General features: G+C 42.2%; 62 protein-coding genes and 14 tRNA genes (1 of these 76 cut by a window edge). 67 read left to right on the forward strand and 9 right to left on the reverse strand.

Annotated features, from left to right (window positions below; all coding sequences use genetic code 11):
• Positions 1-53 precede the first annotated feature (53 nt).
• From AC1WMD_RS00005 to AC1WMD_RS00070, 14 genes are all read left to right on the forward strand, one after another.
• A tRNA-Pro gene (locus tag AC1WMD_RS00005) sits at positions 54-127 on the forward strand.
• A gap of 13 nt (positions 128-140) precedes the next feature.
• Positions 141-216: transfer RNA gene (locus AC1WMD_RS00010), tRNA-Ala, on the forward strand.
• A 28-nt stretch (positions 217-244) separates the two neighbouring features.
• Positions 245-318, forward strand: a tRNA-Met gene (locus AC1WMD_RS00015).
• A gap of 7 nt (positions 319-325) precedes the next feature.
• Positions 326-402 (forward strand) — tRNA-Ile (locus tag AC1WMD_RS00020).
• Positions 403-417: 15 nt separating this feature from the next.
• Positions 418-510: transfer RNA gene (locus tag AC1WMD_RS00025), tRNA-Ser, on the forward strand.
• Positions 511-540: 30 nt separating this feature from the next.
• A tRNA-Met gene (locus tag AC1WMD_RS00030) sits at positions 541-617 on the forward strand.
• A 6-nt stretch (positions 618-623) separates the two neighbouring features.
• Positions 624-699, forward strand: a tRNA-Asp gene (locus tag AC1WMD_RS00035).
• 297 nt (positions 700-996) lie between these two features.
• Positions 997-1,072: transfer RNA gene (locus AC1WMD_RS00040), tRNA-Thr, on the forward strand.
• A gap of 7 nt (positions 1,073-1,079) precedes the next feature.
• Positions 1,080-1,155: transfer RNA gene (locus AC1WMD_RS00045), tRNA-His, on the forward strand.
• A gap of 6 nt (positions 1,156-1,161) precedes the next feature.
• Positions 1,162-1,232 (forward strand) — tRNA-Gly (locus AC1WMD_RS00050).
• 3 nt (positions 1,233-1,235) lie between these two features.
• Positions 1,236-1,312 (forward strand) — tRNA-Ile (locus AC1WMD_RS00055).
• A gap of 47 nt (positions 1,313-1,359) precedes the next feature.
• A tRNA-Asn gene (locus AC1WMD_RS00060) sits at positions 1,360-1,434 on the forward strand.
• 3 nt (positions 1,435-1,437) lie between these two features.
• Positions 1,438-1,530 (forward strand) — tRNA-Ser (locus AC1WMD_RS00065).
• An 8-nt stretch (positions 1,531-1,538) separates the two neighbouring features.
• A tRNA-Glu gene (locus AC1WMD_RS00070) sits at positions 1,539-1,610 on the forward strand.
• Positions 1,611-1,850: 240 nt separating this feature from the next.
• On the opposite strand, the gene AC1WMD_RS00075 is transcribed toward AC1WMD_RS00070, so the two are convergent.
• On the reverse strand, positions 1,851-2,516 hold the full coding sequence (locus AC1WMD_RS00075) for a B3/B4 domain-containing protein (protein ID WP_043903599.1): 666 nt from the start codon (positions 2,514-2,516) through the stop codon (positions 1,851-1,853).
• A gap of 70 nt (positions 2,517-2,586) precedes the next feature.
• Here AC1WMD_RS00075 and queG point away from each other — a divergent pair, with 70 nt between their 5' ends.
• The 5 genes from queG (at position 2,587) to yhbH (ending at position 8,776) form a co-directional block, all read left to right on the forward strand.
• Positions 2,587-3,729: a tRNA epoxyqueuosine(34) reductase QueG gene (queG, locus tag AC1WMD_RS00080; RefSeq protein ID WP_043903600.1), complete on the forward strand. Its 1,143-nt coding sequence runs from the start codon at positions 2,587-2,589 to the stop codon at positions 3,727-3,729.
• 59 nt (positions 3,730-3,788) lie between these two features.
• Positions 3,789-4,655, forward strand: coding sequence for an amidase domain-containing protein (locus AC1WMD_RS00085; protein ID WP_043903601.1), 867 nt, complete (start codon positions 3,789-3,791; stop codon positions 4,653-4,655).
• A 25-nt stretch (positions 4,656-4,680) separates the two neighbouring features.
• A complete protein-coding gene (trmL, locus tag AC1WMD_RS00090) occupies positions 4,681-5,154 on the forward strand; it encodes a tRNA (uridine(34)/cytosine(34)/5-carboxymethylaminomethyluridine(34)-2'-O)-methyltransferase TrmL (protein ID WP_043903602.1) in 474 nt (157 codons plus the stop codon).
• Positions 5,155-5,471: 317 nt separating this feature from the next.
• The gene (prkA, locus tag AC1WMD_RS00095) at positions 5,472-7,367 is read left to right on the forward strand and encodes an ATP-dependent protease PrkA (RefSeq protein WP_043903603.1); all 1,896 of its coding nucleotides are present in this window, start codon (positions 5,472-5,474) and stop codon (positions 7,365-7,367) included.
• Positions 7,368-7,612: 245 nt separating this feature from the next.
• Positions 7,613-8,776: a sporulation protein YhbH gene (yhbH, locus tag AC1WMD_RS00100; RefSeq protein WP_043903604.1), complete on the forward strand. Its 1,164-nt coding sequence runs from the start codon at positions 7,613-7,615 to the stop codon at positions 8,774-8,776.
• Between the two features lie 104 nt (positions 8,777-8,880).
• On the opposite strand, the gene AC1WMD_RS00105 is transcribed toward yhbH, so the two are convergent.
• Positions 8,881-9,627 carry a DUF8580 domain-containing lipoprotein gene (locus AC1WMD_RS00105; RefSeq protein WP_494255702.1) on the reverse strand — a complete coding sequence of 249 codons (747 nt, stop codon included), beginning with the start codon at positions 9,625-9,627 and terminating at the stop codon, positions 8,881-8,883.
• 66 nt (positions 9,628-9,693) lie between these two features.
• On the opposite strand from AC1WMD_RS00105, the gene AC1WMD_RS00110 reads away from it, so the two are divergent.
• The 4 genes from AC1WMD_RS00110 (at position 9,694) to AC1WMD_RS00125 (ending at position 12,804) form a co-directional block, all read left to right on the forward strand.
• A complete protein-coding gene (locus AC1WMD_RS00110) occupies positions 9,694-9,870 on the forward strand; it encodes a hypothetical protein (RefSeq protein ID WP_221927914.1) in 177 nt (58 codons plus the stop codon).
• A 125-nt stretch (positions 9,871-9,995) separates the two neighbouring features.
• Positions 9,996-10,940 carry an efflux RND transporter periplasmic adaptor subunit gene (locus AC1WMD_RS00115; RefSeq protein ID WP_043903606.1) on the forward strand — a complete coding sequence of 315 codons (945 nt, stop codon included), beginning with the start codon at positions 9,996-9,998 and terminating at the stop codon, positions 10,938-10,940.
• A gap of 6 nt (positions 10,941-10,946) precedes the next feature.
• A complete protein-coding gene (locus AC1WMD_RS00120) occupies positions 10,947-11,657 on the forward strand; it encodes an ABC transporter ATP-binding protein (protein ID WP_043903607.1) in 711 nt (236 codons plus the stop codon).
• Complete coding sequence (locus AC1WMD_RS00125; protein WP_260676104.1) at positions 11,635-12,804, forward strand: ABC transporter permease; 1,170 nt, start codon at positions 11,635-11,637, stop codon at positions 12,802-12,804. Before AC1WMD_RS00120 ends, AC1WMD_RS00125 begins: the two co-directional genes overlap by 23 nt.
• Before the next feature lie 26 nt (positions 12,805-12,830).
• On the opposite strand, the gene AC1WMD_RS00130 is transcribed toward AC1WMD_RS00125, so the two are convergent.
• Positions 12,831-13,010, reverse strand: coding sequence for a hypothetical protein (locus AC1WMD_RS00130; protein WP_043903608.1), 180 nt, complete (start codon positions 13,008-13,010; stop codon positions 12,831-12,833).
• Positions 13,011-13,117: 107 nt separating this feature from the next.
• Here AC1WMD_RS00130 and AC1WMD_RS00135 point away from each other — a divergent pair, with 107 nt between their 5' ends.
• The 4 genes from AC1WMD_RS00135 (at position 13,118) to AC1WMD_RS00150 (ending at position 16,909) form a co-directional block, all read left to right on the forward strand.
• Positions 13,118-13,789: a response regulator transcription factor gene (locus AC1WMD_RS00135; protein ID WP_043903609.1), complete on the forward strand. Its 672-nt coding sequence runs from the start codon at positions 13,118-13,120 to the stop codon at positions 13,787-13,789.
• Between the two features lie 16 nt (positions 13,790-13,805).
• The gene (locus AC1WMD_RS00140) at positions 13,806-15,029 is read left to right on the forward strand and encodes a sensor histidine kinase (RefSeq protein ID WP_043903610.1); all 1,224 of its coding nucleotides are present in this window, start codon (positions 13,806-13,808) and stop codon (positions 15,027-15,029) included.
• 302 nt (positions 15,030-15,331) lie between these two features.
• Positions 15,332-15,652 (forward strand): hypothetical protein, encoded by a 321-nt coding sequence (locus tag AC1WMD_RS00145; protein WP_494255703.1) that lies wholly within the window; start codon positions 15,332-15,334, stop codon positions 15,650-15,652.
• 279 nt (positions 15,653-15,931) lie between these two features.
• On the forward strand, positions 15,932-16,909 hold the full coding sequence (locus AC1WMD_RS00150; RefSeq protein ID WP_494255704.1) for a LacI family DNA-binding transcriptional regulator: 978 nt from the start codon (positions 15,932-15,934) through the stop codon (positions 16,907-16,909).
• A gap of 23 nt (positions 16,910-16,932) precedes the next feature.
• Here the strand turns inward: AC1WMD_RS00150 and AC1WMD_RS00155 are convergent, their stop codons facing one another.
• Positions 16,933-17,613, reverse strand: a complete 681-nt coding sequence (locus tag AC1WMD_RS00155; RefSeq protein WP_043903614.1) for a response regulator — start codon at positions 17,611-17,613, stop codon at positions 16,933-16,935.
• Between the two features lie 12 nt (positions 17,614-17,625).
• Positions 17,626-19,203: an ATP-binding protein gene (locus AC1WMD_RS00160; RefSeq protein WP_043903615.1), complete on the reverse strand. Its 1,578-nt coding sequence runs from the start codon at positions 19,201-19,203 to the stop codon at positions 17,626-17,628.
• 110 nt (positions 19,204-19,313) lie between these two features.
• Here AC1WMD_RS00160 and AC1WMD_RS00165 point away from each other — a divergent pair, with 110 nt between their 5' ends.
• The 6 genes from AC1WMD_RS00165 (at position 19,314) to AC1WMD_RS00190 (ending at position 25,916) form a co-directional block, all read left to right on the forward strand.
• On the forward strand, positions 19,314-20,354 hold the full coding sequence (locus AC1WMD_RS00165) for a TRAP transporter substrate-binding protein (protein ID WP_494255705.1): 1,041 nt from the start codon (positions 19,314-19,316) through the stop codon (positions 20,352-20,354).
• 155 nt (positions 20,355-20,509) lie between these two features.
• On the forward strand, positions 20,510-21,775 hold the full coding sequence (locus tag AC1WMD_RS00170; protein ID WP_494255706.1) for a dicarboxylate/amino acid:cation symporter: 1,266 nt from the start codon (positions 20,510-20,512) through the stop codon (positions 21,773-21,775).
• 279 nt (positions 21,776-22,054) lie between these two features.
• Complete coding sequence (gene wrbA, locus AC1WMD_RS00175; protein ID WP_494255707.1) at positions 22,055-22,669, forward strand: NAD(P)H:quinone oxidoreductase; 615 nt, start codon at positions 22,055-22,057, stop codon at positions 22,667-22,669.
• A 101-nt stretch (positions 22,670-22,770) separates the two neighbouring features.
• Positions 22,771-23,598 carry an aldo/keto reductase gene (locus tag AC1WMD_RS00180; RefSeq protein WP_494255708.1) on the forward strand — a complete coding sequence of 276 codons (828 nt, stop codon included), beginning with the start codon at positions 22,771-22,773 and terminating at the stop codon, positions 23,596-23,598.
• Between the two features lie 224 nt (positions 23,599-23,822).
• A complete protein-coding gene (locus AC1WMD_RS00185; RefSeq protein ID WP_494255958.1) occupies positions 23,823-24,509 on the forward strand; it encodes a zinc metallopeptidase in 687 nt (228 codons plus the stop codon).
• Between the two features lie 60 nt (positions 24,510-24,569).
• A complete protein-coding gene (locus tag AC1WMD_RS00190; RefSeq protein WP_494255709.1) occupies positions 24,570-25,916 on the forward strand; it encodes a hemolysin family protein in 1,347 nt (448 codons plus the stop codon).
• A 35-nt stretch (positions 25,917-25,951) separates the two neighbouring features.
• On the opposite strand, the gene AC1WMD_RS00195 is transcribed toward AC1WMD_RS00190, so the two are convergent.
• The gene (locus tag AC1WMD_RS00195; protein ID WP_494255959.1) at positions 25,952-26,860 is read right to left on the reverse strand and encodes an RluA family pseudouridine synthase; all 909 of its coding nucleotides are present in this window, start codon (positions 26,858-26,860) and stop codon (positions 25,952-25,954) included.
• Positions 26,861-26,998: 138 nt separating this feature from the next.
• Here AC1WMD_RS00195 and AC1WMD_RS00200 point away from each other — a divergent pair, with 138 nt between their 5' ends.
• Positions 26,999-27,397, forward strand: coding sequence for a YhcU family protein (locus AC1WMD_RS00200; protein ID WP_043903621.1), 399 nt, complete (start codon positions 26,999-27,001; stop codon positions 27,395-27,397).
• 37 nt (positions 27,398-27,434) lie between these two features.
• Here AC1WMD_RS00200 and AC1WMD_RS00205 read toward each other — a convergent pair whose 3' ends face one another.
• The gene (locus AC1WMD_RS00205; RefSeq protein ID WP_043903622.1) at positions 27,435-27,911 is read right to left on the reverse strand and encodes a thioredoxin family protein; all 477 of its coding nucleotides are present in this window, start codon (positions 27,909-27,911) and stop codon (positions 27,435-27,437) included.
• The gene (locus AC1WMD_RS00210; RefSeq protein ID WP_043903623.1) at positions 27,908-28,345 is read right to left on the reverse strand and encodes a disulfide formation protein C; all 438 of its coding nucleotides are present in this window, start codon (positions 28,343-28,345) and stop codon (positions 27,908-27,910) included. Before AC1WMD_RS00210 ends, AC1WMD_RS00205 begins: the two co-directional genes overlap by 4 nt.
• A gap of 314 nt (positions 28,346-28,659) precedes the next feature.
• On the opposite strand from AC1WMD_RS00210, the gene AC1WMD_RS00215 reads away from it, so the two are divergent.
• The 7 genes from AC1WMD_RS00215 (at position 28,660) to AC1WMD_RS00245 (ending at position 35,435) form a co-directional block, all read left to right on the forward strand.
• Positions 28,660-29,106 (forward strand): CBS domain-containing protein, encoded by a 447-nt coding sequence (locus AC1WMD_RS00215; protein ID WP_043903624.1) that lies wholly within the window; start codon positions 28,660-28,662, stop codon positions 29,104-29,106.
• A gap of 113 nt (positions 29,107-29,219) precedes the next feature.
• Positions 29,220-30,968, forward strand: a complete 1,749-nt coding sequence (locus AC1WMD_RS00220; protein ID WP_494255710.1) for a phospho-sugar mutase — start codon at positions 29,220-29,222, stop codon at positions 30,966-30,968.
• Between the two features lie 39 nt (positions 30,969-31,007).
• A complete protein-coding gene (locus AC1WMD_RS00225; RefSeq protein ID WP_043903626.1) occupies positions 31,008-31,730 on the forward strand; it encodes an SDR family oxidoreductase in 723 nt (240 codons plus the stop codon).
• 67 nt (positions 31,731-31,797) lie between these two features.
• Positions 31,798-32,931, forward strand: coding sequence for a GAF domain-containing sensor histidine kinase (locus AC1WMD_RS00230; RefSeq protein WP_043903627.1), 1,134 nt, complete (start codon positions 31,798-31,800; stop codon positions 32,929-32,931).
• Entirely contained in the window at positions 32,931-33,569 is a 639-nt protein-coding gene (locus tag AC1WMD_RS00235; protein WP_043903628.1) for a response regulator, read from the forward strand. Before AC1WMD_RS00230 ends, AC1WMD_RS00235 begins: the two co-directional genes overlap by 1 nt.
• A 118-nt stretch (positions 33,570-33,687) precedes the next feature.
• Positions 33,688-34,215, forward strand: a complete 528-nt coding sequence (locus AC1WMD_RS00240; protein WP_043903629.1) for an NADPH-dependent FMN reductase — start codon at positions 33,688-33,690, stop codon at positions 34,213-34,215.
• The gene (locus AC1WMD_RS00245) at positions 34,212-35,435 is read left to right on the forward strand and encodes an MFS transporter (RefSeq protein ID WP_494255711.1); all 1,224 of its coding nucleotides are present in this window, start codon (positions 34,212-34,214) and stop codon (positions 35,433-35,435) included. Before AC1WMD_RS00240 ends, AC1WMD_RS00245 begins: the two co-directional genes overlap by 4 nt.
• An 85-nt stretch (positions 35,436-35,520) precedes the next feature.
• On the opposite strand, the gene AC1WMD_RS00250 is transcribed toward AC1WMD_RS00245, so the two are convergent.
• Positions 35,521-35,778 (reverse strand): YhdB family protein, encoded by a 258-nt coding sequence (locus AC1WMD_RS00250; protein ID WP_043903631.1) that lies wholly within the window; start codon positions 35,776-35,778, stop codon positions 35,521-35,523.
• Positions 35,779-36,245: 467 nt separating this feature from the next.
• Between AC1WMD_RS00250 and AC1WMD_RS00255 the strand changes: the two genes are divergently transcribed.
• The 26 genes from AC1WMD_RS00255 to AC1WMD_RS00380 form a co-directional block, all read left to right on the forward strand.
• Entirely contained in the window at positions 36,246-36,968 is a 723-nt protein-coding gene (locus AC1WMD_RS00255; RefSeq protein ID WP_494255712.1) for a ZIP family metal transporter, read from the forward strand.
• A gap of 193 nt (positions 36,969-37,161) precedes the next feature.
• On the forward strand, positions 37,162-37,470 hold the full coding sequence (locus AC1WMD_RS00260) for an ArsR/SmtB family transcription factor (protein ID WP_043903633.1): 309 nt from the start codon (positions 37,162-37,164) through the stop codon (positions 37,468-37,470).
• A gap of 14 nt (positions 37,471-37,484) precedes the next feature.
• Positions 37,485-38,432, forward strand: a complete 948-nt coding sequence (locus AC1WMD_RS00265) for a cation diffusion facilitator family transporter (protein WP_494255713.1) — start codon at positions 37,485-37,487, stop codon at positions 38,430-38,432.
• Positions 38,433-38,673: 241 nt separating this feature from the next.
• Positions 38,674-40,026, forward strand: a complete 1,353-nt coding sequence (locus AC1WMD_RS00270; RefSeq protein WP_075261517.1) for an Nramp family divalent metal transporter — start codon at positions 38,674-38,676, stop codon at positions 40,024-40,026.
• 223 nt (positions 40,027-40,249) lie between these two features.
• Positions 40,250-40,618, forward strand: coding sequence for an ArsR/SmtB family transcription factor (locus AC1WMD_RS00275; RefSeq protein WP_494255714.1), 369 nt, complete (start codon positions 40,250-40,252; stop codon positions 40,616-40,618).
• Positions 40,611-42,749, forward strand: a complete 2,139-nt coding sequence (locus tag AC1WMD_RS00280; protein ID WP_494255715.1) for a heavy metal translocating P-type ATPase — start codon at positions 40,611-40,613, stop codon at positions 42,747-42,749. Before AC1WMD_RS00275 ends, AC1WMD_RS00280 begins: the two co-directional genes overlap by 8 nt.
• A gap of 436 nt (positions 42,750-43,185) precedes the next feature.
• The gene (locus AC1WMD_RS00285) at positions 43,186-44,607 is read left to right on the forward strand and encodes a SpoVR family protein (protein WP_043903638.1); all 1,422 of its coding nucleotides are present in this window, start codon (positions 43,186-43,188) and stop codon (positions 44,605-44,607) included.
• Positions 44,608-44,870: 263 nt separating this feature from the next.
• Positions 44,871-45,248: a YidH family protein gene (locus tag AC1WMD_RS00290; protein WP_043903639.1), complete on the forward strand. Its 378-nt coding sequence runs from the start codon at positions 44,871-44,873 to the stop codon at positions 45,246-45,248.
• Positions 45,249-45,563: 315 nt separating this feature from the next.
• Positions 45,564-46,913 carry a cytochrome ubiquinol oxidase subunit I gene (locus AC1WMD_RS00295; RefSeq protein WP_494255716.1) on the forward strand — a complete coding sequence of 450 codons (1,350 nt, stop codon included), beginning with the start codon at positions 45,564-45,566 and terminating at the stop codon, positions 46,911-46,913.
• Positions 46,910-47,923, forward strand: a complete 1,014-nt coding sequence (locus AC1WMD_RS00300) for a cytochrome d ubiquinol oxidase subunit II (RefSeq protein ID WP_081160287.1) — start codon at positions 46,910-46,912, stop codon at positions 47,921-47,923. The genes AC1WMD_RS00295 and AC1WMD_RS00300 overlap by 4 nt, the downstream gene beginning before the upstream one ends.
• A 12-nt stretch (positions 47,924-47,935) precedes the next feature.
• On the forward strand, positions 47,936-48,034 hold the full coding sequence (gene cydS / locus AC1WMD_RS00305) for a cytochrome bd oxidase small subunit CydS family protein (protein WP_017436629.1): 99 nt from the start codon (positions 47,936-47,938) through the stop codon (positions 48,032-48,034).
• Positions 48,035-48,189: 155 nt separating this feature from the next.
• On the forward strand, positions 48,190-48,579 hold the full coding sequence (locus AC1WMD_RS00310) for a DsrE/DsrF/DrsH-like family protein (protein ID WP_017436630.1): 390 nt from the start codon (positions 48,190-48,192) through the stop codon (positions 48,577-48,579).
• 13 nt (positions 48,580-48,592) lie between these two features.
• Positions 48,593-48,826 carry a glutaredoxin domain-containing protein gene (locus AC1WMD_RS00315; protein ID WP_166911784.1) on the forward strand — a complete coding sequence of 78 codons (234 nt, stop codon included), beginning with the start codon at positions 48,593-48,595 and terminating at the stop codon, positions 48,824-48,826.
• A 309-nt stretch (positions 48,827-49,135) separates the two neighbouring features.
• Entirely contained in the window at positions 49,136-49,702 is a 567-nt protein-coding gene (locus AC1WMD_RS00320; RefSeq protein ID WP_494255717.1) for a class I SAM-dependent methyltransferase, read from the forward strand.
• Between the two features lie 124 nt (positions 49,703-49,826).
• A complete protein-coding gene (locus tag AC1WMD_RS00325; RefSeq protein WP_494255718.1) occupies positions 49,827-50,237 on the forward strand; it encodes a rhodanese-like domain-containing protein in 411 nt (136 codons plus the stop codon).
• Positions 50,204-50,464, forward strand: a complete 261-nt coding sequence (locus AC1WMD_RS00330) for a metal-sensitive transcriptional regulator (RefSeq protein ID WP_012749266.1) — start codon at positions 50,204-50,206, stop codon at positions 50,462-50,464. Before AC1WMD_RS00325 ends, AC1WMD_RS00330 begins: the two co-directional genes overlap by 34 nt.
• A 90-nt stretch (positions 50,465-50,554) precedes the next feature.
• Positions 50,555-50,782, forward strand: a complete 228-nt coding sequence (locus tag AC1WMD_RS00335; RefSeq protein ID WP_494255719.1) for a sulfurtransferase TusA family protein — start codon at positions 50,555-50,557, stop codon at positions 50,780-50,782.
• 56 nt (positions 50,783-50,838) lie between these two features.
• The gene (locus tag AC1WMD_RS00340; RefSeq protein ID WP_012749267.1) at positions 50,839-51,321 is read left to right on the forward strand and encodes a DsrE/DsrF/DrsH-like family protein; all 483 of its coding nucleotides are present in this window, start codon (positions 50,839-50,841) and stop codon (positions 51,319-51,321) included.
• 12 nt (positions 51,322-51,333) lie between these two features.
• Complete coding sequence (locus AC1WMD_RS00345) at positions 51,334-51,699, forward strand: rhodanese-like domain-containing protein (protein ID WP_494255720.1); 366 nt, start codon at positions 51,334-51,336, stop codon at positions 51,697-51,699.
• Between the two features lie 19 nt (positions 51,700-51,718).
• Positions 51,719-52,015 (forward strand): rhodanese-like domain-containing protein, encoded by a 297-nt coding sequence (locus tag AC1WMD_RS00350; protein ID WP_494255721.1) that lies wholly within the window; start codon positions 51,719-51,721, stop codon positions 52,013-52,015.
• Between the two features lie 27 nt (positions 52,016-52,042).
• Entirely contained in the window at positions 52,043-52,612 is a 570-nt protein-coding gene (locus AC1WMD_RS00355; RefSeq protein ID WP_017436640.1) for a sulfurtransferase TusA family protein, read from the forward strand.
• 46 nt (positions 52,613-52,658) lie between these two features.
• Positions 52,659-53,795 carry an MBL fold metallo-hydrolase gene (locus AC1WMD_RS00360; protein WP_494255722.1) on the forward strand — a complete coding sequence of 379 codons (1,137 nt, stop codon included), beginning with the start codon at positions 52,659-52,661 and terminating at the stop codon, positions 53,793-53,795.
• Between the two features lie 19 nt (positions 53,796-53,814).
• Positions 53,815-54,042: a sulfurtransferase TusA family protein gene (locus tag AC1WMD_RS00365; protein ID WP_042410879.1), complete on the forward strand. Its 228-nt coding sequence runs from the start codon at positions 53,815-53,817 to the stop codon at positions 54,040-54,042.
• A gap of 63 nt (positions 54,043-54,105) precedes the next feature.
• Positions 54,106-54,888, forward strand: coding sequence for a sulfite exporter TauE/SafE family protein (locus tag AC1WMD_RS00370; RefSeq protein WP_494255723.1), 783 nt, complete (start codon positions 54,106-54,108; stop codon positions 54,886-54,888).
• Positions 54,889-55,002: 114 nt separating this feature from the next.
• The gene (locus AC1WMD_RS00375) at positions 55,003-55,293 is read left to right on the forward strand and encodes a hypothetical protein (protein WP_043903646.1); all 291 of its coding nucleotides are present in this window, start codon (positions 55,003-55,005) and stop codon (positions 55,291-55,293) included.
• 219 nt (positions 55,294-55,512) lie between these two features.
• A protein-coding gene (locus AC1WMD_RS00380) for a zinc-dependent alcohol dehydrogenase family protein (protein ID WP_043903647.1) crosses the window boundary here: on the forward strand, positions 55,513-56,011 show its start. 542 nt of this gene lie beyond the right edge of the window; only the first 499 of its 1,041 coding nucleotides appear in the window; the start codon lies at positions 55,513-55,515; its stop codon lies beyond the right edge, outside the window.

A 56,011-nucleotide genomic window follows, 5' to 3' on the forward strand; every position in this document is an offset into this window, starting at 1 on the left:
TCTGACTACGGATCAGAAGGTTAGGGGTTCGAATCCTCTCGAGCGCGCCATAGCGGGAAGTAGCTCAGCTTGGTAGAGCACATGGTTTGGGACCATGGGGTCGCAGGTTCGAATCCTGTCTTCCCGATTTTAGTCAATATGGGGCCTTAGCTCAGCTGGGAGAGCGCCTGCTTTGCACGCAGGAGGTCATCGGTTCGATCCCGATAGGCTCCACCATTTGGTTTAATATAATTTGCGGATTCATGGCGGCGTAGCTCAGCTGGCTAGAGCGTACGGTTCATACCCGTGAGGTCGGGGGTTCGATCCCCTCCGCCGCCATTATAATGGACCTTTAGCTCAGCTGGTTAGAGCAGACGGCTCATAACCGTCCGGTCGTAGGTTCGAGTCCTACAAGGTCCACCATATTTTCAATATGTTGGAGGAGTACCCAAGTCTGGCTGAAGGGGTCGGTCTTGAAAACCGAGAGGCGCCGCAAGGCGCGCGGGGGTTCGAATCCCTCCTCCTCCGCCATAGAGTTTATCAATTATTCCTTTCTATCGTCGCGGGGTGGAGCAGTCCGGTAGCTCGTCGGGCTCATAACCCGAAGGTCGCAGGTTCAAATCCTGCCCCCGCAACCAAAATATGGTCCCGTAGTGTAGTGGTTAACATGCCTGCCTGTCACGCAGGAGATCGCGGGTTCGAGTCCCGTCGGGACCGCCATTCCAAAAATATGCCTGCTTAGCTCAATTGGTAGAGACGAGCATAAGCCTCTGTGAATTAGCTTCGAGTTGTCCCGACGCATTCACTTCTGTGAATAAGCTGGCAGAGGAAGGGACACAAAAAAACTAAGGGTATATATCAATGTTTTTTATATCGGCTTAGCTCAATTGGTAGAGCAACGAGCCTAAGCTTCATCGAATAAGCTGCGAGTTGCCTCGACGCATTCAACATCTTTGAATATGCTAGCAGAGGAAGAGGCAACGAAAATAATTAGAGTATAGACGACAAATTCTCTATGCCGGCTTAGCTCAATTGGTAGAGCAACTGACTTGTAATCAGTAGGTTGCGGGTTCAAGTCCTGCAGCCGGCACCAGAATGTGGCGGCTATGGCGAAGTGGTTAACGCACCAGATTGTGGCTCTGGCATGCGTGGGTTCGATTCCCACTAGTCGCCCCATACTATGCGGGTGTAGTTTAGTGGTAAAACCTCAGCCTTCCAAGCTGATGTCGTGGGTTCGATTCCCATCACCCGCTCTTGGGCCTATAGCTCAGCTGGTTAGAGCGCACGCCTGATAAGCGTGAGGTCGGTGGTTCAAGTCCACTTAGGCCCACCATTGCATATTATCCGATAGTGAGTTAAACTATAGTTAGATTTCATCATTCCGCAATAGCTCAGCGGTAGAGCAACCGGCTGTTAACCGGTAGGTCGTAGGTTCGAATCCTACTTGCGGAGCCATACGGAGAAGTACCCAAGTGGCTGAAGGGGACGGTTTGCTAAACCGTTAGGTCGCAGTTTTGCGGCGCGCGGGTTCAAATCCCGCCTTCTCCGCCATTTAATATGGCCCGTTGGTCAAGTGGTTAAGACACCGCCCTTTCACGGCGGTAACACGGGTTCGAATCCCGTACGGGTCATCAAAGCACCGGAATAACTGGTGCTTTTCTTTTATGTATAAAAATATCGATAACAGGCAAAAAATGAAATTTGTCGAATTTTGCGTTTTATCGTTGCAATATCGTGCATTGTCTGCTATAATTAATGCTGTTAGTTCCATTGACAAGGAAAAAGCATACAGTGGCTCTTATTCATTCAGTTATATGGGGACAACGCAGTGTTTCGTTTCTAAAAAGAACGGGGCATTGCGTTTTTATTTTTTATATTAATAATTGAAACGACGCTTCTCCGCCATGAATTTGGAAAAACATGTTTTTTATTGATTCCAATATTTTTTCACATTGCTCCCGCTGCATGGAAGGTAGTAAATAGACAATTTGTATGGCGTTTTTTGTTTCTTTGGTTACAGCTGTCCGCTCGGAATCGACAATTGGGCTGCCGAAAGGTCCATGCATATCTTTCGACACAAGCTTGTGGGCAAAATTAACGGTACGTCCGTTGATCGCCATATATTCATCTTGTTCGGTTCCGATATCAATCGTAATCGGTCCTTCCAGTTTATCGAGGTCATAAATTCCGATTGGAATTTTATAATACAGTGAAAAGAAATTATTGACGTCCGCTGCGGAATGAATCGTTGGGATAAAACTTTTCTTCTGAATCCGCCGGTACAAGCTCTCGGAGGAAGGGCGGTATCTGCTTGGATCTGTTCCGATGGTTTTAAAGATTTTGCGCCATTCTGCCAACTCTGGGATGTCCGCAATGGCAGTTTCCTGCAGGTCAAAGTAAATCGATTCTTGAAATAATTGGAGTTTCCCTTTTAACATTTGCGGAGAATCGTCGACAACGATATGATGATAACGGATAATCCCTACTTTAAAGGTGGGGATCATTTGTTTAAGCGTGTCTGCAACAATCCCTTGCATGTATCTCACCTCAGATTTTTTTCTTTCATTGTACCATAAATGGTTAATTTTGACGAAAGGAGGGGTCACGGTGGATGTAACGGCGCTAAAACAGGAGATTATTGAATATAGCAAAATGATCGGCATTGATAAAATCGGCTTTGCCAGCGCGGATCCGTTTGTTGAGCTAAAGGAGCGGTTACGCCGTCAGCAGGAGTTAGGGTATCAATCGGGATTTGAAGAACCGGATATTGAAAAGAGAACAAATCCTTCCCTGCTTTTGCCGGAAGCAAAGTCGATCATTGCGATTGCTTTGGCATATCCGTCGAAAATGAGAAATGCTCCCCGCGGCACGAAAACGGAACGAAGAGGGATTTTCTGTCGGGCGTCATGGGGCAAGGACTATCACGATATTTTACGGGAGCGTCTTGAAAAATTAGAAACGTTTATTTTAGAAAAAGTGCCGCAAGCCCGTGTCAAATCGATGGTAGATACGGGGGAACTGGCAGACCGCGCTGTTGCCGAGCGCGCAGGAATCGGCTGGAGCGGTAAAAACTGCTCGATTATTACTCCTGAGTTCGGTTCTTATGTTTATTTAGGAGAGATGATCACCAATATTCCGTTTCCGCCTGATGAGCCTGTTGAAAATCGCTGCGGTACATGTACAAAGTGTATTGATGCCTGCCCAACGGGAGCGCTTGTGCAAGGCGGACAGTTAAATGCGCAGCGATGTATCGCATTTTTGACACAAACGAAAGGCTTTTTAGCCGATGAGTTTCGCAATAAAATCGGAAACCGCTTATATGGTTGTGATACGTGCCAAATGGTTTGTCCGGCAAATAAGGGGAAAGATTTTCACTTACATCCAGAGATGGAACCAGATCCAGAAGTGGCAAAACCAAAGCTGATTCCGCTTTTGCATATCAGCAATCGCGAATTTAAAGAGAAATTCGGCCCGGTGGCCGGATCGTGGCGCGGGAAAAAACCGATTCAGCGCAATGCCATTTTGGCTTTGGCACACTATAAGGATAAAACAGCCATCCCACATTTGTTAAAGCTATTAAAAGAAGACAGCCGTCCGGTCATTCGTGGCACAGCGGCGTGGGCGCTCGGGAAAATTGGCGATACAAATGTAATCCCGGATTTACAAGAAGCGAGCCAAACAGAAAAAGACCCGGAAGTCCTTGCCGAAATAGAAAAAGGCCTGCAATTGTTGCAAGCATCGAAAGAATAGAGAAAATTTCGCTCTTCCGTCACATAAGGTAATAACAAAAAAAGAAAGTGGGGAGCGACGTGAAAAAGCAACTGCAACATTTGCTGGAAACGCGGGCGCAGTTATTTGTTTCTGCCAGAGACGATATGATGGAAGAAGCGGTAGAGAGAAAACGGCGGTTGTGTGAAAAACGCGGGGCGGAAATAGTTCGTTGTACGATCCATTGCCAAGTTGCCGGCAAGCATGTAGTGGAAAATGAAGCGAGGCTTACTTATTATGCTCATTATCAGTTTTTGATCAAGCATGGCAATGAGATGTACGTCGAAGAGCAAATAGAGGAAAGACAGGCGTATTTTGTGGATGGAGAGTTAGCAAAAGATGAAAAGATAAGCAAAACGGATGGGGAACTGGAGCCCCCACGTTTAGAACGCGAGATGCCAGTAGATGAGCGAATTTCTTATGAATATAATCGGGCACAGGCGGTGCGTTATGCGGAAATATGGTGGAACAGCTATAATCCGGCGTTTCCAAAGTTTGACGTCGATTGCACTAATTTTGTGTCACAATGTTTATATGCCGGTGGGGCACCGATGACCGGGTATCCGAACCGCGCCAAAGGTTGGTGGTGCAAAAACAACAGTTGGAGCTATAGCTGGGCGGTGGCGCATTCATTCCGTTGGTATTTAAGCGGAGCGCGCGTTGGATTACAAGCAGTTGAAGTATCATCGCCGGAAAAATTGATGGCGGGGGATGTTATTTGTTATGATTTTCAAGGGAACGGCCGTTTTGACCATTCGACGATCGTTGTGGCGAAGGATAAAGATGGGATGCCGCTCGTAAACGCGCATACTACTAACAGCCGCATGCGTTACTGGTCGTACGAAGATTCGAGTGCGTACACGCCGAATATCCGCTATAAGTTTTTTCATATTATCGACCGAAAATAATGCTATTGTTTGAGGTGAATCAACTATGCCATTACATGTCGTATTGTACCAGCCAGAAATTCCAGCAAATACAGGAAACATCGCCCGCACTTGCGCGGCGACAGATACGGCGCTCCATTTGATTCGCCCGCTCGGCTTTTCTACAGATGATAAAATGTTAAAGCGCGCGGGGCTGGACTATTGGCCGTATGTCAATATTTCTTATTACGACTCGCTAGACGAGTTATTTGAGCGGTACCCGCATGGAGAGTTTTACTTTATCACGAAGTTTGGCAAAAAATATTATGATTCCTTTGATTTTAGTGATACCGAAAAAGACATTTTCTTTGTGTTTGGCCGGGAAACGACGGGATTGCCGAAAGACTTGTTGGAGGCAAATATGGATCGCTGCTTGCGCATCCCAATGAACGACAAAGTCCGCTCCTTAAATTTATCAAATACGGCAGCGATTTTGGTGTATGAAGCGCTGCGTCAGCAAAAATTTAACGGTTTATTTTAATAAAAAAACGACCTTCTGAAACGGAGGTCGTTTTTTTTGGCATTAATTTTTCACGCTTGGCTTATCTTCATAACCAGCTGTAAAGATCGCGGTTAAAAAAGCGACAATCACGCCTAATACAAGCAATGTACGCATCGTGATTCCTCCTTTACGAAATGATGGCCCTATCTCTCATTATAACGAATATGACAAGCCTTGTGAATGGAAGCGTGGTTGGAACCATCAGACAAAATTTTTTTTGCAACGAATCATACAGGACATCCTTGCATACATTGTAATAATCTTGCTGTTAGACATCAAGGATAAGGAGGTCCTTTATGGATATTTTAAAGAAAATTGCGCAATATCGGGAAGAAGAGGAACGGTTAAGATGGGAAGGAACGTTTGCGGAGTATTTAGAGATTTTGAAAGAAAAACCGTGGGTTGCTCAGTCCGCACATTCACGTGTTTATAATATGATTAAAGACGCTGGAGTAGAGGAAGTAAACGGAAGAAAACGGTATAAGTTTTTCAGCAGTCATTTGTTTGGATTAGAAGAAGCACTTGAACGTCTGGTGGAAGAATATTTCCACCCGGCAGCAAAACGTCTCGATGTACGCAAACGGATTTTGTTATTAATGGGACCTGTCGGCGGCGGAAAATCAACGCTTGTTACATTGCTAAAACGGGGGCTAGAGGAGTATTCGAAGACAGATCGCGGCGCTGTGTATGCGATTAAAGGCTGCCCGATGCATGAGGATCCGCTTCATTTAATTCCCCATCATTTACGTGACGATTTTTATAAGGAATATGGCATCCGCATTGAAGGAGAACTTTCGCCGTTGAACATGATGCGATTGGAAAAAGAATATGGCGGGCGCATTGAAGATGTGATGGTGGAGAGAATTTTCTTCTCGGAAAATAAACGTGTCGGCATTGGAACGTTCAGTCCATCGGACCCGAAATCGCAGGATATTGCTGATCTTACAGGAAGCATCGATTTTTCCACCATTGCTGAATACGGTTCAGAATCAGACCCAAGGGCTTACCGATTTGACGGGGAGCTAAATAAAGCGAATCGCGGAATTATGGAATTTCAAGAAATGCTAAAATGCGATGAAAAATTTCTCTGGCATTTGCTTTCCTTAACGCAAGAAGGCAATTTCAAAGCGGGACGGTTTGCGTTAATAAGTGCTGATGAATTAATTATCGCCCATACGAACGAAACGGAATATCGCTCGTTTATCGCCAATAAAAAGAATGAAGCGCTTCATTCGCGGATTATTGTCATGCCGATTCCGTATAACTTGCGCGTATCGGAAGAGGAACGCATTTATGAAAAAATGATCCGCGAAAGCGATGTCGCCGATGTGCATATTGCCCCGCATACGCTGCGAATTGCCGCCATGTTTACGATTTTGACAAGATTAAAAGAATCGAAACGGCCGGATGTTGATTTAATTAAGAAAATGCGCCTGTATGACGGAGAAATGATCGAAGGCTTTAATGAAGTCGATGTCGAGGAATTGAAAAAAGAACATCCGGATGAAGGAATGAGCGGCATCGACCCACGCTACGTCATTAACCGGATTTCCGCGTGTATTATTCGCAAGGAAGTTCCATCGATTAATGCACTGGATGTACTGCGTTCGCTCAAAGAGGGGCTTGATCAGCATCCATCTATTTCTAAAGAGGATAAAGAGCGGTATTTGAACTTTATTTCCCTCGTGCGAAAGGAATATGACGAAATCGCGAAGCAAGAAGTGCAAAAAGCATTTGTCTATTCGTATGAAGAGTCGGCGAAAACGTTGATGGACAATTACTTGGATAACGTAGAGGCATATTGCAATAAAACGAAGCTGCGCGACCCATTGACAGGGGAGGAAATGAACCCAGACGAAAAACTGATGCGTTCGATTGAAGAGCAAATTGGCATTTCTGAAAATGCGAAAAAGGCATTCCGGGAAGAAATTTTGATTCGTATTTCCGCCTATGCCCGGAAAGGACAAAAATTTGATTTCAATTCGCATGAACGGTTGCGAGAGGCGATTCAGAAGAAATTATTTGCTGATTTAAAAGATATAGTAAAAATCACCACTTCCACCAAAACTCCAGATGAGCAGCAGTTAAAGAAAATTAATGAGGTTGTGGCACGCTTGATTGATGAATATGGCTATAATTCCACGTCTGCCAATGAACTGCTCCGCTATGTCGGCAGCCTGTTAAACCGATAGCATGCCTAAAGCCATTAGGCATGCTTTTTTACTCTTCATTTTGACACAAATGCAGAAGAAATCGGGCTTGTCCGCTTAAAAAATTGAGTTTGTAACTTTCGTAATAATTTGTCAATTATTTTGATTTTTTGCATAGGATAGAGTAAAACAAACTGTCATTTATCCGTTACGTTTTTATGGCGCCAACATAAGTATATGCTGCAAAGAAAAAAGTGTGAAAACATTTTTGCTGAGGAGGGGAAAAAATGAAAGGGAACTTTATCGTATCAAAGGAAGACTGGTCCCTCCACCGGAAAGGACATGACGACCAAAAACGTCACCAGGAAAAAGTAAAGGAAGCGATTAAAAATAATTTACCGGATTTAATTACCGAAGAGAGCATTATTATGTCAAATGGACGTGACGTGATTAAAATTCCGATCCGTTCTTTGGATGAATATAAAATTCGTTATAACTATGAGAAAAATAAACATGTCGGCCAAGGGAACGGAGACAGCCAAGTTGGCGATGTGGTGGCAAGAGAAGGTGCCGGGGAGGGGCAGGGGCAAGGACCTGGAAAAGGGCAAGAAGCCGGTGACTTGCCGGGCCAAGACTATTATGAAGCAGAAGTATCGCTGATGGAATTGGAAGAAGCACTATTCAGCCAATTGGAGCTGCCCAATTTACAAAGAAAAGAAGCAGATCAAAACGCGGTGCAGCATATCGAATTTAATGATATTCGCCGCACAGGCCTAATGGGGAATATCGACAAAAAACGAACAATGCTCGCAGCATTTAAGAGAAATGCGATGAATGGAAATCCAAGTTTTTATCCGATCTATCGCGAAGATTTAAAATTTAGAACGTGGAATGAAGTGGAAAAACCAGAGTCGAAAGCAGTTGTTCTTGCGATGATGGATACAAGCGGCTCCATGGGATTGTGGGAAAAATATATGGCACGCAGTTTCTTCTTCTGGATGACCCGCTTTTTACGTACAAAATACGAAACGGTGGAAATCGCCTTTATCGCCCATCATACGGAGGCAAAAGTGGTTACCGAAGATGAATTTTTTACAAAAGGGGAAAGCGGCGGCACGATTTGCTCCTCGGCGTATCGGAAGGCGTTGGAACTCATTGAAACGAAATATCCACCATCGCGCTATAATATTTATCCGTTCCACTTCTCCGACGGCGACAACTTGACATCGGACAATGCCCGCTGCGTGAAGCTTGTTCAAGAACTAATGAAAGTGTCGAACATGTTTGGGTATGGAGAAGTTAATCAGTATAATCGACATTCGACACTCATGTCCGCTTACAAAAATATTAAAGATGAAAAGTTCCGTTATTACATTTTAAAGCAAAAGTCTGATGTGTTTTATGCGATGAAAACATTTTTCCGGAAAGAGGAAAATAAGGCATACGTATAACCCTGTTTCAAATAGGGGTTTTTCTTTTGTTTGCCGACATAAGAAAAGGTCCCGTTTGCATGCAGAAACGGGACCAATTTTCTTTTTGAAATGGAGAAAGTATTCTAATTGGACGAGCTGGTAGATTCATTTGAGTCTGTCGCTTCTTCGTCTGGCTTTGCTGAATCCGTTTTTCGTATCGTTTCCATCATTGCTAAAGCAGGCGCAAGCTCTTCTTTATCTTTTGGCGTTTGAATCGTCACCAGCATAGGAACAGGGCTACTTGCAGCGATGACATGAACCGTCATGTTTTCCGAGTGCGCTGTATACCAAGCGGCTCCTTTCAATGATTCTGGAAGATTGGTGCTGTCCTGGCGAACAGCATCGGCAGAAACTGCTTGCGCGTGTTCTTCCGCTAGTTTCGCATAATCTATTTCATTTCCTTCCTCATGAAGGAGACGGATTCTGACGGAGCTGTTATCGTGCAGCAACACATCGGAATGCGGTTCTTCGGCCTCAAGCTCCCAGCCTTTTAGTACATATAAGGAAAAGCCTTGGTTGTCGCTTGTTTTTAAAGAAGCAGTTTCTTTCACTTCTTTTCCATCAGCTATATAAGATAATTCCATTTCGGAAGGACGTGCTTCTTCTTGTTGTTTGTTTTCTTCTGTATTAGTGGTGCTGTTTTCGTTTTTAGAAGAAGGTTGTGATGTTTCTGATTGCCCTGTATGATCCGATTGCGTCGTTTCCGTTTGGTTTGTGCCGTTGTTAGAAGGATTCGGTTGTTTTACTTCATTTGTTTCTTTCGTGCCACACCCTGAAACAAGAGCGATCACTGTGATGGCAGTTATCAATGGTTTCCAAGTTAATTGCATCCATTATTCCCCCTTAAATATATATTACTTATTATACCAGTCGAAACATGAAGGAGAAAGATCGATATGAGACACAGAGATATTTCCAGCAACAACGGTACAGTGTGGGTAACGGTTGTTAACTATAAAATGCCATGCCTGCATCCGAGAAAAGAAGTAATTGAAAATGCGAAAAACATCGCGAACATGATCATCGGTATGAAACAGGGACTGCCGGGAATAGATCTCGGCATTTGTGAGTGAGGAACTTTTTTTCGTACATCACTTTCCGGCACTTGCTCTTTTCTGATGAAAGTTAAGAAAAAATTAAGAAACAGCCTACATAATAGGCTTATCCAAGTTACCTATAGAGAAAGAAAGGAGAATGGATGTTGAAAAAATGGGTGATGATTTTTATCGTTGCGATTGTAGTCATTGGAGGAGGTGTGTGGTTTTTCGCTAAAGGAAAAGAAGAACCGACGATGGCGCAAGTACCAACCGCTTCTGTGCAAAGAGGGAAACTGGAAGTGAAGGTGAGTGGTTCTGGGACGGTTCAGTCTGTTACGAGTACAGATATCAAAGCGAAGGATAACAAAAAAGTAGACGAAGTGCTTGTTTCTGAAGGCGAGAAAGTGAAGGAAGGACAAGAGTTGATCACATTTACGGACGGAAGTGATCCCATTACTGCGCCGGCAGATGGAACAATAACGTCGCTTAACGTAGCGGCAGGTGATCGTGTAACAAATGGACAAGTTGTCGCGCATATTACGAATTATGATGACTTGCAAGTAACAGTACAAGTCGATGAGTTAGATATTCCAAAAGTAAAAGTGGGACAAACGGCAAGTATCAAGGTAAATGCCTTTCCTGATACAACATATACGGGAAAAGTGACATCGGTTGCAAACGAAGGAACTGTTTCCAATGGCGTTTCGACGTTTGATGTGACTGTTCATATTAACAAACCCACCAATTTAAAAGTCGGGATGACAGCCGAAGCAAGCATTTTAGTTGAAAGTAAAGACAATGTATTATACGTGCCAATCGAAGCGGTTCATACAATGAACGGCCAAAAATTTGTGCTTGTGGCGAAAACATCGTCAGACGGAAGCAAGACTTCAGTTACACGGCAAATGGTTAAAACAGGAATTCACAATGAAGATGATGTAGAAATTACAGAAGGGATAACGGAAGGAACGATTGTCCAGTTACCGCAAGTATCCACATCGGCTTCCAATAACGGTCAAATGCGTTTTGGCCAGATGATGGGGGGAATGCCTGGCATGGGCGTTCCGGGAGGAATGAATCGTAGAACAATGAATGGAAGGAGATGATCGAGAATGGCCGCACCGATTATTCAAATTGAAAATATGACAAAAACGTATACGTTTGGTGGAGAAGTCGTTCATGCACTGCGGGACGTTTCTCTCCAAATTGAAAAAGGAGATTTTCTTGCGATTGTCGGTCCTTCTGGTTCAGGGAAGTCCACGTTTATGAATATGATTGGCTGTCTTGATCGTCCCGACTTCGGGCGCTATATTCTCGATGGAAAAGAAATAAATAAAATGACAGATAACGAGCTGGCGAAAATTCGAAACGAAAAAATTGGGTTTGTCTTTCAAAATTTTCATCTATTAGCGAGATTAACGGCATTAGAGAATGTCGAACTTCCCTTATTATACCGCGGAGTGAAAGCGAAGGAACGTCAAAAAATCGCTTATGAATGTTTAGAAAAAGTTGGTTTAAAAGATCGTACCCATCATTTTCCTAATCAGCTTTCTGGAGGGCAACAGCAGCGGGTTGCCATCGCTCGAGCGCTGGTCGGCAATCCACCGATTTTACTTGCCGATGAACCGACAGGGGCGCTCGACAGTAAGACGAGCAAAGAGATTATTCAAATTATGAAACAACTAAATGAACAAGGACATACGATTATTCTCATTACGCACGATTGGGAAGTGGCGAATGAAGCAAAGCGGATTGTTCGCATTCAAGACGGGCAGTTGTTTGAGGAAAGAGGTGATTTTGTTGGGACTTATTCCATCCATTAAAATGGCTTTGCGCAGCATTCAAGGCAATAAGCTGCGCTCGTTTTTAACGATGTTAGGCATTATTATCGGCGTCTCTTCCGTCATTGTTCTGATCTCGATTGGTCAAGGTTCGAGCGAGCAAGTAACCAACCAAATCAACCAGTTAGGAACGAACTTGTTAACGGTAAATGTCATGAATACAGATAGTGTCAAATTGACGATAGACGATGCTGAAAAATTTCGTGATATTCCAGGGGTAAAAGAAATTGCTCCCGTTGTGTCCGGACGGGTACATGTAAAAAATGGTACGACTTCTGCGCAAGTATCTCTCATTGGCACAACCGCTTCCTATCAAACAGTTCGCGATGTTCAGGTCCATCAAGGACGATTTTTATCTGATATTGATGTAGAATATCGACAAAAAATTGTTGTTTTAGGATCGGACACGGCACAAACATTGTTTGGGCTTGAAAACCCCATTGGACAATATGTGCAAATTGAAGGCACATCGTTTAAGGTAGTCGGAGTCCTTGCTTCGAAAGGCGGTTCGCTCGGACAAAGCGGCGATGATGTGATTATAATGCCGCTTTCGACTGCGCAGCGATTGGTAAAAAACACAAGTATTCAAACGATATACATTCAAGGAAAAGCAGCAGAACAGGTCAATTTTGTTATGACACAAGTAGAGAGAACATTAGCACGCATGTTTCCGAACAACCAAGACAGTTACAGCGTCTTTAATCAGCAAGATTTAATGGAGACGATGAGTTCGGTAACCAATACGATGACGATGATGCTTGGAGGAATCGCGGGAATTTCCCTCCTAGTAGGAGGAATTGGAATTATGAATATTATGCTTGTGTCTGTTTCAGAGAGAACGAAGGAAATTGGGATTCGAAAAGCAATTGGAGCGAAGCGAAGAGATATTTTATTGCAATTTTTAATTGAAGCTGTTGTGCTAAGCGCTTTAGGAGGAGTGATTGGCGTTGGACTCGGATTTATCATCGGAAAAGTGCTGGCAGCTACGATGGGGCTGGCGATTTCTTATTCTACTTTCGTTTCTCTGATTGCCTTTTTATTCTCTCTTCTTGTCGGAGTAGTGTTTGGCGTATTTCCTGCCAATAAAGCAGCAAAGCTTGATCCGATTCAAGCTCTAAGATATGAATAGAAAGCAAGGGGGAGGGAGACGAGTGACTAACGGCTAAAAAATGTTTTTCTGCCGAGAAATGCTTGCATTTCGATATCGCTAAGCGTTGCGGAACTAGTCAAGGCAGTAAAGAAAAGAAAGAGAAGGTGCCAATAGATCGCGAAGCCGAATGTTCTTTGCACGCAGAAGCCGATTGTCACTTCAAGGAAAAAGATTAGTTGACGCAAGAGGGTTCTCCTATCCAACAAATATGGAGAGTTCAGCCATATGAAGCGATCGCTTTTGGCGACCGCTTTGTTTTATTATTAGTTATAAGAGAAAGGAGGAGCAATCGATGAAACTGTTAGTTGTTGAAGATCATCTTGATTTACTTGAAGCGATAGTTGAAATTTTATCTGATGAGTTTGTTGTTGACAGCGCAACAGATGGTGAGGAAGGGCTATTTTTAGCATTGCAAAATATTTATGATGCCATTATATTAGATGTCATGTTACCGGGAATAGATGGTTTTGAAATTGTTCAACGAATCCGAAAAGAAGAGATTGAGACACCAGTATTGTTTTTAACAGCAAAAGATTCCCTCGAAGATCGGGTGAAAGGTTTAGATTTTGGCGGGGACGACTACTTAGTCAAACCGTTTCAAGCTCCTGAGCTGAAAGCACGCATTCGGGCATTATTACGGCGCAGCGGCGGTTTTACGACAAAACAGACCATTCGTTACCACGGGATTGAACTATTCGGAAAAGAAAAGGATATCATTGTAGATGGTCATCCCGTCAAAGTAACGGCGAAGCAGTACGAATTATTAGAGTATCTTATCCATAATAAGGGAATGATTTTAACGAAAGAACAAATCTATGATCGGGTATGGGGATTTGATTCAGATACAACGATTGCGATTGTCGAAGTGTTCATTCATCAACTTCGTAAAAAGCTGGAACCGTTTGGCTACCATACAGATATTAAGACGGTTCGAGGAGTTGGATATATGTTAACAGACGAATAGAGTAGGAGAGAAAACGATGTTCCAACGTACTCATCTTCGACTAACGCTGTTAAATTCGCTCGTTTTTTTCATTTTGATTAGTGTATTAGGAACAGTGTTGTATTCGTATATGCATGCCCGCTTGTATCAAGAAGTGGATGCAGCGCTTATGAGAGTAGCGGAACGAATAGCGTATGGCGGACCGTGGGAAAGGGACGTTCCTTTTGTGCGTGATCCGCGTGTGTTTATCGTGATTTGGAATGAAAAAGGCGAAATGATCAACCTGAATCGTGACACAACGATTTTCACTCAGGCACATATCGATCCTCCTAAACAAATCAATGAACTATACGATATGAATATTGAAAATTTCTATTTTCGGACGATTGCGATCGAAATGAATACGGAGCTCGGAAAAATAACCGTGCAAATTTTGCGAAATATCAATTCCGAAAGAGAAATTTTAGATCAGCTTTTGTTGATTATTGTGACCGGATGCGTAATCGGGGGGCTTTGTGCCATAGTAGCTGGATATTTTCTTGCGGGACGAGCGCTTGTACCGATTCAGCAGGCATGGCAAAAGCAACAACAATTTGTTTCGGATGCTTCGCATGAATTGCGAACTCCGTTAGCTGTAATACAAGCGAAAACGGATTTATTGTTCCGGTCTCCTTCCGCCACTATTAAAGAAAAAATTGACGATATCTCTGTCATTGCGAAAGAGTGTCGTCGCCTTTCACGATTAGTTGCTAATTTATTGATGTTAGCGCGATCTGATTCGAATCAAATCGAAATCAAAAAGGAACCGTTTCAGCTTGATGAGCTGTTAAAGGAAATTGTCGACCACTATGCAGAAATTGCTTCTTATCAACAAAAAGAAATCACGCTAGATGTGAAAACGCCTGTTCAATTTATAGGAGATAAAGAACGCATTCATCAATTGTTGATTATTTTGTTAGATAATGCGATGAAATACACGGAAGACGGAGGGCGCATTCATCTTTCTTGTCGTCAAACCGCTTCTTCGATCATTCTTGAGGTGCAAGATAATGGGATTGGCATTGCAAAAGAAGAGATTCCAAAAATTTTTGATCGGTTTTACCAAAGTGATAAAGCCCGTACGAAATCAGATGGAGCAGGATTAGGACTTTCCATCGCCAAATGGATTATTGAGAAACATAATGGAAAGGTCAAAGTGCATAGCGAATTAGGAAAGGGAACTCGCTTTGAAATAATCTTTCCGAAATATCCGAAAAGGTGAACGAACATCCACATGTCTCATGCAGAGTGTTTTTCTTTTGTAGGAGTGACGGCTTTTTCATTTTTCTACAAAAAGAGAATGTCTTTTTGTCTAAGATCGCCGATACTGATTTTGCGATATTACAAACCGTTTACTCACTGTCCTCTTTATTTAAGAAAAAGTTAAGGAAAAGCGAACATAATGAGTTTGTACACAATGAAGGGAAGGGTGAATGGTGAGTGAAAACGATACGAAAAATTCATTTCTAGATTGGTCTTCTCGCTTCTTTATTTTTATTTATTGAGTCATTAACGGGGCTCATCATGTATGTGAATGGAGAGGAGCGCGGGAGAATAGAAGGACTAAGAAACTTTAATAGGATGAATGGACAACCATTTTTAGAGGATTCACAAAACGGAAATAGATCGATACCGCCGGCTATTGGTCAGCGGAATCGTGATTTTCTGGATAGAGGAAGAGGAATCAATTCGTGGCAACGAATGGTTCGTGAACTTCATACCGGGCCAGTCGGGCTCGTGAGTTCGATTGGTATGCTCATCATGACAGGAACGGGTTTAGCCATTTCGTTCCATCTTTTGCTGACAAGACGAAAGATAAACAGACAAAAACGGCCTGTTACATAGAAAAACTAGCGATACTTTAACATTTTTCCCGAGAAGTCTCCCACCTCTCAATGAAATTTAGGTGGGAGAGATTCATATGCATTTTTATTATAATATTCCCGCTTCGCTTGGGGATTGGCTTCTAAAGCTATATAGGCTCCAATCCATTCCACCGCGCATAGAAACAAAATCGACAATATTCCGCTTATCATTGTTTTTTTCCTCCTTTATGTTGTTTGAGGATACAATAATGTATGAAACGCGTTTCAATGCAATAGTTTTTTGAAAAAAGGTGATACGATGGCAAATATCCGTGAAATCGCCAAAGAAGCAGGGGTTTCCGTGGCAACGGTGTCAAGGGTGTTAAACGGCTATCCTTACGTGCGGGAAGAGAAAAGAAATGCGGTATGGGAAGCGGTAGAAAAATTAAATTACACGAAAAACATTAATGCCGTTCATCTGGCGAAAGGAAAAACATCGATTGTCGGGGTCATGCTTCCCTACGTGAATCACCCGTATTTCGGCGCCGTATTGGAGGGAATATCAAAAGAGGCGCTTCGTCACCGGTACCACCTTTTGTTATTTCAAACGAATTATGATGTGGAAAAAGAATTAGAGGCGCTTGAGATGATGCGGATGAAACAAGTGGACGGGCTGATTGTTTGTTCGCATGTGGCGGAATGGGAAATCATTGCACAGTATAAGGAAGATGGACCGATTGTTTTATGCGAGGATGTCGGCGATCAAGATTTTTTATCCATCTACATTGACCATTATGAAGCGTTTGCTAAGGCGTTGCGCTATTTAATTCAGAAAGGGCACCGGCACATCGGTTATTGCATCGGAAGAACGACAGGGACAAATAGCAAAGCGCGGGAGATGGCCTATTATGACACGCTGCGGCAAATTGGTGTTGAGCCGCGAAAAGAGTGGATTTTTGATCATTGTTTGTACGTCGAAGACGGGAAGCGGGTGATCCAGCAATGGATAGGGATGTCGGAAAAGCCGAGCGCGCTGCTTGTATCGAGCGACCAAGTGGCGGCAGGCATTGTGTTGTGGGGGAGAAAAGAAGGAGTGAAGATCCCCGATGACCTTGCAATTGTTAGTTTTGATAATCACCCGATTTCCGAACCGCTTCAGATCACAACAATGGAGTTGCCGCTTGCGCTGATGGGAACAAAAGCATTTCGGCTTATTTATCATTACATCGAGACGGGAAATATCGTAAAGAAAAAAGAAAAATTACCCGTTCGCTTCATTGAACGTTCATCGGTATAAACAGAACATGGCAGCCGTTTTGCCTATATTTGTTTCATCATGTAGCGGTTAATTGGACGCCCAACTCCGCCGTATTGAACGTCGAGAGTGACTTCCCCTTTCTTTTCTAAGTATTCTAAATAGCGGCGGGCAGTTACCCGGGCGATGCCGACCCCTTCGGCCACTTCTTCGGCAGAAACAGGGGTTGCTTGTTTTCGGAGATAATGTACGATTTTTTGCAATGTCACTTCGTTTAAGCCTTTTGGTAGCCCGTCATGCGACAATGTTTGCTGTTCCGCTGTTTGCAAAAGAGCATCTAAATCTCCCTGTGTTAGCGTTTCTTTTTCGGCTAACGTTTGGCGAAATGCAAGGTAGTTTTCGAGCGCCTGTTTGAGGCGTTCAAATTTAAACGGTTTCATAATGTAATCAAAAGCGCCGTTTTGCAATACGCGGCGTACGGTATCGATGTCGCTTGCTGCGGTGATGGCGATGACATCGACTTCATACCCTTGCGAGCGAATTTCCTTCAATGTTTCGAGACCGTCTTTGTGGGGCATGTAAATATCGATAATCACTAAATCGGGATGAAGTTCACGGATTAACTGTATCCCTTCCACTCCATTCCCAGCGACGTCAATAACGGTAAACCCTTTCACTTGTTCGATAAATTGACGATTTACTTCCTGTACCATCGGATCATCTTCAATAAGCAGTACACGATACATTTTCCTCTCTCCCTACATGTCAAAGGTAATCGTAAATATCGTTCCTTTTCCTTTTTCCGATTTTACCTCAATGTGTCCCTTTCCTTTTTCTACAATATGTTTCACCAAATATAAACCGAGACCTCGCCCATTTTTACCTTTCGTCGAAAACCCTTCTTCGAAAATACGGTCGAGATGTTCTTCTCCAATGCCTTTGCCGTTGTCCTCGACCGAGAGAGAGCAAATTTCGTCATTTTGTTCAATGCTTACATATATTTCTTTTTCCCGATCTGTAATGCCTTGAAAGGAGTCAAATGCGTTTTCAATCAAGTTTCCAAGAATGACGACGAAATCATGATGGTCCAATGCAGGCGGAAAAGCATGCAGACGGCTATGACGGTCGATAATAACACGAATGCCCAACTCTTTGCCGCGGCGGACTTTACTCAGAAGCAGACCGGAAATGCTTTCGTCTTTAATATGTTTGCTTAAAAACCGGGTTAACTCTTCTTGTTCTTCTGTCACTTGAAAGACGTATTCAAGCGCTTTTTCTTGGTGCCCTAATTGAATTAATCCGGCAATCGTATGCAGTTTATTCATATATTCATGATTTTGCACACGCAAAGCGCTGACGAAAGCTTTAACACCTGTCAACTCTTCGGCCAGTTTCTTCACCTCAGTACGATCTTGGAAAATAGCGATGGCACCAACTGTTTTGCCGTTCACTCTTATTGGAATGCGATTGCTCCAAATCGTTAAGTTTCTTATCTGCAATTCTTTGTTATAAATAGGCTGGTTAATTTCTAATATTTCCGGCAGGCGCGTGTCGGGAATAACAGAGCGAATCGGTTTACCGATCACATCGCCTTCAACGCCGAGCATCTGTTTTGCCCGGTCATTAAAAATGGTGATTTTTTCATCACTGTCGATCGCAATGACTCCTTCATGCATCGCATTAAAGGCTTCGGTACGTTCGACAAGCAGCTTGGCGATTTCATGCGGCTCAAGCTGAAACATTTGCCGCTTAATATGGGAAGCAAGCAGCCAAGCGCCGATCCCACCGATGAGTAAAGAAAGGCATATGGTAATTAAAATTTCTTCTTTTAAAGCATAAATCACTTCGAAAAAAGTCGGCAATCGATATGCCGCAATGACGACGCCAATTTGTTGGTGATCTTGACTCATAATCGGGACGAACGCGCGAATGACAGTGCCGATTTCGCCGCGTGCTTTCGATGTGTAAGTATGTTCCGCAAAGGCAGGTCCTTCATCGGCGCCGCGGGAAACGCGTCCAATCATGGATGGGACGGGATGGGAAAGGCGGACTTTATTCATGTCAAGAACAACAATGTAATCGGCATTATGAATAATGCGAACGCGTTCAACAATGATGTTGATGGAAGATCGTTTTTTTTGGGTTCCGACAATATGTGATTTGATTTCGGGAAGCTCTGATACCGTCCGTGCCGTCAACAACGCCCGTTGTCTCAATTCCTCTTCTTTTGTATGAAAAAAGTCGCCGATGACAAACATTCCGCTTAACAATAAGGAAAAGCTAACGATAAAGAAAATTAAGATGGTGATTTTCCAGCGGATAGATAACCGGTGCATTGCTATAAATACCTCATCTTTATGAAAAATAATATAATTTGTATTTATTTTAGCATTTCTGCAACAGTATGATAAAATTTGAGTAAAAACTTATATAAACGGTGCGGAATATGAAAAAGAAATGGTGGATGTTGTTTCTTGTTTTACTTGTCTGTTTAGGAAGTGCATGGCTTTTATTAACACCGCATTTTCGCAATGAAAATATGGTATATGATGATGAGCAACAAGGGCTAAAAAAGCAAATTGTCATTTATTTTAGCCATGTAGTAGCGGAAAATACGCCGAAAGGATTAGCCGCGCAAAAGTTTGCCGATCTTGTCGAGAAAAAAACCAATGGTCGTGTAAAAGTAGAAGTATTTCCGAACGGTTCTTTATATTCTGACGGTGAGGAAATGGATGCATTATTGCGCGGTGACGTGCAAATGATTGCGCCAACGTTTTCGAAGGTGACGGAATTAATTCCCGAATGGCAAGTATTAGATTTGCCGTTTTTATTTCATGATTACAATGATGTGGAGCGGACGTTTACTGAAGATGTTGGAGCGCAGCTTTTGGCAATGCTAGACCAAAAAGGAATTAAAGGATTAGCATTGTGGAGCAACGGTTTTAAACAAATGATGAGCACGGCTCGGCCGCTGGTCCGCCCTGATGATTTTCGCGGATTGCGCTTTCGTATTATGCCAAGCGAAGTGATTGAAAAGCAATTTCGCTCGCTGGGAGGCGAACCGATTGTCGTTTCGTTTGATCATGTATATCGTTCCTTAGAAAAGCATGAATTTGATGGACAGGAAAATACGATTTCTAACATTTACTCGAAAGGCTTTTATAAATTTCAGCCATATATAACGATCAGCAACCACGGATATCTTGGCTATGCGGTGATGATGAACAAAACGTTTTGGGAAAGTTTGCCGAAAGATATCCAGCAAAAAATAACGGAAGCGATTCAGGAAACAACGATGTGGAATTTACAACAATCGAAAAAACAAAATGAACAGGAATTAGAAAAAATAAAGCAAAACAAAAATATTCATGTTTATGAGTTATCTGAAGAAGAAAAAAAACGGTGGGAACAGAAGTTTGCGCCTTTGTATGGGCAGTTTACAGAGGAGTTTGGCGATAAACTGCTGCGCGAAATCAAACAAAGATAAAACAGAAAGCGGCCTTATAAAAATAAGGCCGTTTTTTCTTTGCGAGACCAAAAAGACCAAAAAGACCATTATTACCATAATATTTTTATTTTCTGAACATTAAAGTAACATCATAATTGAAAGCGTTATCAAGACAACGAAAGGAGAGGGGAGAAATGCGGAGCAAGTTTAAAAACTTAACCGTGCAAGTAATTCTCGGAATTATATTAGGAATTATCGTTGGTTTTTTATTCCCTGAATTTGGTGCAAAATTGAAAGTGCTTGCCGATGCGTTTATTAAGTTAATTAAAATGGTGATTGCACCGATTATTTTCTTCACGGTTGTGATTGGAATCGGAAACATGGGGGATTTGAAAAAGGTTGGCCGCATCGGCGGAAAAGCGCTTATTTACTTTGAAATTGTTACTACGTTTGCCTTAGCAATCGGAATTATTGTCGTTAATTTGATCAAACCAGGGGTAGGGTTTAATACTGACGCCGTAAAAGGCGGCGACGTGTCGCAATATACGAAACAAGCAGAAGAAGTGAATCACGGTGTCATTGAGTTTTTACTTAACATTATTCCAGATAATGTTGTTGGGGCGCTTGCAAAAGGCGAATTGCTGCCAATTTTGTTCTTTGCCGTCTTATTCGGCCTTGCTGCGGCGGGATTAGGAGAAAAGGCAAAACCGGTTATCGCATTATTTGAACGTTTGGCGGACATTTTCTTCGGTGTTGTTAATATGGTCGTGAAAGTATCGCCAATTGCCGCGTTTGGTGCGATGGCGTATACGATTGGCACGTTTGGAATCGGTTCATTATTATCGCTGGGAAAATTAATGGGTTCTGTATATATTACGATGGCATTGTTTATCTTTGTTGTGTTAGGTGCGATCGCCAAGTTTTATGGATTTAACATTTTTAAATTTATTGCTTATATCAAAGAAGAAATTTTGCTTGTGCTTGGCACTTCTTCTTCGGAATCGGCGCTGCCAAAGTTAATGGAGCGACTTGAAAAGTACGGCTGTTCCAAATCGGTTGTTGGGCTTGTTGTGCCGACAGGATATTCCTTTAACCTTGACGGAACGTCTATTTATCTTTCGATGGCAGCGATGTTTATTGCCCAAGCTTATGGTATCGATTTAAGCATTTGGCAAGAACTCACGTTGCTTGGAATTTTAATGCTTACTTCCAAAGGTGCAGCAGGGGTTACAGGTTCCGGATTTATTACACTTGCGGCGACTTTGGCGGCATTTCCGATGATTCCAGTAGAAGGAATCGCATTGTTGCTCGGTGTCGACCGCTTTATGTCGGAAGCGCGTGCGATTACCAACTTAATTGGCAATGCGGTAGCGACGGTTGTTGTTTCTAAAATGGAAGATGAATTTCATCCTTCTGCAGAGCAAGATGTTGAAAAAGCAAATATCAGTATTGCGAACTAAAATAGACGGGTCGTGAATATGCTTTTCTGCCGGTGTACTATTTCTCCGCTATGGGGAATGGTTACGCGAAACGCTAACTGGCAGGAAAGCATTCTTTTTTGTTGACAATGAATAACAAGTTTTTATATAATAAATCTCGAATTCAAGATTTATGAATTAAATATTTTGGCGGTTTGAAAGGAAGAATGAATGAAATAAACAAAATCGGACAAATTACGTTCCAGAAATACCGCCAAAATGCACATGGAGCAAAAATTTATGCAAAGGAGAGAATGAATCATGGCAAATGTTAAATTGGCGATCATTTATTACAGTTCAACAGGTACGAACTATCAATTAGCAAAATGGGCAGAAGAAGCGGCGAAGGAAGCAGGTGCAGAAGTAAAAGTAGTAAAAGTTCCTGAACTTGCGCCAAAAGAAGCAATCGAATCGAATCCAGCGTGGAAAGCTCACGCGGAAGCAACAAAAGACGTCCCAACAGCTACGTTAGCGGATTTAGAATGGGCAGATGCCATTATTTTCAGCGTGCCGACTCGCTTTGGCAATATACCTTCCCAACTAAAGCAATTTTTAGATACAACTGGCGGATTATGGGCGCAAGGAAAGCTTGCTAATAAAGTGGTTAGTGCCATGGCATCTGCAGGAAACGCTCATGGCGGCCAAGAACAAACCATTTTGCAACTATATACGACAATGTACCATTGGGGGGCGATCGTAGTAGCACCTGGGTATACCGATCCATCGATTTTTGCCGCAGGAGGAAATCCGTACGGAACGAGTGTAACAGTCGATCAAAACGGAAAAATGGTGGAAAATGCAGAGGCGGCCGTAAAACACCAAGCGCGCCGTACCGTTCAAGTCGCGCAATGGGTGAAAAACGGAATGCAGCAATAAAAGGTGAGGTCTTCCTCATCTTTTTTTATGCATATGGTTTGCGTTCTTCTCCCTGCACCAACATAATAAAATTAAATAAACTGGAGAAAAGGAGAGGAAATATGAAACATTTACAAGACCGTGTGACATTACATAATGGGGTACAAATGCCATGGCTTGGACTTGGAGTCTATAAAGTAAAAGAAGGAGAGGAAGTAATCAACGCGGTGCGCACCGCATTGGAAATCGGCTACCGCCATGTAGATACAGCAGCATTTTATCAAAACGAAGAAGGGGTAGGAAAAGCGGTTCGTGAATCCGGCATTCCGCGCGAAGAAATATTTATCACGACAAAAGTATGGAATTCCGACCAAGGATATGAAACAACATTGAAAGCGTTTGAAACGAGCCTGCAAAAGTTAGGTCTTGACTATGTTGACTTATATTTAGTGCATTGGCCGGTAAAAGGAAAATATAAAGAAACGTATAAAGCGTTGGAAAAGCTATATAAAGACGGTTTTGTGCGCGCGATCGGCGTCAGCAACTTCCAAATCCATCATTTAGAAGACTTAATGAGCGATTGCGAAATTAAACCGATGGTCAACCAAGTGGAATATCATCCGCGGTTGACACAAAAAGAACTCCATGCTTTCTGTAAACAGCACGGCATTCAGCTTGAAGCATGGTCGCCGCTGATGAGAGGGGAAATTTTGCAGGAACCGACGATTGTTGAAATTGGTAAAAAGTACGGAAAAACGCCTGCTCAAGTCGTGTTGCGCTGGGATTTGCAAAACGAAGTCGTTACGATTCCAAAATCCGTAACACCAGCGCGCATTAGAGAAAACGCGGATATTTTTGATTTTGCGTTAACCGCTGAAGAAATGGCGAAAATCGACGCGCTCAACATGAACAAACGAATCGGGCCGGATCCAGATAATTTCAACTTTTGATGGCATAAAGAGAGGGGCTTTTCCGTCGGGAGGAGTCCCTCTTGCATTTGTGATTTCGCTTTTTTGCATTTAACGAGGATCGTTGCTTTCTTTCGGAAAAGGGATCGTCTGTTCGTATGATGGCAAACTGTATGATTTGACGTATGAAATAACCATAAAGTACAATAAATATTAGTATACACATTTCGTAATATGGCACAGAAATAACGGAGGGGGCTGTCATGCTGCTATTCCATCCGATGGATTTTTTAATTCTCATCGCCTTTGGCATTGCGCTATGGGCGCAATTCAAAGTGTCGAGCAACTTTAACACTTGGTCGAAAGTTCCTGCTTCTTCCGGCTTGTCAGGCGCGGAAGTGGCACGGATGATTTTGGATCGGAACGGTCTTTATGATGTCCCGGTAGAAGTGATTCCGGGAAGACTAACGGATCACTATGATCCGATCTCGCGTGTGGTCCGCTTGTCGGAACCGGTATATTATGGCCGCACGATTGCTGCTATATCGGTAGCCGCGCACGAAGTCGGACATGCGGTGCAGCATCAGCAATCGTACGGTGCGCTAGTGCTCCGTCATCGCATGTTTCCAATCGTAAACCTCACATCAGGAGTGGCGCCGTTTTTATTGCTGGTCGGATTTTTGCTTCACCAACTTTCGCTGATTGGCTTAGGGATTATTTTCTTCTCCTTTGCCGTTGCTTTTCAGCTCATTACGCTGCCGGTAGAATTTAACGCCAGCTCGCGGGCGAAAAAATTTATGCTGGCGGAAGGGCTTATTTATCCGGATGAAAAGCGCGGTGTCAACAAGGTATTAGGAGCGGCTGCATTGACATACGTGGCGGCAACGCTCATCTCTGTGTTAGAATTGTTAAAGTATGTGTTAATTTTTACGCAAAGTAATAATGAGGAATAACAGTATAAACTTGTCTGTAGGAGGTGTGATCCGGGCGCGTTATCCGCGCCCGGAAACCAATTGGACATAGTCAGTTTATTGATAGTGGCCTTGCTTATTGCATGTACCGCTTTTTTTGTAGCTTCGGAATTTGCGATTGTCAAAGTTCGCAGTTCACGCATTGACCAATTAATTAGCGAAGGAAATAAACGGGCGGTTGCTGCCAAAAAGGTGATCTCTAACCTTGATGGCTATTTATCGGCAAACCAATTAGGCATTACGATTACATCGTTAGGGCTTGGTTGGCTCGGCGAACCGACGGTTGAACGGATATTAACGCCGCTTTTTGAGCGCATTCATTTATCGGAGTCAGTTGCCCATGTTTTATCTTTCGTTATTGCTTTCTCTACGATTACCTTTCTCCATGTCGTTGTCGGAGAGCTGGCGCCGAAAACGTTCGCGATTCATAAAGCTGAAGCCATTACGTTATTTACCGCAAAACCGCTTATTTTATTTTATAAAGTAATGTATCCGTTTATTTGGACGTTGAATAACTCCGCGCGGCTTGTTACAAGAATATTTGGATTACAGCCGGCCTCGGAACATGAAATTGCCCATTCTGAGGAAGAGTTGCGTCTTATTTTGTCAGAAAGTTATAAAAGTGGGGAAATTAACCAATCAGAATATCGATACGTCAACAACATTTTTCGATTTGATGATCGCGTGGCGAAAGAAATTATGGTGCCCCGCAAAGAAATTGTTGCACTTGACATCAATAAAAGCGTGAAAGAAAACTTGGAAATTATTAAAGAAGAAAAATATACGCGCTACCCGGTTATTGACGGTGACAAAGACCATGTTTTGGGATTGATTAATGTCAAAGAAGTGTTTACGGACTTGGTAACCAACCCTTCACAAGAAAAACAGATGAAAGATTATATCCGTCCTATTATTCAAGTGATCGAATCGATCGCCATTCATGACCTGCTGGTTAAAATGCAGAAAGAGCGCATCCATATGGCGATTTTAGTCGATGAATACGGCGGCACATCGGGGCTTGTTACGGTCGAGGATATTTTGGAAGAAATTGTCGGAGAAATTCAAGACGAATTTGATGTCGATGAAATTCCATTGATTCAAAAGATAGATGAAACGCATACGATTATTGACGGAAAAGTGCTGATCAGCGAGGTAAATGATTTGTTTGGCCTCTCGATTGATGATGACGATGTTGACACAATCGGCGGCTGGATTTTAACGAAGCATTATGATATTAAAGCAGGCGACAGCGTGGAAATTGATGACTATTTGTTTACAGTAAAGGAAATGGACGGCCATCATGTGAAAACGGTAGAAGTGGTGAAACAGAAGAAAGAAGAGCAGGAGACAGATGGGGAATTGAATGAAAAAGAGGAATTGCATTTGTAAGGCAGACGCCAGGAACAGGACGTCTGCCTTTTTTGTTAATAATGATAAAACGGTGTGAGATCAACGGGAAAGTCGTGGGCAGGAGCAAGGCAGGAAATGGATTCGTTCGTGAAAGGATGAGAAAACGACAACTTAACGGCATGAAGCGCTTGGCGATGAAATGTCTCCTTTCCGCCGTACAACACATCGCCGACTAATGGATGGCCGATGTAACTCATATGGACGCGAATTTGATGCGTACGCCCAGTATCCAAGGAAAGCTCTACGAGCGATGTTTGCTCATTAGGAAACGTATGTAAGACGCGATAGTGTGTTACCGCATTTGCCCCTGTTTTAGAAACACGCCGTCTTGTCGGATGATGGCGGTCGCGCCCGATCGGCGCGGATATCGTACCGGTTCGCTTTTTTATGATCCCATGGACGAGTGCTACGTATGTTCGTTTAATTTCTCGCTTTTCCAACATGCGATCAAGTGTTGTTCCGGCAAGCATATGCTTGGCAAACAAAATCGTTCCTGATGTATCGCGATCAAGCCGATGAATGTGCCGAATTTTTGTTAAAATCCCTTGCGATTGTAAATGAAAGGCCACAGCATTCGCCAGCGTCCCGGTTTGCGAAGGCTCGGAAGGATGGATATCGATGCCGGCGTCTTTATTAATAATGAGCAGATGCTCGTCTTCCCATAAAACAGAAAGTTCCCGATACTCAGGAAGAATGATGGAAGGTTCAGGTTTATAAAGATACAGCTGCAGGCGGTCCTTTTCTTGTAATGGCGTTTGCCATGATACTTCTTTTCCGTTGAGCTTGATTCCTTTTTCCATGCGCAGCTGGTGGGTAAATTTTTTTGAGGCATACCAGACTTCTTTTAGCAGCATTTCAATGGTAAGCCCTTGCCAAAAAGACGGAATGATACATTCCAGCCAGTCACCTTTTTTCGACCACATCATGACTTCACTCCAAATTTTCAATAGCGGTGGAAACACTTTCTATCTCTATGAATGCATTCAATATGATACACTAATAGTATCGTTTTATTTGTATAGAACGCAAGTGTTATGGTGAGAAAAGGTGGTATGAGAGCCTTGAAAATTGTTTGCGCGGTAACAGAGGAACAGGAAAAATATATGAATTATTTAGTGCATTATTTTTATACAAACATTTTTCCATATTTTTTTGACGATGAACAGATTCATGAGTTGGAGAACTTGGAAATTCTTTCGCTTGATAGAGAACATGTTACATACAACGGAACGATGAAGGAAGCGTTTCAAATTATTTCAGCTTTGCAATCATTGATTACAATCATTGAATATATTGGAGAAAGCGGCGATTATGAGCGGTACCGTTCCTTATTTGAACGAAATATCAACATTCTTAGACGGCACGGCATTACATTTCCGTTTATGATTGAGCAGTTTGCGAACAAAAGGCGCTATCCGTGCAGTGCGTATTTTCCATCGTCGGGCAAATGGTTAATGTAAATGGAAAAGGAGCTTGCCGTTCGCTGGACAAGCTCCTTCATTTTTTGTGGTCGGAAAAGGAAGAAAACCAGTCACGGAAAACTGCTTCGTCATGATAGCCATCGATTCGTTTTACTTCTTTTCCTTTTTCATAATGGATAAGAGTTGGTGTTCCTTCAATATGATACTTGTCCCACCCGTCTTCGAATTCAAGCAGGTTAAACATTTTTAAGTCAATCCCCATTTGTTTTGCCAAAGGAACGACGATCGGGGTTGTTTTTTGGCAGTGGGGGCAAGTAGGGCTGTAAAAATAGACGGTGACCGTTTCTTTATTTTTTAATTTTTGCTCCAGTTCGTCGGGTAAAATGATGTTTTGATAATTTGGGTCATCAAGCTGATCAACGGTCGCGGGATGAAGTTCTTTTTTATGATAAGGATTGTCTTTAACGGCTTCTTTTTGCTCGTATGTGGTGAGAAAAGCGATCGCGGCAAATAAAACAACAATGATGCCACCAAAAATAAGCAGTTTTTTCAATTTCGTTTCCCTTCTTTCTCTTGGCGAATAATGATCATGCTTAACACGCTAATCAGAACAAAGGCGACGAGCGCTAAAAACGGAATCGTAATAAAGCCGAGCCAATTGATGTATTGTCCTGTACAAGGAATACGGCCGCAGGAAATGGCGTGGCTTTGAAAAAACGGCACTTTTTGTATAAGATAGTGGTACAGGGAAATCGATCCGCCAATGACCGACAGCGCCAGGCTATAGCGAGCGATACCATATTCTTTCCGAATGACAGCAAGCCCTAACAAAATCACTTGCGGATACATAAAAATGCGCTGAAACCAGCAAAGGTCGCAAGGAATAAATTTTAAAACCTCGGAAAAGTAAAGGCTCCCAAGCGTCGCGATCAATGAAATTCCCCAGGCGCCAACAAGCGCGTTTTCCAAGTTTTTTTTCTCTTTCATTTCCAAAGCTCCTTATTACTCCGTGTTTACTTGCCAATTTCATTATATTGAATAGGAAGAGTAATGTAAAATTTAAAAATATATCGTCGCTCCGTCAAAACAAAAGAACTGCTCATCAGCAATTACCATGTAGATGAAGCGGAAGAGCTGAAAGAAATTTGCTTGCGTCCGTGGGAAGCGCGCGTGTATAAAATCCGTTTATCATAAAAACGTTTCTTTTTTCCAATTGTCAATACAAAGCGATATAAACATTATTTTCTACCTATATCCTCCCGCAAAGCGGTCATAATAATCGGTGAAAGGGGAGGATCACATTGAACAATAATAACGGGAATAAAGTTCAAGATGTTATGACGAAAAACGTCGCAACAGTTTCTCCAAACCAAACGGTGCAAGAAGCTGCGCAAATCATGAGCGAGAAAAATATTGGTGCGCTTCCAGTAGTGGAAAACGGGCAAGTAATAGGGATGATTACCGACCGTGACATTACGTTGCGTACGTCGGCGCAAGGAAAAGACCCGGCTTCTATACGTGTATCGGAAGTGATGACCAATCGCGTAGTCACAGGTACGCCGGATATGAGCGTGCAAGAGGCAGCGAAAGTAATGGCGCAGCATCAAGTCCGCCGTTTGCCGATTGTGGAAAACAATCAGCTTCAAGGCATTGTCGCTTTAGGTGACATTGCGACAAACAGCGCTTCTGATGAGGCGGCAGGACAAGCATTGACAAACATTTCTGAGCCGTCGCAGCCACAAGGATAAAGAAAAGGAAGGATGTCTCTTTTTTCGAGACATCCTTTTTCTTTTTGGAAGTATATTGTATGATGGTAACGAATACATAAAAAAAGAACGTATGGATTCGGAGGGATGGTCAGGTGGATTGGAAAAGCAAATACGAGCAATGGTTGGCATATAAACCGTTAGACGAGGAATTAAAACAGTTATTACAGAAACGGCAAGATGACTGGAAGTGGCTTGAAGATGGTTTTTATAAAAATTTAGAATTTGGCACTGGCGGCATGCGTGGAGAAATCGGTCCGGGCACAAACCGGATGAACATATATACGGTTCGGAAAGCATCGGAAGGGTTGGCGCGATACATAGGGTCTTTTGGTGAAGAAGCAAAAAAACGCGGTGTGGTCATTGCCTATGATTCGCGGCATAAGTCTCGGGAATTTGCGATGGAAGCAGCGAAAACGTTGGCCACTCACGGCATTCAAACGTATGTATTTGATGAACTGCGGCCGACGCCGGAGCTTTCGTTTGCTGTTCGTTATTTGCACGCTTTTTCCGGCATTGTCATTACTGCCAGCCATAATCCACCGGAATATAATGGGTATAAAGTGTACGGTGAAGACGGAGGACAGCTTCCTCCAGAGACGGCAGATGCGGTGATTCGATACGTCAATGAAGTGGAAAATGAACTTGATATCCACGTTGAGGACGAAGCAATTTTAAAAGAAAAAGGACTCATTCAAATCATCGGCGAAGAAGTGGACAATGCATATATTGAAGCTGTAAAAACGGTCTCTCTTCAACCGAAGCTGGCGGAAGAAGTGGATATTAACATTGTTTTTACACCGCTTCATGGCACATCCAACAAACCGGTCCGCCGTGCCTTAAAGGAACTTGGATATCGTAATGTGTTTGTTGTCAAAAAACAAGAACAACCAGATCCAAACTTTTCTACCGTTGCATCGCCAAACCCAGAGGAGCATGCAGCATTTGCCTTAGCAATAGAGCTTGGTAAACAAGTCAATGCCGATTTGTTAATTGCGACGGATCCGGATGCCGACCGGTTAGGAATTGCCGTCAAAAATGAGCAAGGCGAATATATAGTGCTCACCGGAAACCAAACGGGAGGCTTGCTGTTGTACTATTTATTATCACAAAAGAAAGAAAAAGGAATATTGCCGGAAAACGGCGTGGTGCTAAAAACGATTGTCACCTCGGAATTCGGGCGCGTGATTGCGCAATCTTTTGGCTTAGATACGGTGGATACATTAACCGGATTTAAATTTATCGGTGAAAAAATCAAAGAATATGAACAAACGGGGCAATATACGTTCCAATTTGGTTATGAGGAAAGCTACGGCTATTTAATCGGTGATTTTGCCCGCGACAAAGATGCGGTGCAAGCAGCGGTATTGGCCGCGGAAGTATGCGCATTTTATAAAAAACAGGGTATGTCTTTGTATGAAGGATTAATACAATTGTTTGACCAATACGGCTATTACCGTGAAGGACAGCAGTCATTAACATTAAAAGGAAAAGAAGGAGCAGAAACGATTCAAGCGATTTTAACATCGTTCCGCAATGAACCTCCGACAGAAGTAGCAGGAAAAAAAGTAACCGTGATTGAGGATTATAAAACGAAAGAACGGATCCATACGTTGACGGGCGAAAAAACAGTAATTACCCTTCCAACTTCCAACGTATTAAAATATGTATTGGAGGACGATTCATGGTTTTGCTTGCGTCCTTCGGGAACGGAGCCGAAAATCAAAGTGTATTTCGGTGTGAAGGGACAGTCATTGGCAGACAGTGAAGCAAAGCTGCAGCAACTTTCTGACGCAGTGATGAAACGAGTTCATGACTTTCTTCGCACTGCTTCGTTATCTTAATCGTAAATAAACGAACGCATACAGAAAGGATCATTCTATATGTTAACAAACCAAGTAGCGATTGTTACAGGAGCTTCGCGCGGAATCGGAAAAGCCGTTGCATTTCAATTAGCGGAGCAAGGAGTAAAATTGGCGCTGGTGGGAAGTTCTGAAGGGATTTATGAAACGGAAAAAGAGCTAAAAGAGAAAGGATTTTCTTATGTGAAGGCGTTCCAAGTGGACGTTGCCAATGAACAACAGATGCAAAAGATGGTTACAGAAGTATTAGAAGCGTTTGGACAAATCGATATTCTCGTCAATAACGCAGGAATTGGATTTTTTAAAGAAGTGGAAGAGACGACCGTGGAAGAATGGGAGCGCATCTTTGCCGTCAATGTTCAAGGCGTGTTTATCGGGGTAAAAGCCGTGCTTCCACACATGAAAGAAAGAAAATCGGGAACGATTATTACCATTTCTTCCGATGTCGGCCGTTACACGATTCCGAACGGGGCGGCATACACTGCGACCAAATACGCCGTTCAAGGATTTTCCGGTTCGCTTGCGCAGGAAGTAAGAAAGTACGGCATTCGCGTTGGTACGATTAACCCAGGAATGGTTGATACGTACTTTGCCGATTCCATCCAAGGCGTTCCGGAAAAACGCGATTGGCTGAAAGCCGAAGATGTCGCAAAAGCGGTCGTGTATATGGCAAGCGCTCCAAAGCATATGCTTATTGATGAGATTATACTTCATCCGCTCATTCAACAATATCCTATTGCATAAGACAAAAAAGACAATGCCGATGGCGGCGTTGTCTTTTTCTATACAATTTGGGCGAGGAGGAAATTCAATGGACAGAGAGAAGCAGGATATTCAAGAATTGCTGACATTAAAATCCATTGCCGAAACGTTGAATCAGTGCAATGATGTAAAGGAAATGCTGCAGACCGTATTAAAGGAATTAATACAAGTGATGAAACTGCAATGCGGCTGGATTTTTTTCGTCCATCCAAAAGAAGGATACTCTTTTATTGCTGACTATCAATTACCTCCTGCACTGACATGGGGAAACAAGAAACCGATGTGCGAAGGAGACTGTTGGTGTTTGGAACGGTACAGAGATGGGCGGCTGCAGCGGGCAGCGAACGTTATTGAATGCAAGCGGCTTGAACAGGCAATCGAAGAGCAATGGGGAGATACCAATGGCGTCACCCACCACGCGAGCATTCCCCTTCGTGCGGGGGACGAGAAATTTGGGGTGCTCAACGTAGCCGCTCCGCATAAAACGAGCTTTTCCAATAAGGAACTGGCATTATTAGAAGCGGTTGCTTATCAAATCGGGACAGCAATAAAGCGCATCAAGCTCGCTGAAAATGAACAAAAGCTTGCATTAATAGCGGAACGCAACCGCTTGGCGAGAGATTTACACGATTCGGTGAGCCAATTATTATTTTCGTTGCAGTTGACGGCACGCGGCGCAAAGGAAATGACGGAAGATGAAACAATAAAAGATGCGTTCACCTACATTCAGCAATTAGCGCAAGAAGCTCTTCAGGAAATGCGGGCGCTTATTTGGCAGCTTCGTCCGCACGGTTTGGAACATGGACTTGCCAACGCTTTTCAGCATTACGGAGATATGCTCGGATTAAAAGTAAATGTGGATATTAACGGACTGGTTGATTTACCTAACGAAGTCGAAGAGTGTTTATGGCGCGTGGGACAAGAAGCGTTAAATAACTGCAAAAAACATGCAGGAGTATCCGAGGTCGATATTGCGATCCACGCCCAAAAGCACCATGTCCATATGAAGGTACGTGATGAGGGATGCGGATTTGCCAAGGTTGATGGCCAGCCTTTTTCTCTCGGCTTAAATAGTATGAAAGAGAGGGTCGCATCATTAAATGGCGAAATTCATATCGAAAGTTCTGTCGGAGAAGGAACGACCATCGATGTCATCATTCCGTTGAAAAAGGGGAGAGGATAATGGGGATCAAAGTGCTTATTGTGGATGATCATCATGTTGTTCGGCGAGGATTAGTTTTTTTCCTCAACACGCAAAAGGAAATCAACGTAGTCGGTGAAGCAGCCAATGGCGAAGAAGCGGTGGAACGAGTGAAAGAACTGCGGCCAGATGTCGTGTTAATGGATTTGGTCATGCCGGTCATGGATGGTATTGAAGCCACGAAAAAAATAAAGGAACTGTCTCCTCATACGAAGATTCTCATTTTAACAAGTTTTTCTGATGTTGATCATGTTATTCCTGCCATTCGTGCCGGCGCGTCGGGGTATCAATTGAAGGATGTGGAACCAGATCAGTTAGTACAGGCGATTATATCTGTGTACCGAGGCGAAAATCAGCTTCATCCGAAAATCACTGCTCATTTAATCACTCACTTGTCAAAAGAAGGGGATCGTGAGGAGCAGCTTATTGAAACGTTGACGAAGCGAGAAAAAGAAGTGCTTGCTGAAATCGCGAAGGGAAAAAGCAATAAAGAGATTGCTGCAGCATTGATGATTACGGAAAAAACAGTCAAAACGCATGTATCCAATATACTTGCCAAGTTAAATCTTGCGGATCGTACCCAAGCAGCTCTTTATGCCGTAAAACATCTCAGACTTTAGTCGTATTCTTTTTTTGGCCAATTCCGTAGAAAAAGATCCCCCGATTTGATGAGGTAGGAAACAGCTCCTTTCGCTTACACTATAATCAGAAAAACAAGGAGCAAAGGAGAGAACCGATATGCATATTGTTGTCGTGAACGGGAGTCCGCGCAAATCGGGGAGAACGGGAATCGTCGCTAGACATATTGCAAGGCAATACAGGGCTCAGCTGATTGATTTGAGCGAAGAAGCGATTCCGCTATATAACGGGGAGGCAAGCCAAGAAGAATTGCCCAGTGTCCTTCATCTGCGTCGGCAAATGCAACAGGCAGATGGCGTTATTCTTTGCTCGCCTGAGTATCACGGCGCCATGAGTGGAGCGTTAAAAAATGCTCTTGATTTTTTAAGCAGCGACCAATTTGAACACAAACCAGTTGCTCTTATCGCGGTAGCAGGGGGAGGAAAAGGTGGAATTAATGCCTTAAACAACATGCGGACGGTGATGCGCAGCCTGCATGCGAATACTATTCCGAAGCAGCTGGTTTTAGATCCCCCTAGTTTTGCTGGCGATCATTTAACGAAGCCGGCAGCTTTGCAGGTGGATGATGTCTTTTTCGAACTGCGGCGTTATATCAACGCAGCCAAGTGGTGGAGGGAGCAGGCATGAACAGCCTGCATCGCGACCGTCGGTTATATTTGTTACTCGTTGCCAATTTGTTTTCTTCCGTTGGAACAGGAATCACGATGACGGCGGTTCCTTGGCTGCTTGTGCAAAAACCTGACGGAGGAACGTGGTTTGGCTACATGTCCACAACGATGACGATCATCATGTTTTTATTGACACCGTATGTCGGAATGTGGATTGATCATATGTCGCGAAAAGCTATGTTAATGCTTGGAGAGGCAATGGGACTAGTGATTGCCGCTATGTTTGCGCTTTATGGGATGATGGGAACAGAGTATCATGTATGGCATTTAGTGATTTTATTTGCCAGCGGCTCCCTATATTATTTTCTCTTTTATCCGACGCTATTTGCATTTACCCAAGAAGTATTTCACCCTGATCAATATAAGACGTTAAATGGGATTATGGAGATTCAAGGACAATTGGCCACCGTCATCTCCGGCGGAGCGGCAAGCCTGCTTCTTACGAAAGTGCCACTTTACTCGATTTTATGGCTAGATGCGTGCACGTATGTGGTAGCGATTGTTGGCCTTTTCTTTATCCCATATCAACGTTCTGTCAGAAATGGAGACACACATTCGTTTTGGATGAAGATGACCGAAGGATACCATTATATGAAAGCTCGTCCGCTTTTATTTTGTTTTTTGCTTGCTTCGTTCATGCCCTTTATTGGTGTGATGATGACTACTTATCTTCATCCAATTTATATTACCGATGTCTTAAAGGAAGATAGTTCGGTATACGGCATTCAAAGCATGATATACGGAATCGGGGCCGCGCTCGCAGGGTTGATCGTGCCGTTATGGCTAAGGAAAATCGGAACCGAAGTAAGCATCACAATTACCGTCTTTATGTATGCGATGGCGATGACCATGTTTCTATTGGTGAAAAACACGTGGATATTTTATGTGCTTGTTAGCCTAACGGCGTTTGGCAATGCGGGGACAAGGGTGGCCCGCAGCTCGCTGATGATGGAACGGATTCCTAATGGGAAAATCGGAAGGATAGACAGCTTATTTCGAGCGCTCGGTTTTCTTATTCGTTCCGCTTTGTTAAGCGTATTTACTGGCCTCGTTTCATTGCAGCATGTTCTGATTCCATATGCCATATTAAGCGGATTGCTTATCATTTCCGGATTATTGGTACTAAGGACTGGAGAATCGGTGAAAAAAGAACAGCTCCATCTGACATCCACGGGATAAAAAGAGGGATTTTTCTTATATATCGGTGGGAGAACGAATATTATAAATGATGGGGAATTGGGCCGAACCAATTCCCCGTTATTATTCATGAATAGAAGCTTGCATACTGCTCTGTCCCTGTTTTTTGTTCGCTCACTTCCAAAGCATGGTCAATGTAGCGCAGCAAATCCGTGAATCGCTTCTCGATCACGGAGTAATCATGTTCGAAGTTGTAAGCGTGAAGAAACCTCTCGATTTTTTTCGAAAGCAAATCGTCTTGCGTGCGCACCATTAAAATGAGCAAGTTATCCCATTGAGAACGGTGCGTATAATATAACGCTTTGTCATAGTCCACGGTGTTCAAAAGGCATGCCTCCTTTAAAGAAGGAGTCACTGTTATTGTATGACTTTTAGCGATTTTGTTGCTTTGTAAATGTTGTGCCGTCAGGTAAAATATAAATTGTAACCGAAACAGAGGCGAAAAAGGGAAAATAAATGTCGCAATTTTTCGTCAAGAATAGTATCCCAAAGATAAGGGGATAATGATCGAACGGCGAAAAGGAAAAGAAATGATGAACATGTGCAAATTTTTATCCTTTTCAATTCCTTTGTTTGAGTTAGCCATCTCATAGGGCGCGGACCGTGTTTTCATTATCAACTAAATACATGGTTGTTGTATGTTCTTATTGTAAAAAGTCTCTCGAATCTCACTTTTCTGAAAATGAAGGCTTTACAATCCTCCCACGGTGGAGGATTTTTTTTCTTAAGGCATATTTTATAAATTTGGCAGATATAAAAGTAAAGACAACTTAGTACAAGGGGGGATGATGGATGAACTCAATTTGGCTTTTAGGGTTTTCTGCTTCTGCTATCGGAATGTTATCTGGCGGAGCAATTGCTTGGTTGTTTCAAGGCTGGCAAAGAGGAACGCCGACCATTTTTTCCGTATGTAGCGGAATGATATTTGGACTGGTTACAATGGAAATTTTGCCTGAAAGCATAGAAATTGGAGGTTGGTTTATTGCTATTGTCGGATTGATTTTTGGTTATTTTATTTACAAGCATCTAGAAAAGGTTTCTCATCATGTGATCATTATCACCAATGACGCTAAAAAAGACTTATTCATACATTCTGGTCTATTTTTAACATTCAGTATTGCCCTGCACAATTTTCCAACAGGCATCGCACTTGGAGCAAATGCTCACGATTCATTGACTAAACCAATGATAACTGCGATCATGCTTCACAATATTCCAGAAGGTATCGCTGTTTTCACTCCCTTGCTGACGGCTGGGTTTGGAACTTTCAGCATCATACTTGGGGCAACCATAGCCTCCGCCCCTGTAGGAGTCGGGGCCTTCATCGGAAGCAATTATGGAATGGTGGTTCCTTGGCTAGTAGCAATGATTATCGCCTTGGCGATGGGGGTAATGCTTTCCGTGACGGGAAAAGAAATTTTTGGAACAGCTTTACGCACATCTACCAAAATATATTGCGTTATCATGGCTATCATCGGTTTTGTATTGATTTCATTTTATTTGTTTTTTCTGTAAAAAACTTGAGGGTATTGTCATACGGATTTACAAAAAGTGTGAAAGGACAGTTTACTGCTGTCCTTTTTATATCCTTAGATTGGCATGTTGCAAGTCGATTTTTTACACAACTTGACAAAAAATGAATTTAAAATTATTATACATACATATGAACATATGCTCATATATAATAAATAAGGTGAGGGAAATCATCATGAAGACCGAAGACCATTCTTTCTTAAAATCCGAAACCATTGAAAATATATCGCGCATATTTAAGGTATTAGCCGATCCAACGCGAATCAAAATTCTTTATTTGTTATCGCAGGAAGAGTGCAATGTTAACCACATTGCGGAAGTGTTGGAAATGTCTCAATCAGCCGTTTCCCATCAGCTTAGTATGTTACGAAATCTGAGACTGGTTAAGTATCGCCGTGAAGGAAAAACACTGTTTTACTCCTGCGATGATGAACACGTTATTTCATTATTAAAACAAGCCATTGACCATTCTGAACATCATTAAGGGGGCGTTTTATCATGCATCATCACCACCATCATTCTCACGACCACCATGGTCACCACCATCACCACGGCCATCATCACCACGACCACGGCAGAGAAGGAAACAAAAAAGGGCTTATGATTGCACTTCTCATTACCGCTGGAATTATGTTGTTAGAGTTTTTCGGAGGTTTAATCACAAACAGCCTAGCCCTTCTTTCTGACTCTGGCCATATGCTTAGTGATGCCAGTTCACTTGTTCTTAGCTTAGTTGCCATTTGGTTTGCCACCAAACCAGCTTCCCCCAGTAAAACGTATGGCTTTTATCGTTTTGAAATTTTAGCCGCTTTATTTAATGGAGTTACCTTGTTTGTTATCGCTGGATTTATCGTATGGGAAGCTATTGAGCGTTTTTACAACCCGCCAACCGTAGCTAGTGGTTCTTTGATGCTGATTGCGTCCATTGGACTTTTTGCCAATCTTTTAAGTGCCTGGGCGTTAATGAAAAAAGGGGATGTGAAAAATAATGTCAATCTTCGTAGCGCCTATCTTCATGTGATCGGTGACGCTTTAGGTTCCGTAGGCGCTATCGTCGCTGGGCTTGTCATGTGGATCTTTGGTTGGTATGTAGCTGACCCCATTATTTCCGTTTTGGTTGCTTTATTAATTTTGAAAGGTGCCTGGGGAGTGATTAAACATACGGTTCACATTTTGATGGAAGGAACGCCAATTACCATTGACCAAAATGAAGTGAAAAAAGCCTTAGAAAGTATTGAAGGGGTGATTAACGTTCACGACCTCCATATTTGGACGATTACATCAGGGTTGGATTCATTAAGTTGTCATATTTTGATTGAAGATCATCAAGACAGCCAAAAGGTTTTACAAGATGCCATTCACATGATTGAAGAAAAATTTAAGATTCTGCATACAACCATTCAAATTGAAACCTCTCAAATCCATCACGGGGACATGAAAGTCTAACAAAAAGTATGACCAATATAGAGCAAGATCAGTACCTTGTTCAATATTTTAGCGAGCTTAAGAATTAATAAGCGATAAAAGTTTCCCTTGACTAAAAAAATTTCTGGTGTACAATTTATCTAGGCAACATTTTCTTTGCTCTTACATATATCTAATTCTAAGTTGTAGGAGCAAATTTTTTTACCCCAAAAGTTTCCTTAATGCAAAATATTTAGCGAAAACCAATCATGAGGTGATCATCATGAGTGAAAATATAAAAAAACTGCCGTTAGTCGTTGAGGAAGGTTGGAGAAAGAAACGGACACAACCAACATTGCCCGAAGTATATAGAAGTTTGCGTATACCAAAAACGGGTTCTTGGATGAAAAAGTTTCTTGCGTTTGCTGGACCAGGATACTTAGTTGCCGTGGGGTATATGGACCCGGGAAACTGGGCGACTGATATCGCAGGAGGTTCCCAGTTCGGATACACGTTGCTTTCCGTTATTTTGCTTTCCAATTTAATGGCAATATTGCTTCAAGCATTGGCTGGCAAGTTGGGAATTGTAACGGGAAGGGATTTAGCCCAAGCTTGTCGCGACCATTACAGCAAGCCTGTAGCAATGATCTTATGGGTTTTATGCGAGTTGGCAATCGCAGCTTGTGATCTAGCCGAAGTGATCGGTTCGGCAATCGCTTTGAAATTGTTGTTTGGCATTCCGTTAATATATGGAGTGATTATTACAGCTCTGGATGTACTGGTCGTATTGCTATTACAGAATAAAGGGTTTCGTTATATTGAAACGTTGGTAATTGTTTTAATTCTAACCATTGGTGCTTGCTTTGTGACTGAAATCTTTCTTTCTAAGCCAGATGTAGGTGGCATATTGAAGGGATTTGTTCCAAGCCCAGAGATTATTAACAATCCATCCATGCTCTATATTGCAATCGGTATTTTAGGTGCAACCGTAATGCCTCATAATCTTTATCTGCATTCTTCCATTGTGCAGACACGTCAATACGAACAAACCAGCTCGGGTAAACGACAAGCGATCAAATATGCCACTTGGGATTCAACAATTGCACTCTTTTTCGCTTTATTTATTAATGCATCTATCCTTATTGTTTCTGCTGCTACATTCCATAAAGCAGGAATGAAAGATGTTGCGGAGATTGAAGATGCTTATCACTTGCTTGCTCCACTGCTTGGAACAACACTTGGAAGTATTTTATTTGGAGTTGCTTTGTTGGCTTCTGGTCAAAACTCCACATTAACAGGAACCTTAGCTGGTCAAATTGTGATGGAAGGTTTTCTAAACATTCGCCTTCCTGCTTGGTTAAGAAGGCTGATCACTCGATTGATTGCCATTGTCCCAGCCGTTGTTGTAACTGCTCTTTATGGCGAAAGCGGAACGGCTCAATTACTTATTTTGAGCCAAGTTATTCTTTCTTTACAGCTCTCTTTCGCGGTAGTGCCTCTCGTTCAATTCACTAGCGATAAAAAGAAAATGGGCGAGTTCGCAAATCCATTATGGTTGAAAGTTCTTGCTTGGATGGTAGCGATGGTGATTATCAGCTTAAACGCATATTTATTGTTCCAAACATTCTTTGGTTAAGAAATAGTAAACCTCATTATCTTTTTGCGGATAATGAGGTTTATTGTTTTTAGCTAATAGAATTTTTTGATGTAGCTAATTAAATGAAATGCCTGGTAAATATTAGGTTGATTTTTTACATCCAATTCTTTTTTGTTTTTCATTCAAATAAATGTTTGAATAATAAAAGAAATGAGGTATAATATATTCAAACGGAAATTTGAATATGAAAGGGGGATAATTAATGAGTAAGAAAGATACATGTGAAATTTATTGTTATGACGAAGAAAAAGTCAATCGAATACAAGGGGAATTGCAAAAAGAAGATATATCCAGTGTTGTCCTGTTGTTTAAAGCACTGGCAGATGAAAATAGGGCAAAAATTGCCTATTCACTTTGCCAAGATGAAGAGTTATGTGTATGTGATATTGCCAATATCATTGGGGCTTCTGTTGCAACAACTTCCCATCATTTACGGACCCTTTATAAACAAGGGATTGTAAAGTATCGAAAAGAAGGAAAGCTAGCATTTTATTCATTGGATGATGACCATATTAAGCAGTTAATCATGATTGCGTTAGCACATGAGAAAAAGGTGAAAGTCCATGTCTGAACAACAAGCAAAATTATCTAAATCAGAAGCGAAAACCTACCGTGTTCAAGGATTTACTTGTGCAAACTGTGCGGCAAAGTTTGAAAATAATGTAAAATCATTGCCAGGTGTTCAAGATGCTAAAGTAAACTTTGGAGCATCTAAAATTACCGTTTGGGGTACAACAACCATCGAAGAATTAGAAAAAGCAGGGGCTTTTGAAAACTTAAAGGTTCGGGAAGATAAAGAAAAAGCAGTCAAGCGTGAACCTTTTTGGAAGCAAAAAGAAAACATGAAAGTGTATATTTCCGCCGTTTTGCTTGTGATCAGTTGGTTTTTAGGGAAGCAATACGGGGAAGAGCATACCTTTGCGACGATTGGGTATGCTGCATCGATTTTAATTGGCGGATATTCGCTATTTATTAAAGGTTTCAAAAACCTGGTTCGATTACAGTTTGATATGAATACGCTGATGACAGTGGCGATTTTAGGAGCAGCAGCGATTGGTGAATGGGGAGAAGGTGCAACGGTTGTTATTCTATTCGCTATTAGTGAAGCTTTAGAGCGTTATTCCATGGATAAAGCTCGTCAATCCATTGAATCGTTGATAGATATTGCTCCAAAAGAAGCATTAATTCGCCGTGGAAATGAAGAAATGATGGTCCCTGTTGACGATATTCAAGTCGGGGATATTATGATCGTGAAGCCCGGTCAGAAATTAGCGATGGATGGAATCATCATCAAGGGTACATCTACGTTCAATCAGGCCGCGATTACAGGGGAAAGTGTTCCCGTAGCTAAAACAGTTGGTGATGAAGTCTTTGCAGGAACATTGAATGAAGAAGGATTACTGGAAGTAAAAGTTACAAAACGAGTGGAAGATACAACTCTTTCGAAAATTATCCACCTAGTGGAAGAAGCTCAAGCAGAACGAGCACCTTCTCAAGCGTTTGTAGATCATTTTGCCAAATACTATACACCAGCCATTATCATTTTTGCTCTTTTACTATCTGTTGTTCCGCCATTATTTATTGGGGCTGATTGGAGCGAATGGATTTATCGAGGTCTAGCTGTATTAGTGGTCGGTTGTCCGTGTGCGCTGGTCATTTCCACTCCTGTTGCGATTGTAACCGCCATTGGAAATGCGGCGAAAAACGGGGTGTTAATTAAAGGTGGCATCTATTTAGAAGAAGCAGGATCTCTAAAAGTCATCGCTTTTGATAAAACAGGAACATTAACAAAAGGTGTTCCTTCCGTCACCGATGTGGTCACATATAATGGCAATGAAAAAGAACTAATGACCATTACAGCCGCCATTGAAAAAGGCTCACAACATCCACTTGCTTCCGCCATTATAAGAAAAGCAGAAGAAGACGGATTGAATTTTAATGATATATCGGTTGAAGAATTCCAATCCATTACAGGTAAAGGGGTCAAAGCCAAAGTAAATAACGCAATGTATTATGTCGGAAGTCCAGGTCTTTTTGAAGAACTTCTTCCAAATAGCATCCAACCAGAAATAAAAGAACAAATTACAACCTTTCAAACACAAGGGAAAACGGTCATGGCGTTAGGGACGGAAAAAGAAATTCTGGCGTTAATTGCCGTGGCAGACGAAATAAGAGAATCATCCAAAGAGGTTATTCGAAAACTTCATCAAGTCGGCATTGAAAAAACGGTGATGCTGACAGGGGATAACCAAAGAACAGCCGAAGCCATTGGAAGACAAGTTGGCGTTTCGGAGATTAAAGCCGATTTACTTCCGGAAGATAAACTGAATTTCATTAAAGAGCTGCGTGACAAGTATCAAAGTGTGGCGATGGTTGGAGATGGTGTGAACGATGCACCGGCTCTTGCAGCTTCAACCGTTGGTGTGGCAATGGGTGGGGCTGGAACCGATACAGCCCTAGAAACAGCCGATATTGCTTTAATGTCTGATGATTTAAGTAAATTGCCATATACGATTAAATTGAGCCGTAAGGCTTTAGCAATTATTAAGCAAAACATTACCTTCTCTTTAGGGATTAAGGCATTGGCATTATTGTTAATTGTACCTGGTTGGTTAACGCTATGGTTAGCGATATTTGCCGATATGGGAGCAACATTAATCGTAACATTAAACAGCATGAGATTGCTAAAAGTTAAAGGTTGAAGAAGACATACAAAAAGACCAATTTATTTCGGTCTTTTTGTGTGGTTTAAAAATCAACAAAAAACAGTCAAAACCAAAAAGAAAGGCAATTACCCTGCTTTTTTTTGACAAAATTGATGTGAATTTAAGTTTTTTCATCTCAAAACGGAACCCTTTAGGCTTTTTCCAAGACTCTTTTGTTATTAAAAGTGAACAGTTAGGGGTGTAAAGAAATTCAGTTAACGGCTATATACTCTATTCTCTATCGTTTCAAATAGGGCCGGTATGATTCAGTGAAAGAACGTTTCATGGACTAACGAAGTTTATCCATTGCATTTGGACATAAGAAGGCCGAATAACCGTTTCATAACTTCAGAGAAATATAAGACAGACTTATACGTATCAAAACTCCTTTTTTCTCATACATTGTGATAAGAGGAAAAGGGGGGAGATGTGCATGCGACAAGATGAATTAAAGGAGTTGGAGCGGGCGATTGCTGAAATTACGGAAATCGCCGAAGGATTTGGGTTGGATTTTTATCCGATGCGTTATGAAATTTGCCCGGCGGATATTATTTATACGTTTGGTGCGTACGGTATGCCAACAAGGTTTTCCCACTGGAGCTTTGGCAAGCAGTTTTACAAAATGAAGTTGCAGTACGATTTGGGATTAAGCAAAATTTATGAGTTGGTGATTAATTCTGACCCGTGTTACGCGTTTTTACTAGATACGAATACGTTAATCCAAAATAAACTAATTGTCGCTCATGTGCTGGCGCATAGCGACTTTTTTAAAAATAACGTGCGCTTTAGCAATACAAAGCGCGATATGGTCGAAAGCATGGCTGCGACCGCCGAGAGAATCAAACATTACGAACACCAATATGGAAAATTAGAAGTAGAAAAATTTTTAGATGCGGTATTGGCGATTCAAGAGCATATCGACCCGTCATTGCTTCGTCCAAAATTATCGTGGACGTGGGAAGATACGGAAGTATACGAAGAGGAAGAGCCGCCAAAAATAGCGACGCCATATGACGATTTATGGAAGCTTGATGAAAAAGATCGTCCAGCTCCGCCTCCGCGCAAAAAGCGCAGGAAGTTTCCGCCGCAGCCGGAAAAAGACGTATTGTTGTTTATCGAGGAATACAGTCGTGAACTGGAAGACTGGCAGCGCGATATTTTAACGATGATGCGCGAAGAAATGCTCTATTTCTGGCCACAGCTCGAGACGAAAATCATGAATGAAGGCTGGGCGACGTATTGGCATCAGCGCATTTTACGGGAAATGGACTTAACAAGCGACGAAGCGATTGAATTCGCCAAATTAAACGCCAATGTCGTACAGCCGTCGCGCACAGGAATTAATCCGTACTATTTAGGATTGAAAATTTTTGAAGACATTGAAGAACGCTGGAATAACCCAACCGAGGAAATGAAAAAACGTGGGGTGAAGCCAGGGTCGGGACGCGAAAAAATTTTTGAAGTGCGTGAATTGGAATCCGATATTTCATTTTTGCGCAATTATTTAACGAAAGAGCTAGTGATGCGTGAAGATATGTATTTATTCCAAAAACAAGGAAAAGAGTATAAGATTGTCGATAAAGACTGGGAGCACATTCGTGATCAACTCGTGAACATGCGGGTCAATGGCGGGTTTCCGTACATTACGGTCAATGACGGGGACTATATGCGCAATGGTGAATTATATTTAAAACATTGGTATGAAGGGATTGAATTAGACATTAAATATTTAGAAAAAGTGCTTCCGTATATTTATCAGCTATGGGGGCGTCCTGTTCATATGGAAACGGTGGTGGAAGAGAAGCCTATATTATTTACGTATGATGGAAAAACAGTGCATCGGAAATATATATAATCCGTGTGACATAGAGCTGCTTTGAAGGCAGCTTTTTTTATTTGTTTGTCATTGCGTTTGTTTGTATACAATAAAAAACAGCAACAGTGGCTAGGAAAGGAGAAAAGGAATTTGTTCCACTATACAATCGAAGTGCAAATCGGGAATGTCAATTATAATTGCCTTCCCATCCCCTTATAGTAGACAGCTTGACGGAAAGGCTAGTATACTATAGGGGGTTTTTTATTCGTCAGTAATGTTTATGGAAGAAAGGTGTGTGGAAAATGAAGGAGAAAGCGCAAGTACCAACGGAAGACTCCAAATATATTCAACAGCATCTCGCCAATGAGCGTACGTTTTTAGCGTGGATACGAACGGCTATCGCTATAACAGGAATTGGATTTCTCATCATTAACTTGCATATCAAATCGTCCCATCATTCTTTATCCAACATGGCAGTGCAAATGATTGGAACGTTGTCTGTCGTAACGGGAGTGTGTACGGTTGTTTTTGCCACTATTAGCTATTTCCAAAAAGCAAGGCAAATTAATGAACAAACATTTCGTACCGCTCGTTTTCTTATTTGGTTTTTAGCACTTTTAGTGTTATTTGTCACACTGTTGTTTGGTTATTATTTTTTTGTTTCTTTGTATAAAGCATAAGAAAATGGTTATCATCATTGTCGATGGTAACCATTTTATTTTTGGGATCGATAAGCATAATGGATAAAAAATTGTATGGTATAAAACATTTTTACCTTTATAACTCTGTTAATCATGACAAATTTGTGAAAAACATCACAATTTCAGTATCTTGTTAAATTGTTGACAAAATAAATAAGAGCAAGAGGAATCAAAGGAGGAAAAAATGTGTGGAAACGCCAAGAAAAATGGCTTGTGATGGTTAGTTTTTTTGTTGCAGTGATTATGCTTCTGTCGATGGTTGGCAGATTGTTTTCATAAAGGGAGGATATTGCGATGTGGAAATATGATCCAGTTCTGTTTAGCCGAGTGCTTACAGAACTGACGCTGACGTTCCATATTATTTATGCAACGATCGGTGTCGGCGTCCCGTTAATGATTGCGATTGCTCAATGGGTAGGCATCCGCAAAAACGATGAACATTACATTTTGCTGGCGCGGAGATGGACGCGCGGCTTCGTCGTTACGGTAGCCGTCGGCGTTGTGACGGGAACGGCGATCGGATTGCAGCTGTCGTTATTATGGCCGAACTTTATGCAACTTGCAGGTCAAGTTATCAGTCTGCCGCTGTTTATGGAGACGTTTGCCTTCTTTCTTGAAGCGATTTTCCTTGGCATTTATTTATATACGTGGGATCGATTCGAAAATCAGAAAAAACATTTGTTGCTGCTTATTCCGGTTGCCATCGGTTCTTCGGCATCAGCAATGTTTATTACGATGGTAAACGCGTTTATGAATACTCCGCAAGGTTTTGAATTGAAAAACGGAGTCATCACAAATATCGAGCCGCTTGTGGCAATGTTTAATCCAGCGACGCCGACAAAAGTAGCGCACGTATTAGCGACAGCCTATATGACTTGTGCTTTTGTCTTGGCGTCCATCGCCGCTTGGCATTTAATGCGAGGCAACCGGCATATTTATCACAAAAAAGCACTGTATTTAACGATGAAAACAGCTTTGATTTTTTCACTTGTAAGTGCACTTGTCGGTGATTTATCAGGAAAATTTTTAGCTGAATATCAGCCGGAAAAATTAGCGGCGGCGGAATGGCACTTTGAAACGAGCACCCATGCGCCGCTTGTCTTGTTCGGGATGCTTGATGAAAACAACAATATAAAAAATGCGCTTATTATTCCAAACGCATTAAGCATTTTGGCGCATAATCATCCTGCCGCGGAAGTAAAAGGATTAAACGAATTTCCGAAGGAGGAAACGCCCCCGCTTTACATTCACTATTTATTTGATTTAATGGTGACGCTTGGCGTGTTTCTTACCGTTGTAGCGGCGGTTTATTGGCTTGGAAAAATATTTAAGTGGAAGTTTGTCGCGAAAAAATGGTTTTTCGGCCTGTTGGTAGCCTCCGGTCCACTTTCCATGCTGGCGATTGAAGCGGGATGGTATCTTGCCGAAGTCGGCCGGCAGCCGTGGATTTTGCGCGGTTATATGAAAACGGCGGAAGCGGCGACATCGTCAGCGCATGTCGATACGATGCTCATTTTATTTTCGATCTTGTATCTTATTTTAGGAATCGCGAGTGCGGCGGTGCTGATTAACATGTTCCGCAAAAACCCAGTCGAACGGGAGTTGGCGGAACGTTCAGGCCAGCAGGAGGTGATGGCGGAATGACGTTGGAGATTGTTGGCATTTCTGTTTTATGGCTGTTTTTGTTCGGATACGTTATAGTCGCCTCGATTGACTTTGGTGCTGGATTTTTCAGCGCATACAGCGATTTTGCCAAGAAAAAGCATATTTTGCATAAAATTATCCAGCGCTATCTTTCCCCGGTATGGGAAGTGACGAACGTGTTTCTCGTCTTTTTCTTCGTCGGCATCGTCGGCTTTTTCCCGAAAACTGCCTATTATTACGGCTCGATTTTGCTCGTTCCTGCCAGCATTGCCATTGTGCTTTTGGCGATCCGCGGGTCGTATTATGCGTTTCATACGTATGGCGGGACGGAAAGAAATTGGTATTTGCTTGCCTACGGGCTAACAGGGCTGTTTATTCCGGCGTCACTGTCGATTGTGCTGACGATTTCGGAAGGAGGATTTGTGGAGAAAAGCGGGGAAACACTCACTTTATTATATAAAGAGCTGTTTGTCAGCCCGCTTACTTGGAGTATTGTGTTGTTAAGCATTACGAGCGTTCTCTATATTTCCGCTACATTTCTAACGTATTACGCCAATGAAGCGGGGGATATGCAGGCGCGCGAATTGCTGCGGAAATATGCGCTAAGTTGGAGCGGGCCAACGATTTTATCGGCGCTCCTCATCATTTATCAGCTGCGGCATCATAATCCGGAGCATTATAGCAACATGTTCAACATTGCTTGGATGTTTGCCATATCATTTCTGTTTTTCGTGTTGACCGTTTATTTGCTTTGGAAAAAGAGACATTTCGGCTGGGCGTTTATTAGCTTGCTGCTGCAATATGCGTTCGCGTTTTATGCATACGGCATTTCTCACTATCCATATTTGTTGTACCCATACTTAACGATTTACGACGGATTTACGAATCAAACAATGGCGATCGCGCTTATTATCGCGTTTATCGCCGGGTTCTTGTTATTAATTCCATCGCTGTATTTGTTAATGCGATTGTTTTTATTCAACAAAAAATATGTAAAAGGACAATTATAGGGGGAGCATAACATGCAAACATTTCTTATTATGTATGCACCAATTCTTATTGTGGCGTTGTCTGTGGTTGCTGCGTTTTGGGCCGGATTGAAAGACAAACAGGTCGAGTAGGACTTCCTGCTCGACATTTTTTATATTTGTTAGTTGACATTTATGGAAAAATCGATTACTATAAGGACTAGGTTATATACCCATACATGTATATGTAAATAAAATATTTTATTTTGTAAAAACTATGATCGAGAAAAAACGAGGAGGAATTCTTGATGAAAGTAGCGATTATCGCAGCTAACGGTAGTTTATTTGACGCATACAAAGTATTCAATATTGCCACAGCGGCAGCGGCATCAGAGGCAGAAGTAGGCATTTTCTTCACATTTGAAGGGTTGAATCTCATTCATAAAGAAGCACATAAAAACTTACCGCTTCCAGAAGGAAAAGAGCATTTTCAAGAAGGATTTCAAAAAGCGAATGTTCCGTCAATCGAAGAGCTTGTAAAAATGGCGCAAGAATTAGGTGTGAAACTGGTTGCATGCCAAATGACGATGGACGTCATGGGCCTTGACAAAGATCAATTTGTCGATGGAATTGAAGTCGCTGGAGCGGCTACATTTTTAAACTTTGCGAAAGACGCCGACATTACGTTGACGTTCTAGTGGAGGGATGAAAATGAAACGAGTTACGGTATATACAACAACGACATGTCCGTATTGTGTAATGGTGAAAAACTTTTTACGTGAACAAGGCGTTCCGTTTGAAGAAGTAAACGTGCAGCGGGATCCTATCGCGGCGCGGAAACTTGTTGAAACAACGGGGCAAATCGGAGTTCCACAAATCGAAATTGATGGCCAATGGGTAATTGGCTTTGATCCGGACGCCATCATGCAATTGTTGCAGCGCTAATGAGGCACGGGACGTAATTCCTGTAAAAGAACCCGTTTCCAAGCGGTGTGAAACGATTCATTTTGGATGTACGCAACAAAGAGGAATTCTATGATTGGAAACGGAAGGAAAGAAGCATATACGATTGAAAGTGCGTCAAACGAATATAGAAAAATTTCAACCAGATAAAGAACAACGGGGAATGGAAAGCGATCCAAACCGTTGTGCGGTTTGCTAAAAATGCATCAGCAAGAAAAAGCTTCGGATTATGGATTCCGAAGCTTTTTGATTATAATAACCATTAAAGAAAGAATACAGGAGGATTTATGAATGGCAGGGCATCGTTTTCATCCAGAAAAGGCGGAAAAATTGTTAGATCCGAAGCGAAAAGAAATCATTGATCCAGAAAGGGTGATAGAGATATTGCAAATCGGAACACAAGATGTCATTGCTGATTTAGGAGCCGGCAATGGGTATTTTACCGTGCCAATGGCGAAAAAGACGAAAGAAAAAGTATATGCGGTGGATGTACAACGAGAAATGTTGGAATTTTTAAAGAAACACGCAGAAAAAGAACAAGTGGATAATATCGAATATATACTTGGAGATGTATCTAATACATCTTTGCCTGCACAATCAGTGGACAAAGGACTCATGTCGTTTGTGTTTCATGAAGTAGATGATCATGACGCAGTGCTTGCTGAGATCGAACGGGTGATGAAACCGAACGGAAAATTTCTGATCATTGAATGGGAAGCGGTGGAAAGCGAAATGGGGCCGCCGCTTCATGAGAGAATTCCTTCTCAACAATTGTTGGAATATATGAAAACAAAACACCAGAATGTGGAATTTTTATCCTTTCATCCAACCGTATACGGCATATTGCTAACGTATTGAGGCAACAGCGGTTGTCTCAATACATGTCGGGATGATGAACGATACATCATTCATCCATATATTGTTAAAATAAAACAGTTGCTAATATACCTATTAGGGTATATAATAAGCGGGGATAACAGTAATGGATCGAGGTGATCGCCATTTGAATATCATTAGCCTGATTATTTTCGGTTTATTATTTATGGCATTGTATCGCCGTTATTATCCGGTAAACAATGTTCCATGTATAGATATAGCCGATGAACGAATCAAGGATATGATTGTTTTAGATATTCGTGATTATAATGAAGCGACAGAACCGCCTATTGCTAATTCGCTTCATATTCCGTATGCTTATTTAAAACGGCATTTTTCTAATATTCCGAGTAAATCGATTCATATTATTGCAAACGATGAAATCGAAAAAAATTTAGGCATACGTTTTTTACGCCGTCACGGTTTTGACGTACAAAGCTATTCAATCATCCATTGTCCTTGTCGAGAAAGGGGAAATGAAAAATGGAATACAATAAAGAAATCAAAAACCGCTTAAGACGGATTGAAGGACAAGTAAAAGGTGTTCTTAGCATGATGGAACAAGGAAAAGACTGCAAAAGCGTTGTCGCGCAGTTATCGGCGGCACGCAATGCGATCGATCGCGCCATTGCGGTCATTGTAAGCACCAATTTAGAAAATTGTCTCCGCGAAAGCATGGAAAAAGGGGAAAAAACGGAACATTTAGTCAAAGAGGCAGTAGAGCTATTAGTAAAAAGCAGATAAGTCAACTCTTCAAAAAGGGTTGACACACTCTTTTATCCATACTAATATACCTATAGGGGTAATAGTAAGATAACAAGGAGGTTATCCATCATGAATGTAAATAAAGTATTAGACGCGAAGGGATTAGCTTGTCCAATGCCGGTTGTAAAAGCGAAAAAAGCGATGGATGAATTAACATCAGGACAAGTGCTCGAAATTCAAACGACCGACAAAGGATCGAAAAGCGACTTGCCGGCATGGGCGAAAGCAAGCGGCCATACGGTTATTGATATGAAAGAAGAAAATGGCGTATGGACGTTTTGGATTCAAAAAGGGTAATTTTTTAGCTGTTCATATACCTATATAAGTATATGTATATGGAAGGAGGGGACTTAATGTCGCAACAAAAGAAAAAAACAACAATTATTTTATTTAGCGGCGACTACGATAAAGCGATGGCAGCTTACATCATCGCGAACGGTGCCGCCGCTTATGACCATGACGTCACGATTTTCCATACGTTTTGGGGATTAAACGCATTGCGAAAAGACGGGCATATTTCGGTGAAAAAAGGGTTTTTGGAAAAAATGTTTGCCAAAATGATGCCGCGTGGAGCGGATCGCATGGGGCTTTCCCGCATGAACTTTGGCGGCATCGGACCAAAATTAATCAAACACGTTATAAAAAAGCATAACGCGATGCCGCTGCCACAATTAATCGAAATGGCAAAAGAACAGGGGGTTAAATTAGTCGCGTGTCAAATGACCGTTGATTTATTAGGATTAAAGCCAGAAGAATTGATCGATGGCATTGAGTTTGCTGGAGTGGCAACGTATTTGGCGGATGCTTCAGAGGGGAACATAAACTTATTCATTTAAAGGTGATTACGAATGGCACAAACAGTAATAAATATCGTTTTATTCCTGTTGCTCGTTTGGTTTATTGCAAGCCGCGTCATTCCACCGCGCGGAGTACGGATGATGACGACAGCAGAGCTAAAGAAAGAATTAGGAAAAAAAGATGTGCAGTATGTGGATGTACGTACTCCCGCGGAATTTCGTGCGAACCATATTCGCGGATTTAAAAATATTCCGCTTCATGAATTGCCAAAACGCGCGAATGAATTATCCAAAGAAAAAGAAGTGATTGTAATTTGCCAAAGCGGAATGCGAAGCACAAAAGCCAGCAGACTATTGAAGAAACTTGGATTCCAATACGTAACAAACGTAAAAGGCGGAATGAACGCTTGGTCATAAAAAAAGGAGGGGATCGTTAATGAAACAATTAACGGCAAAAGAAGTAGAAAAACTTCTTCAAGAAGGAAAACAGCTGAACATTATCGATGTTCGTGAAGCAGATGAAGTGGCGGCCGGGAAAATCCCTGGTGCGATCAATATTCCGTTAGGATTGCTCGAATTTCGCATGAATGAGCTGGATAAAAACAAGGAATATATCCTTGTTTGCCGTTCGGGAGGAAGAAGCGGACGCGCAGCACAGCTGTTAGAAAGTCATGGATATCATGTGATCAATATGAATGGTGGCATGTTGGAATGGGAAGGACCTGTGGAATAAATAAAACGGCAAAAGGAGGAATGCAGCATGATTCGAGTAAATATGACCATTGATGCAAAAGGATTATCTTGCCCAATGCCAATTGTAAAAACAAAAAAAGCGATCAATGAGTTACAACCGGGACAAGTCCTTGAAGTACAGGCAACCGATAAAGGTTCGAAAGCCGATATCAAAGCATGGGCGGAAAGTACCGGCCATCAATATTTGGGAACGATCGAGGAAGGAAACGTGTTAAAACATTATATTCGTAAAGCAAGTGACCATGAGACAAAAGACGAAGCAACATATCCTCATGTGATTTCCAACGAGCAGCTGGCGGAAAAAATAAATGATGACTCTGTGGTCATTGTAGATGTCCGCGAACCGGCGGAGTATGCGTTCGGACATATACCAGGCGCTGTGTCAATTCCGCTTGGAGAATTAGAAGACCGCATCAATGAGCTGCCGAAGGATAAAACGATTTATGTGGTTTGCCGTACTGGAACGCGCAGCGATTTAGCGGCACAAAAATTAACCGAAAAAGGATTTGCTAATGTATGGAATGTCGTCCCAGGCATGTCGAAATGGGAAGGACCGCTCGATACAGCTCAATCCTGATTGAGCGGTTTTTTTAAAAAATAAATATACTATAGGGGGTATGAAAATGGCAGTAAAAGAAATGACGGTGCAAACATTGACAGAAAAAGTATTAAATAAAGAACATCTCGTTATTTTCGACGTACGCAACGAAAGCGATTTTCATGATTGGAAAATTGAAGGGGAGAATTTTGAATATATTAATGTTCCATACTTCGAGTTGATTGATGGTGTAGATTCGGTTATTGACCGCCTTCCAAAAGACAAAGATGTTGTCGTCGTTTGCGCCAAGGGCGGTTCAGCGGCGTTTGTGGCAGAACAATTAGTAGAAGCAGGATTTGACAACATTTATACGCTCGTTGGCGGCATGAAAGCGTGGAGCGAACATCTTCACAGAGCAAAAGTATATGAAGATGACAAGATGAAAGTATATCAATTCATTCGTCTCGGAAAAGGGTGCCTCTCTTACATGGTGATTTCCGGAAAAGAAGCGCTTGTCGTTGATCCATCGCGGTTTATTGATGTATATGAACAAGTCGCGCAAGAAGAAGGAGCAGCGATTACGCATATCGTCGATTCCCATTTACATGCAGATCATATTTCCGGCGGAAAAGCGTTGGCGGAACGTACAGGTGCGACATATTACTTGATGAAAAGCGAAAGAGCGGTGTTTGATTTCGAACCGCTGGAAAAACATGACCGCATTGATTTTGCGCAAGTACAATTAGAAGTATTGGCGGTGAAAACGCCAGGACATACGCCGGGAAGTGTTTCCTTCTTCGTAAACAATCAACTGCTTTTCTCTGGAGATACGATTTTTGTCGGCGGACTCGGACGCCCGGATTTAGGCGGAAAAGCGGCGGAATGGGCCGCGGATTTGTATGACACGGTATACGAAAAAGTGGCTGCGATTGCGGATGATGTAATCGTTCTGCCTGCCCATTACGCTAATTTGGATGAAGAAATGAACAAAGCGGGATATATCGGCGACACATTAGGCAATATTCGCGCCCGCAACGAAATGATGCAGCATAAGCAAAAACAAGAATTTATCGATATGGTTGTTCAAAACGCAAACACAGAGACACCGCCAAACTTTGAAGACATCGTAGCGATTAACCGCGGGCTGAAAGCGGTCGACATGGAACAACAGCAAGAACTCGAAATCGGTCCAAACCGTTGCGCGCTGCATCATACCCGTTAATTTGAAGGGAGTTGAGAAAATGAATGGGAATAAGGTCGTCGATACAAAAGGATTATCTTGTGCCATGATCGTTGTGAAGGCAAAAAAGGCTATCGATGAATTGCCACCGGGTCAAATACTTGAAATCGAAACGACGGATCAAGGAGCAAAAAATGATCTAACTGCTTGGATAAACGTGAGTGGTCATGAGCTAGTCGATTATAAAGAAGAAAATGGTGTATGGAAATTTTGGGTTAAAAGAAAATAATCGTTCGGGGGTACGTATAAAGTACCCCTTAGTTTTCGAAAAGTCAAAAGGGGTAATGGATTGATGGAAGTGACGTTAAATTTCGTTATCGTGATTTTCCTCATTGGCTTTATCGGTTCGTTTATTTCTGGCATGGTTGGCATTGGCGGGGCCATTATTAAATATCCGATGCTGCTTTATCTTCCGCCGCTATTTGGGCTTGCTTCGTTTAGCGCCCGTGAAGTGTCAGGAATTAGTGCAGTCGAAGTGTTATTTGCGACGATTAGCGGTGTTTGGGCATATCGAAAAAGCGGTTATTTAAATAAAACGTTAATTCTTTATATGGGGATTAGTATTTTAATCGGCAGTTTTCTTGGCGGGTTCGGTTCGAAAATGATGAGCGAAGGAACGATTAATGTCGTGTATGGTATTCTCGCCGCATTGGCTGCTGTCATGATGTTTGTTCCGAAAAAAGGCATTGACGATATTCCAAGCGATCAAGTGACTTTTAACAAATGGCTGGCCGCTGCATTAGCGCTTGTCATTGGGATTGGTTCAGGGATCGTTGGCGCAGCGGGAGCGTTTTTGCTAGTGCCGATTATGCTTGTTGTGTTAAAGATTCCAACACGAATGACGATTGCCTCTTCGCTGGCGATTACGTTTATTTCATCCATTGGTTCGGCGTTTGGAAAAATCACAACGGGTCAAGTGGAACTGATTCCTTCCATCATCATGGTTGTTGCCAGCTTAATCGCCTCTCCTTTAGGAGCAAAAATGGGGCAAAAAATGAACACAAAAATATTGCAAGTTATTTTAGCAGGGTTAATTTTAGCGACGGCCGTAAAAATTTGGGCTGATATTTTATAATTTGTCTATGCAAGTATGAATCGCGTTTTATTTCCATCATTTCATTTTCATGCATAGTTTGTTTCAAACTGCCCACACTAGCTGATGATAAAATAATCAGGAAGGTGGGCATGGATGAAAGAAGTATTGCAACGTGTCAAAGAAAAGTTGGAACAATCGTTTGACCAACCGGGCGCCTATGATTTGGATCAATGTCTCCATGAACTTGAGCAGTTAAAGGCGACGGCAGGTGACAAACAGCAAATGATTGAAGATGTCATTCGCGCTGTCACCCATGCGAAAAACGCGCAAACACAGCTTGCCAATGCGGGAGATGAATCGGCAACGAACGCTTTTGCCGAAGCATATCGGGCGCTCGATCAAGCGATTGAGTCTTACAGTAACGTGGATAATGACCCAGTGTGAATAGGCGAGGATTTCCTTGCCTATCTATGAGCAAAATGTTGGCGGAAAAAAATTTGTTTCCTTTCGTTTGGGAAGGAGATACACAAAGAGGAAAGCCTAGACAGAAAAAAATCTTCGACACAATCTTGTCGCAATTTCGACGAAAATTTGACACAATTTTTTTCTTACTGTAAGATGAGAGTTGGGAGGATTCAAACTTTTTCTAAGGAGGAACTAAAATTGAAAGCCCTTACATATCTAGGACCAGGAAAAAAAGAAGTAATGGAAAAGCCGAAACCGCAAATCGAAAAAGAGACAGATGTAATCGTTAAGATAACAAAAACAACAATTTGCGGAACGGATTTGCATATTCTTAAAGGAGATGTCCCGACCGTAGAAGAAGGTCGAATTTTAGGCCATGAAGGTGTAGGGATTATTGAAGAAGTTGGTTCGGCTGTAAAAAATTTCAAAAAAGGCGATAGAGTGTTAATTTCTTGTATTACCTCCTGCGGAAAATGCGAAAATTGCAAAAAAGGGTTGTATGCCCATTGTGAAGATGGAGGTTGGATCTTAGGACACTTAATTGATGGAACCCAAGCAGAGTATGTAAGAATTCCGTACGCGGACAATAGCCTTTATCCAATTCCGGAAGGTGTGGATGAAGAGGCTCTCGTCATGCTTAGCGACATTCTTCCGACAGGGTTTGAAATTGGCGTGTTAAACGGTAAAGTTCAGCCTG

The sequence above is a fragment of the Parageobacillus sp. NEAU-HV-2 genome (assembly GCF_059115485.1).

Excerpts from the sequence above, each read along its gene's own strand:
- AC1WMD_RS00350 (WP_494255721.1), top strand. The coding sequence starts at position 51,719 with ATGAAACAATTAACGGCAAAAGAAGTAGAAAAACTTCTTCAAGAAGGA.
- AC1WMD_RS00335 (WP_494255719.1), top strand. The coding sequence starts at position 50,555 with ATGAATGTAAATAAAGTATTAGACGCGAAGGGATTAGCTTGTCCAATG.
- AC1WMD_RS00180 (WP_494255708.1), top strand. The coding sequence starts at position 22,771 with ATGAAACATTTACAAGACCGTGTGACATTACATAATGGGGTACAAATG.
- AC1WMD_RS00120 (WP_043903607.1), top strand. The coding sequence starts at position 10,947 with ATGGCCGCACCGATTATTCAAATTGAAAATATGACAAAAACGTATACG.
- AC1WMD_RS00295 (WP_494255716.1), top strand. The coding sequence starts at position 45,564 with ATGTGGAAATATGATCCAGTTCTGTTTAGCCGAGTGCTTACAGAACTG.
- AC1WMD_RS00365 (WP_042410879.1), top strand. The coding sequence starts at position 53,815 with ATGAATGGGAATAAGGTCGTCGATACAAAAGGATTATCTTGTGCCATG.
- AC1WMD_RS00230 (WP_043903627.1), top strand. The coding sequence starts at position 31,798 with ATGGACAGAGAGAAGCAGGATATTCAAGAATTGCTGACATTAAAATCC.
- AC1WMD_RS00235 (WP_043903628.1), top strand. The coding sequence starts at position 32,931 with ATGGGGATCAAAGTGCTTATTGTGGATGATCATCATGTTGTTCGGCGA.
- AC1WMD_RS00260 (WP_043903633.1), top strand. The coding sequence starts at position 37,162 with ATGAAGACCGAAGACCATTCTTTCTTAAAATCCGAAACCATTGAAAAT.
- AC1WMD_RS00165 (WP_494255705.1), top strand. The coding sequence starts at position 19,314 with ATGAAAAAGAAATGGTGGATGTTGTTTCTTGTTTTACTTGTCTGTTTA.
- AC1WMD_RS00110 (WP_221927914.1), top strand. The coding sequence starts at position 9,694 with ATGAGACACAGAGATATTTCCAGCAACAACGGTACAGTGTGGGTAACG.
- AC1WMD_RS00150 (WP_494255704.1), top strand. The coding sequence starts at position 15,932 with ATGGCAAATATCCGTGAAATCGCCAAAGAAGCAGGGGTTTCCGTGGCA.
- AC1WMD_RS00315 (WP_166911784.1), top strand. The coding sequence starts at position 48,593 with ATGAAACGAGTTACGGTATATACAACAACGACATGTCCGTATTGTGTA.
- AC1WMD_RS00195 (WP_494255959.1), bottom strand. The coding sequence starts at position 26,860 with ATGTGGTCGAAAAAAGGTGACTGGCTGGAATGTATCATTCCGTCTTTT.
- AC1WMD_RS00290 (WP_043903639.1), top strand. The coding sequence starts at position 44,871 with ATGAAGGAGAAAGCGCAAGTACCAACGGAAGACTCCAAATATATTCAA.
- AC1WMD_RS00140 (WP_043903610.1), top strand. The coding sequence starts at position 13,806 with ATGTTCCAACGTACTCATCTTCGACTAACGCTGTTAAATTCGCTCGTT.
- AC1WMD_RS00075 (WP_043903599.1), bottom strand. The coding sequence starts at position 2,516 with ATGCAAGGGATTGTTGCAGACACGCTTAAACAAATGATCCCCACCTTT.
- trmL (WP_043903602.1), top strand. The coding sequence starts at position 4,681 with ATGCCATTACATGTCGTATTGTACCAGCCAGAAATTCCAGCAAATACA.
- AC1WMD_RS00160 (WP_043903615.1), bottom strand. The coding sequence starts at position 19,203 with ATGCACCGGTTATCTATCCGCTGGAAAATCACCATCTTAATTTTCTTT.
- AC1WMD_RS00370 (WP_494255723.1), top strand. The coding sequence starts at position 54,106 with ATGGAAGTGACGTTAAATTTCGTTATCGTGATTTTCCTCATTGGCTTT.
- AC1WMD_RS00300 (WP_081160287.1), top strand. The coding sequence starts at position 46,910 with ATGACGTTGGAGATTGTTGGCATTTCTGTTTTATGGCTGTTTTTGTTC.
- yhbH (WP_043903604.1), top strand. The coding sequence starts at position 7,613 with ATGAAAGGGAACTTTATCGTATCAAAGGAAGACTGGTCCCTCCACCGG.
- prkA (WP_043903603.1), top strand. The coding sequence starts at position 5,472 with ATGGATATTTTAAAGAAAATTGCGCAATATCGGGAAGAAGAGGAACGG.
- AC1WMD_RS00340 (WP_012749267.1), top strand. The coding sequence starts at position 50,839 with ATGTCGCAACAAAAGAAAAAAACAACAATTATTTTATTTAGCGGCGAC.
- AC1WMD_RS00310 (WP_017436630.1), top strand. The coding sequence starts at position 48,190 with ATGAAAGTAGCGATTATCGCAGCTAACGGTAGTTTATTTGACGCATAC.
- AC1WMD_RS00275 (WP_494255714.1), top strand. The coding sequence starts at position 40,250 with ATGAGTAAGAAAGATACATGTGAAATTTATTGTTATGACGAAGAAAAA.
- AC1WMD_RS00115 (WP_043903606.1), top strand. The coding sequence starts at position 9,996 with ATGTTGAAAAAATGGGTGATGATTTTTATCGTTGCGATTGTAGTCATT.
- cydS (WP_017436629.1), top strand. The coding sequence starts at position 47,936 with ATGCAAACATTTCTTATTATGTATGCACCAATTCTTATTGTGGCGTTG.
- AC1WMD_RS00245 (WP_494255711.1), top strand. The coding sequence starts at position 34,212 with ATGAACAGCCTGCATCGCGACCGTCGGTTATATTTGTTACTCGTTGCC.
- wrbA (WP_494255707.1), top strand. The coding sequence starts at position 22,055 with ATGGCAAATGTTAAATTGGCGATCATTTATTACAGTTCAACAGGTACG.
- AC1WMD_RS00155 (WP_043903614.1), bottom strand. The coding sequence starts at position 17,613 with ATGTATCGTGTACTGCTTATTGAAGATGATCCGATGGTACAGGAAGTA.
- AC1WMD_RS00135 (WP_043903609.1), top strand. The coding sequence starts at position 13,118 with ATGAAACTGTTAGTTGTTGAAGATCATCTTGATTTACTTGAAGCGATA.
- AC1WMD_RS00240 (WP_043903629.1), top strand. The coding sequence starts at position 33,688 with ATGCATATTGTTGTCGTGAACGGGAGTCCGCGCAAATCGGGGAGAACG.
- AC1WMD_RS00270 (WP_075261517.1), top strand. The coding sequence starts at position 38,674 with ATGAGTGAAAATATAAAAAAACTGCCGTTAGTCGTTGAGGAAGGTTGG.
- AC1WMD_RS00320 (WP_494255717.1), top strand. The coding sequence starts at position 49,136 with ATGGCAGGGCATCGTTTTCATCCAGAAAAGGCGGAAAAATTGTTAGAT.
- AC1WMD_RS00105 (WP_494255702.1), bottom strand. The coding sequence starts at position 9,627 with ATGCAATTAACTTGGAAACCATTGATAACTGCCATCACAGTGATCGCT.
- AC1WMD_RS00225 (WP_043903626.1), top strand. The coding sequence starts at position 31,008 with ATGTTAACAAACCAAGTAGCGATTGTTACAGGAGCTTCGCGCGGAATC.
- AC1WMD_RS00280 (WP_494255715.1), top strand. The coding sequence starts at position 40,611 with ATGTCTGAACAACAAGCAAAATTATCTAAATCAGAAGCGAAAACCTAC.
- AC1WMD_RS00355 (WP_017436640.1), top strand. The coding sequence starts at position 52,043 with ATGATTCGAGTAAATATGACCATTGATGCAAAAGGATTATCTTGCCCA.
- AC1WMD_RS00265 (WP_494255713.1), top strand. The coding sequence starts at position 37,485 with ATGCATCATCACCACCATCATTCTCACGACCACCATGGTCACCACCAT.
- AC1WMD_RS00285 (WP_043903638.1), top strand. The coding sequence starts at position 43,186 with ATGCGACAAGATGAATTAAAGGAGTTGGAGCGGGCGATTGCTGAAATT.
- AC1WMD_RS00375 (WP_043903646.1), top strand. The coding sequence starts at position 55,003 with ATGAAAGAAGTATTGCAACGTGTCAAAGAAAAGTTGGAACAATCGTTT.
- AC1WMD_RS00210 (WP_043903623.1), bottom strand. The coding sequence starts at position 28,345 with ATGAAAGAGAAAAAAAACTTGGAAAACGCGCTTGTTGGCGCCTGGGGA.
- AC1WMD_RS00330 (WP_012749266.1), top strand. The coding sequence starts at position 50,204 with ATGGAATACAATAAAGAAATCAAAAACCGCTTAAGACGGATTGAAGGA.
- AC1WMD_RS00360 (WP_494255722.1), top strand. The coding sequence starts at position 52,659 with ATGGCAGTAAAAGAAATGACGGTGCAAACATTGACAGAAAAAGTATTA.
- AC1WMD_RS00145 (WP_494255703.1), top strand. The coding sequence starts at position 15,332 with ATGTATGTGAATGGAGAGGAGCGCGGGAGAATAGAAGGACTAAGAAAC.
- AC1WMD_RS00170 (WP_494255706.1), top strand. The coding sequence starts at position 20,510 with ATGCGGAGCAAGTTTAAAAACTTAACCGTGCAAGTAATTCTCGGAATT.
- AC1WMD_RS00255 (WP_494255712.1), top strand. The coding sequence starts at position 36,246 with ATGAACTCAATTTGGCTTTTAGGGTTTTCTGCTTCTGCTATCGGAATG.
- AC1WMD_RS00345 (WP_494255720.1), top strand. The coding sequence starts at position 51,334 with ATGGCACAAACAGTAATAAATATCGTTTTATTCCTGTTGCTCGTTTGG.
- AC1WMD_RS00325 (WP_494255718.1), top strand. The coding sequence starts at position 49,827 with ATGGATCGAGGTGATCGCCATTTGAATATCATTAGCCTGATTATTTTC.